At 66.1% G+C, this 55,336-nt stretch carries 55 protein-coding genes and 3 pseudogenes; 29 read left to right on the top strand and 29 right to left on the bottom strand.

Annotated elements, in window-relative coordinates; genetic code table 11:
• Positions 1–8: 8 nt before the first annotated feature.
• Positions 9–875, top strand: coding sequence for an amino acid ABC transporter permease (locus BMX57_RS09535; RefSeq protein WP_092365733.1), 867 nt, complete (start codon positions 9–11; stop codon positions 873–875).
• A 7-nt stretch (positions 876–882) separates the two neighbouring features.
• Here the strand turns inward: BMX57_RS09535 and BMX57_RS09530 are convergent, their stop codons facing one another.
• The 3 genes from BMX57_RS09530 to BMX57_RS09520 all read right to left on the bottom strand — a co-directional run bounded on the left by BMX57_RS09530 (position 883) and on the right by BMX57_RS09520 (position 3,374).
• A complete protein-coding gene (locus BMX57_RS09530) occupies positions 883–1,203 on the bottom strand; it encodes a non-heme iron oxygenase ferredoxin subunit (protein WP_092365730.1) in 321 nt (106 codons plus the stop codon).
• Complete coding sequence (locus tag BMX57_RS09525; RefSeq protein ID WP_092365727.1) at positions 1,200–2,144, bottom strand: fatty acid desaturase family protein; 945 nt, start codon at positions 2,142–2,144, stop codon at positions 1,200–1,202. Before BMX57_RS09525 ends, BMX57_RS09530 begins: the two co-directional genes overlap by 4 nt.
• 141 nt (positions 2,145–2,285) lie before the next feature.
• Positions 2,286–3,374: a hypothetical protein gene (locus BMX57_RS09520; protein ID WP_092365724.1), complete on the bottom strand. Its 1,089-nt coding sequence runs from the start codon at positions 3,372–3,374 to the stop codon at positions 2,286–2,288.
• An 86-nt stretch (positions 3,375–3,460) separates the two neighbouring features.
• Between BMX57_RS09520 and BMX57_RS09515 the strand changes: the two genes are divergently transcribed.
• Both BMX57_RS09515 and BMX57_RS09510 read left to right on the top strand, forming a co-directional pair.
• Positions 3,461–4,423, top strand: coding sequence for a LysR substrate-binding domain-containing protein (locus BMX57_RS09515; protein ID WP_229724230.1), 963 nt, complete (start codon positions 3,461–3,463; stop codon positions 4,421–4,423).
• Positions 4,424–4,514: 91 nt separating this feature from the next.
• Complete coding sequence (locus tag BMX57_RS09510; protein WP_092365721.1) at positions 4,515–5,561, top strand: aromatic ring-hydroxylating dioxygenase subunit alpha; 1,047 nt, start codon at positions 4,515–4,517, stop codon at positions 5,559–5,561.
• 7 nt (positions 5,562–5,568) lie between these two features.
• Here BMX57_RS09510 and BMX57_RS09505 read toward each other — a convergent pair whose 3' ends face one another.
• From BMX57_RS09505 to BMX57_RS09485, 5 genes are all read right to left on the bottom strand, one after another.
• Positions 5,569–6,738 (bottom strand): phytanoyl-CoA dioxygenase family protein, encoded by a 1,170-nt coding sequence (locus tag BMX57_RS09505; RefSeq protein ID WP_092365718.1) that lies wholly within the window; start codon positions 6,736–6,738, stop codon positions 5,569–5,571.
• Positions 6,735–7,544: a 5-deoxy-glucuronate isomerase gene (gene iolB / locus BMX57_RS09500; RefSeq protein WP_092365715.1), complete on the bottom strand. Its 810-nt coding sequence runs from the start codon at positions 7,542–7,544 to the stop codon at positions 6,735–6,737. Before iolB ends, BMX57_RS09505 begins: the two co-directional genes overlap by 4 nt.
• A complete protein-coding gene (locus tag BMX57_RS09495; RefSeq protein WP_092365712.1) occupies positions 7,541–8,335 on the bottom strand; it encodes an ATP-binding cassette domain-containing protein in 795 nt (264 codons plus the stop codon). The genes iolB and BMX57_RS09495 overlap by 4 nt, the downstream gene beginning before the upstream one ends.
• A gap of 1 nt (position 8,336) precedes the next feature.
• On the bottom strand, positions 8,337–9,461 hold the full coding sequence (locus tag BMX57_RS09490) for an ABC transporter permease (RefSeq protein ID WP_092365709.1): 1,125 nt from the start codon (positions 9,459–9,461) through the stop codon (positions 8,337–8,339).
• A gap of 76 nt (positions 9,462–9,537) precedes the next feature.
• The gene (locus tag BMX57_RS09485; protein ID WP_092365706.1) at positions 9,538–10,476 is read right to left on the bottom strand and encodes a sugar ABC transporter substrate-binding protein; all 939 of its coding nucleotides are present in this window, start codon (positions 10,474–10,476) and stop codon (positions 9,538–9,540) included.
• Between the two features lie 165 nt (positions 10,477–10,641).
• Between BMX57_RS09485 and BMX57_RS09480 the strand changes: the two genes are divergently transcribed.
• On the top strand, positions 10,642–11,637 hold the full coding sequence (locus tag BMX57_RS09480; RefSeq protein ID WP_092365703.1) for a LacI family DNA-binding transcriptional regulator: 996 nt from the start codon (positions 10,642–10,644) through the stop codon (positions 11,635–11,637).
• A gap of 7 nt (positions 11,638–11,644) precedes the next feature.
• On the opposite strand, the gene BMX57_RS09475 is transcribed toward BMX57_RS09480, so the two are convergent.
• The 3 genes from BMX57_RS09475 to BMX57_RS09465 are packed head-to-tail and all read right to left on the bottom strand — an operon-like array spanning position 11,645 to position 14,806.
• Positions 11,645–12,778, bottom strand: a complete 1,134-nt coding sequence (locus tag BMX57_RS09475) for a Gfo/Idh/MocA family protein (RefSeq protein WP_092365700.1) — start codon at positions 12,776–12,778, stop codon at positions 11,645–11,647.
• 14 nt (positions 12,779–12,792) lie between these two features.
• On the bottom strand, positions 12,793–13,689 hold the full coding sequence (locus tag BMX57_RS09470) for a sugar phosphate isomerase/epimerase family protein (protein ID WP_092365697.1): 897 nt from the start codon (positions 13,687–13,689) through the stop codon (positions 12,793–12,795).
• Between the two features lie 13 nt (positions 13,690–13,702).
• Positions 13,703–14,806 (bottom strand): Gfo/Idh/MocA family protein, encoded by a 1,104-nt coding sequence (locus tag BMX57_RS09465; RefSeq protein ID WP_092366465.1) that lies wholly within the window; start codon positions 14,804–14,806, stop codon positions 13,703–13,705.
• Between the two features lie 119 nt (positions 14,807–14,925).
• On the opposite strand from BMX57_RS09465, the gene iolD reads away from it, so the two are divergent.
• The 5 genes from iolD to iolG are packed head-to-tail and all read left to right on the top strand — an operon-like array spanning position 14,926 to position 20,444.
• On the top strand, positions 14,926–16,791 hold the full coding sequence (iolD, locus tag BMX57_RS09460) for a 3D-(3,5/4)-trihydroxycyclohexane-1,2-dione acylhydrolase (decyclizing) (protein WP_092365694.1): 1,866 nt from the start codon (positions 14,926–14,928) through the stop codon (positions 16,789–16,791).
• Positions 16,791–17,771 (top strand): 5-dehydro-2-deoxygluconokinase, encoded by a 981-nt coding sequence (iolC, locus tag BMX57_RS09455; protein WP_092365691.1) that lies wholly within the window; start codon positions 16,791–16,793, stop codon positions 17,769–17,771. The genes iolD and iolC overlap by 1 nt, the downstream gene beginning before the upstream one ends.
• A 3-nt stretch (positions 17,772–17,774) precedes the next feature.
• On the top strand, positions 17,775–18,617 hold the full coding sequence (locus tag BMX57_RS09450) for a 5-deoxy-glucuronate isomerase (protein ID WP_092365688.1): 843 nt from the start codon (positions 17,775–17,777) through the stop codon (positions 18,615–18,617).
• Positions 18,614–19,444: a class II fructose-bisphosphate aldolase gene (locus BMX57_RS09445; protein ID WP_092365685.1), complete on the top strand. Its 831-nt coding sequence runs from the start codon at positions 18,614–18,616 to the stop codon at positions 19,442–19,444. The genes BMX57_RS09450 and BMX57_RS09445 overlap by 4 nt, the downstream gene beginning before the upstream one ends.
• 10 nt (positions 19,445–19,454) lie before the next feature.
• Entirely contained in the window at positions 19,455–20,444 is a 990-nt protein-coding gene (iolG, locus tag BMX57_RS09440; RefSeq protein ID WP_092365682.1) for an inositol 2-dehydrogenase, read from the top strand.
• Between the two features lie 10 nt (positions 20,445–20,454).
• Here the strand turns inward: iolG and BMX57_RS09435 are convergent, their stop codons facing one another.
• The 8 genes from BMX57_RS09435 to BMX57_RS09400 form a co-directional block, all read right to left on the bottom strand.
• Positions 20,455–21,363, bottom strand: coding sequence for an HAD-IIA family hydrolase (locus BMX57_RS09435; RefSeq protein WP_229724231.1), 909 nt, complete (start codon positions 21,361–21,363; stop codon positions 20,455–20,457).
• Positions 21,360–22,175, bottom strand: a complete 816-nt coding sequence (phnE, locus tag BMX57_RS09430; RefSeq protein ID WP_092365676.1) for a phosphonate ABC transporter, permease protein PhnE — start codon at positions 22,173–22,175, stop codon at positions 21,360–21,362. Before phnE (BMX57_RS09430) ends, BMX57_RS09435 begins: the two co-directional genes overlap by 4 nt.
• Positions 22,175–22,990 (bottom strand): phosphonate ABC transporter, permease protein PhnE, encoded by an 816-nt coding sequence (gene phnE / locus BMX57_RS09425; RefSeq protein WP_092365673.1) that lies wholly within the window; start codon positions 22,988–22,990, stop codon positions 22,175–22,177. Before phnE (BMX57_RS09425) ends, phnE (BMX57_RS09430) begins: the two co-directional genes overlap by 1 nt.
• The gene (phnC, locus tag BMX57_RS09420; RefSeq protein WP_092365670.1) at positions 22,987–23,781 is read right to left on the bottom strand and encodes a phosphonate ABC transporter ATP-binding protein; all 795 of its coding nucleotides are present in this window, start codon (positions 23,779–23,781) and stop codon (positions 22,987–22,989) included. Before phnC ends, phnE (BMX57_RS09425) begins: the two co-directional genes overlap by 4 nt.
• Positions 23,782–23,836: 55 nt before the next feature.
• Entirely contained in the window at positions 23,837–24,811 is a 975-nt protein-coding gene (gene phnD, locus BMX57_RS09415; RefSeq protein WP_092365667.1) for a phosphate/phosphite/phosphonate ABC transporter substrate-binding protein, read from the bottom strand.
• Between the two features lie 45 nt (positions 24,812–24,856).
• A complete protein-coding gene (locus BMX57_RS09410) occupies positions 24,857–25,666 on the bottom strand; it encodes a DeoR/GlpR family DNA-binding transcription regulator (protein ID WP_092365664.1) in 810 nt (269 codons plus the stop codon).
• 109 nt (positions 25,667–25,775) lie between these two features.
• Positions 25,776–27,248, bottom strand: a complete 1,473-nt coding sequence (locus tag BMX57_RS09405) for an aldo/keto reductase (RefSeq protein WP_092365661.1) — start codon at positions 27,246–27,248, stop codon at positions 25,776–25,778.
• Positions 27,245–27,934 carry a GntR family transcriptional regulator gene (locus BMX57_RS09400; RefSeq protein WP_092365658.1) on the bottom strand — a complete coding sequence of 230 codons (690 nt, stop codon included), beginning with the start codon at positions 27,932–27,934 and terminating at the stop codon, positions 27,245–27,247. Before BMX57_RS09400 ends, BMX57_RS09405 begins: the two co-directional genes overlap by 4 nt.
• A 126-nt stretch (positions 27,935–28,060) precedes the next feature.
• On the opposite strand from BMX57_RS09400, the gene BMX57_RS09395 reads away from it, so the two are divergent.
• The 14 genes from BMX57_RS09395 to BMX57_RS09330 all read left to right on the top strand — a co-directional run bounded on the left by BMX57_RS09395 (position 28,061) and on the right by BMX57_RS09330 (position 40,743).
• Positions 28,061–28,441 (top strand): TIGR04076 family protein, encoded by a 381-nt coding sequence (locus BMX57_RS09395; protein ID WP_092365655.1) that lies wholly within the window; start codon positions 28,061–28,063, stop codon positions 28,439–28,441.
• Positions 28,438–29,523 (top strand): aldo/keto reductase, encoded by a 1,086-nt coding sequence (locus BMX57_RS09390; protein ID WP_092365652.1) that lies wholly within the window; start codon positions 28,438–28,440, stop codon positions 29,521–29,523. The genes BMX57_RS09395 and BMX57_RS09390 overlap by 4 nt, the downstream gene beginning before the upstream one ends.
• Positions 29,516–30,289 (top strand): ABC transporter ATP-binding protein, encoded by a 774-nt coding sequence (locus BMX57_RS09385; RefSeq protein ID WP_092365649.1) that lies wholly within the window; start codon positions 29,516–29,518, stop codon positions 30,287–30,289. The genes BMX57_RS09390 and BMX57_RS09385 overlap by 8 nt, the downstream gene beginning before the upstream one ends.
• Positions 30,282–31,016, top strand: a complete 735-nt coding sequence (locus BMX57_RS09380; RefSeq protein WP_092365646.1) for an ABC transporter ATP-binding protein — start codon at positions 30,282–30,284, stop codon at positions 31,014–31,016. Before BMX57_RS09385 ends, BMX57_RS09380 begins: the two co-directional genes overlap by 8 nt.
• On the top strand, positions 31,013–31,927 hold the full coding sequence (locus tag BMX57_RS09375; RefSeq protein ID WP_092365643.1) for a branched-chain amino acid ABC transporter permease: 915 nt from the start codon (positions 31,013–31,015) through the stop codon (positions 31,925–31,927). Before BMX57_RS09380 ends, BMX57_RS09375 begins: the two co-directional genes overlap by 4 nt.
• Positions 31,924–32,871: a branched-chain amino acid ABC transporter permease gene (locus BMX57_RS09370; RefSeq protein ID WP_092365641.1), complete on the top strand. Its 948-nt coding sequence runs from the start codon at positions 31,924–31,926 to the stop codon at positions 32,869–32,871. Before BMX57_RS09375 ends, BMX57_RS09370 begins: the two co-directional genes overlap by 4 nt.
• Positions 32,872–32,906: 35 nt before the next feature.
• Positions 32,907–34,175 (top strand): ABC transporter substrate-binding protein, encoded by a 1,269-nt coding sequence (locus BMX57_RS09365; protein ID WP_092365638.1) that lies wholly within the window; start codon positions 32,907–32,909, stop codon positions 34,173–34,175.
• A gap of 91 nt (positions 34,176–34,266) precedes the next feature.
• Complete coding sequence (locus BMX57_RS09360) at positions 34,267–35,166, top strand: LysR family transcriptional regulator (protein WP_092365635.1); 900 nt, start codon at positions 34,267–34,269, stop codon at positions 35,164–35,166.
• Between the two features lie 76 nt (positions 35,167–35,242).
• Positions 35,243–36,100: a putative hydro-lyase gene (locus BMX57_RS09355; RefSeq protein ID WP_092365633.1), complete on the top strand. Its 858-nt coding sequence runs from the start codon at positions 35,243–35,245 to the stop codon at positions 36,098–36,100.
• On the top strand, positions 36,097–37,134 hold the full coding sequence (locus BMX57_RS09350) for a TRAP transporter substrate-binding protein (protein WP_092365630.1): 1,038 nt from the start codon (positions 36,097–36,099) through the stop codon (positions 37,132–37,134). The genes BMX57_RS09355 and BMX57_RS09350 overlap by 4 nt, the downstream gene beginning before the upstream one ends.
• Positions 37,135–37,159: 25 nt before the next feature.
• A complete protein-coding gene (locus BMX57_RS09345) occupies positions 37,160–37,708 on the top strand; it encodes a TRAP transporter small permease subunit (protein WP_092365628.1) in 549 nt (182 codons plus the stop codon).
• Positions 37,705–38,988, top strand: coding sequence for a TRAP transporter large permease (locus tag BMX57_RS09340; RefSeq protein WP_092365625.1), 1,284 nt, complete (start codon positions 37,705–37,707; stop codon positions 38,986–38,988). Before BMX57_RS09345 ends, BMX57_RS09340 begins: the two co-directional genes overlap by 4 nt.
• Positions 38,989–38,992: 4 nt before the next feature.
• Positions 38,993–39,736, top strand: coding sequence for a 5-oxoprolinase subunit B family protein (locus BMX57_RS09335; protein ID WP_092365622.1), 744 nt, complete (start codon positions 38,993–38,995; stop codon positions 39,734–39,736).
• Complete coding sequence (locus tag BMX57_RS09330; protein WP_092365619.1) at positions 39,733–40,743, top strand: 5-oxoprolinase subunit C family protein; 1,011 nt, start codon at positions 39,733–39,735, stop codon at positions 40,741–40,743. Before BMX57_RS09335 ends, BMX57_RS09330 begins: the two co-directional genes overlap by 4 nt.
• 524 nt (positions 40,744–41,267) lie before the next feature.
• Here the strand turns inward: BMX57_RS09330 and BMX57_RS21095 are convergent.
• Both BMX57_RS21095 and BMX57_RS20785 read right to left on the bottom strand, forming a co-directional pair.
• Positions 41,268–41,555 (bottom strand): annotated as a pseudogene (locus tag BMX57_RS21095) (transposase); the annotation flags it as partial.
• Entirely contained in the window at positions 41,489–41,698 is a 210-nt protein-coding gene (locus BMX57_RS20785; protein ID WP_218142423.1) for a hypothetical protein, read from the bottom strand. The gene BMX57_RS20785 and the pseudogene BMX57_RS21095, both read right to left, overlap by 67 nt.
• A 227-nt stretch (positions 41,699–41,925) precedes the next feature.
• On the opposite strand from BMX57_RS20785, the gene BMX57_RS09320 reads away from it, so the two are divergent.
• On the top strand, positions 41,926–42,525 hold the full coding sequence (locus BMX57_RS09320; RefSeq protein WP_229724232.1) for a VOC family protein: 600 nt from the start codon (positions 41,926–41,928) through the stop codon (positions 42,523–42,525).
• 190 nt (positions 42,526–42,715) lie between these two features.
• On the opposite strand, the pseudogene BMX57_RS09315 reads toward BMX57_RS09320, so the two are convergent.
• The 5 genes and pseudogenes from BMX57_RS09315 to BMX57_RS09295 all read right to left on the bottom strand — a co-directional run.
• A pseudogene (locus BMX57_RS09315) lies at positions 42,716–42,880 on the bottom strand (ATP-binding protein); the annotation flags it as partial.
• A gap of 161 nt (positions 42,881–43,041) precedes the next feature.
• Entirely contained in the window at positions 43,042–44,352 is a 1,311-nt protein-coding gene (locus BMX57_RS09310) for a TRAP transporter large permease (RefSeq protein WP_092365613.1), read from the bottom strand.
• A 4-nt stretch (positions 44,353–44,356) separates the two neighbouring features.
• Entirely contained in the window at positions 44,357–44,893 is a 537-nt protein-coding gene (locus BMX57_RS09305) for a TRAP transporter small permease (protein WP_092365610.1), read from the bottom strand.
• An 83-nt stretch (positions 44,894–44,976) separates the two neighbouring features.
• Complete coding sequence (locus BMX57_RS09300; protein WP_092365607.1) at positions 44,977–45,960, bottom strand: TRAP transporter substrate-binding protein; 984 nt, start codon at positions 45,958–45,960, stop codon at positions 44,977–44,979.
• A gap of 37 nt (positions 45,961–45,997) precedes the next feature.
• A complete protein-coding gene (locus BMX57_RS09295; RefSeq protein ID WP_092365604.1) occupies positions 45,998–47,245 on the bottom strand; it encodes an NAD(P)/FAD-dependent oxidoreductase in 1,248 nt (415 codons plus the stop codon).
• A gap of 284 nt (positions 47,246–47,529) precedes the next feature.
• Between BMX57_RS09295 and BMX57_RS09290 the strand changes: the two genes are divergently transcribed.
• Positions 47,530–48,423: a LysR substrate-binding domain-containing protein gene (locus BMX57_RS09290; protein ID WP_092365601.1), complete on the top strand. Its 894-nt coding sequence runs from the start codon at positions 47,530–47,532 to the stop codon at positions 48,421–48,423.
• A gap of 101 nt (positions 48,424–48,524) precedes the next feature.
• A pseudogene (locus BMX57_RS20415) lies at positions 48,525–48,617 on the top strand (transposase); the annotation flags it as partial.
• A 162-nt stretch (positions 48,618–48,779) separates the two neighbouring features.
• Here BMX57_RS20415 and BMX57_RS09280 read toward each other — a convergent pair.
• Together BMX57_RS09280 and BMX57_RS09275 are read right to left on the bottom strand one after the other, a co-directional pair.
• Positions 48,780–51,938, bottom strand: a complete 3,159-nt coding sequence (locus BMX57_RS09280) for an efflux RND transporter permease subunit (RefSeq protein WP_092365595.1) — start codon at positions 51,936–51,938, stop codon at positions 48,780–48,782.
• Positions 51,935–53,236 carry an efflux RND transporter periplasmic adaptor subunit gene (locus tag BMX57_RS09275; RefSeq protein WP_092365592.1) on the bottom strand — a complete coding sequence of 434 codons (1,302 nt, stop codon included), beginning with the start codon at positions 53,234–53,236 and terminating at the stop codon, positions 51,935–51,937. The genes BMX57_RS09280 and BMX57_RS09275 overlap by 4 nt, the downstream gene beginning before the upstream one ends.
• A gap of 100 nt (positions 53,237–53,336) precedes the next feature.
• Between BMX57_RS09275 and BMX57_RS09270 the strand changes: the two genes are divergently transcribed.
• The 3 genes from BMX57_RS09270 to BMX57_RS09260 all read left to right on the top strand — a co-directional run bounded on the left by BMX57_RS09270 (position 53,337) and on the right by BMX57_RS09260 (position 54,903).
• Complete coding sequence (locus tag BMX57_RS09270; RefSeq protein WP_092365589.1) at positions 53,337–53,942, top strand: TetR/AcrR family transcriptional regulator; 606 nt, start codon at positions 53,337–53,339, stop codon at positions 53,940–53,942.
• A gap of 11 nt (positions 53,943–53,953) precedes the next feature.
• Positions 53,954–54,352: a hypothetical protein gene (locus BMX57_RS09265; protein WP_425304880.1), complete on the top strand. Its 399-nt coding sequence runs from the start codon at positions 53,954–53,956 to the stop codon at positions 54,350–54,352.
• Between the two features lie 62 nt (positions 54,353–54,414).
• A complete protein-coding gene (locus BMX57_RS09260) occupies positions 54,415–54,903 on the top strand; it encodes a bacterioferritin (RefSeq protein WP_092365586.1) in 489 nt (162 codons plus the stop codon).
• Between the two features lie 163 nt (positions 54,904–55,066).
• On the opposite strand, the gene BMX57_RS21005 is transcribed toward BMX57_RS09260, so the two are convergent.
• On the bottom strand, positions 55,067–55,198 hold the full coding sequence (locus BMX57_RS21005) for a hypothetical protein (protein ID WP_280513592.1): 132 nt from the start codon (positions 55,196–55,198) through the stop codon (positions 55,067–55,069).
• Positions 55,199–55,336: the final 138 nt, after the last annotated feature.

Below are 55,336 nucleotides of genomic sequence, written 5' to 3'. Positions count from 1 at the left end.
GAGGTGACGTGCTCAAGAAACTGCGCTGGCCCGACTATCTGATCCTGGCGGTTCTGGCCGGGTTCTTCGGCTATGTCTGGTACACGATCGAGGGCACGCTGAACTACAAGTGGCGGTGGGAGCTGATCCCCAGCTACATCGTCGGCTGGCATTCGGGGCGCGAGGAGTATTTCGCCAACATCCTGCTGCAGGGTCTGGCCGCCACCATCCGGATCAGCATCTATGCCAGCATCCTGGCGCTGATCTTCGGCACTGTACTGGGCATCGCCCGGTGCTCGACCAACCTGACGGTGCGGATGCTGGCGCGCACCTACCTGGAATGCCTGCGCAACGTGCCGCCCGTGGTGGTGGTGTTCATCTTCTTCTTCTTCCTGTCGCAGCAGTTGATCGACGCGCTGAACCTCGACCGCTGGGCGCGGGGCATCGCGCGGGCCGAGAACAACGGCGTCTGGGAATTCTTATTCGGCGAGATGCGCCGCTTTCCCTCGCTCGTCTCGGGGGTGATCGTGCTGGCGCTGTTCGAAAGCGCCTTCGTGGGCGAAATCGTGCGCGCCGGCATCCAGTCGATCCCGCGCGGCCAGCGCGAGGCGGCGCGGTCGATCGGCATGAGCCGGTGGCAGGAGATGCGCTATATCGTGCTGCCGCAGGCGATGAAAAAGGTGGTGCCGCCGCTGGCCAACCAGTTCATCTCGCTGATCAAGGACAGCTCGATCATCTCGCTGATCTCGGTGCAGGAACTGACCTACAAGACGGTGGAGCTGGTCGCCTCCAGCCGGATGATCTTCGAGGCCTGGATCACCACGGCAGCCTTCTATTTCGTGGTCTGTTTCAGCCTGTCGCGGCTGTTCGCGCGGCTGGAGCGCAAGCGGCGCTGACCTCTCGTCACGCGCGGATCTGCACCATGCCGTCGCGGACGCGGGTTTCGAACAGCTTCATCGGCCGCGTGGCCGGGGCGCTGACGGGCCGGCCGTCGCGCACGTCGAAGGCGCCCTGATGCAGGGGGCATTCGATGACATGGCCATCGAAAAACCCGTCGCACAGGTCCGCGCCGCCGTGGTTGCACAGCGCCAGCGAGACATGGATCCCCGTGGGCGTGTCGTAGACCGCCAGCGACCGTGCGCCCAGATCGACCCGCGTGACCCAGCCGCGCTCAAGCTCGGCCACTGCGACCAGATCCCGCCAGGGACGCGCCGTTGCGCTCATGCGGTGTCCCTGCGGTCGAAAAGCTGCCGCAGGATGTCGCGATGCGCGCCCAGGTATCCGCCGGGTTCCACGTGGATGTGATCCTTGAGCCGTTCGTGCAGCCGGGGCAGGGCGTGGAAGGGCACCGAGGCGACATAATGGTGCTCGGCATGGTAGTTCATGTTCCAGCACAGGAACCGCCAGGGCCAGGACACCAGGCTGGTGCGGGTGTTCTCGTGCATCTGCGCGACGGTGGGGCGGCCCACATGCTCGGTCATGCGGATGGCGCGCATCACCGGCTCGCCCAGCGCCAGCGGGACCAGCCAGAACCACAGCAGGCCCCACCACCCGGTCGCGGCCATGCCCAGGAAGAGCGCGGCATAGATCGACAGCATCACCCGCGCATCGCGGCGCACGGCATCATGTTCCACCTTCGGGATGAACCGCTGCTCTGCGGGGCTGAGGCGTCCGGCGGCATGGCGCAGAAGTTCGGTCAGCTTGGTCCTCCAATAGGGGATGGCCGACAGATACCACAGGTAGTCGGCCAGCGATGCCGGCATCCCGATCATCTCGGGATCCTCGCCGGTCAGCTGGGTATAGGTGTGGTGGTCGCAATGCTCGTAGCGGAAGAACCGGTGCGGCAGGATGATGATCAGCCCGCAGATCTGGCCCACCAGATCGTTCAGCCAGCGGGTGCGGAACACGGTGTAATGCACGCATTCATGCTGCAGCGAGAAATGGTGCACCAGGACGATGCCATGCAGGAACATCGCCGGCCAGATCAGCCAGCTGTTCCAGCTGAGCGCGATCAGGGTCGTTGTGCCCGCCAGCACCAGCAGCCAGAGCGCCAGCCGGCGTAAGGCCGGCCTGTCCGAGCGGGCCATCAGCGCGCGCAGCTCGGCGCGCGACAGCTTTCCCTCGGCCAGTGCCTGGGTCAGGGGCGTGACAACGGTCTTGGTCATGAAGGTCTCTTGTGTCTTGCCGGCGCGGGGCTGCGTTTGTCCCTGCTTGGCCGGCGCCGGAGACGGGAGTGCTCCGCACCATGAGGCCGTCGACGAATTCGGCCCCATTGGACACAGACTAGCGCATCCCGACGTTTCTCATCAAGAGGGCGGGCCCAGCCCGATCCGCCGGTCGGGCGCCTCGAACAGCGCGGCGATACCGGGATAGCCGTCCAGGATGTCCTGCCCGCCGGGCAACCGGTCGAGATGGAAGGCGCCGTCGCGCCAGACCTCGACACCGTCGATCTCGATCGTCGGGTCGATGACGTTCCACGAGATCTCGCCCGGCGCGTAGGTGCCGCAGGTGTGGAAATGCAGGATGCGCGGATTGCCGAAGGCGGCACCGCCCCAGCGTTCGTAATTCCCGCGCATCGGCCAGGGAAAACCGCAGCCGGGATGGATGCCGGCATGCCAGGAATGCACCGCGTCGCGGTCAATGTCGAACAGGTGCGAGACGCGATCATAATGCGCGTTTGCCCGGGCCACGTCCGCCTCGGACCCTTCGAAGCCGGTGAGCCGCCCCTCTCGCATCAAGGCCGCGACCGGGCCGTCGAACTCGACCGTGTAGTTTTCATAGTAGCGCGAGCCGGTGCCGGTCAGGAAGCCGGGCAGGGCGACCCGGCCGGAGAAACTGTGCGCGGGCACCGGCGTGTGGATCGACAGCGGAAAGCGGGTGACGGTGGTGTCCCCCGACGGATCCAGGTCCATCTCGGGGCGGCCCGACACCTCCGTGCCGGCGGGGCAGGTCAGGCGGACATGGCGGGCCGTGGCCAGCGCCATGTTGATCCGGTCCTTGATATCCTCCAGGCCGGCATGGTGCGCCTTGGCGAAGCCCGAGCCGAACAGTTCCGGGTTGAGCGCGAAGCTGACGATGATGCGCTTGTCGGGCGGCATGTCGCGGAACCGCAGCTGATCGCCCAGCCGGGCAAGGAAGATCACGATGTCGGCGGCATCCATCTCGCCACGCAGGCGGTCGTCCAGATGCGGGCGGTCAGGCGAGAATCCGACGTCGCGCAGGGTCACGCTCAGCCCCAGCGCCTTGGCCTCGCTGGCGACGCATTCGGCGGCGCCGGGATCGAAATAGCCGAATTCCGGCGGCTCGTAGGCGATCAGAAGATGTTCGCCCTTCTGCGCGCCCGCGCAGTTGAGCAACAGGTTCCTGGCGCCGTGTCTTGGCGAAATCGTGTGCATCCCATGCTCCGGCCGAGACGGGTTCCCCAGAGCCCGCGCGCTCAGGCTACCGCGCCAGGCGCGGTGCGATCCATTTGAAAACCGTAATGCTTGTCATTAGGCTGGCTTATGTGATCCTGAACCTGCCATATTCCGCGCTGCGGGCGTTCGAGGCGGTGGTGCGCCAATCCGGCTTCTCGGCCGCCGCCGACGAGCTGGGCGTGAGCCAGAGCGCGGTGAGCCAGCACGTCAAGGCGCTGGAGGAATGGCTGGGCCAGGATCTGCTGGTGCGCGGCGCAAGGGCCTCGGTGCCGACGCCCGATGGGGCACGGCTGGCCCGCGCCATTGCCGAGGGGCTGGGGCGGATTTCAGATGTCTGTGCCGATCTGCGGGACCGCGGCCGCACCGACAAGACACTGGTGATAAGCTGCCTGCCCGGGTTCGCCTTCATCTGGCTGTTCCCGCGCCTGATGCGCTTCGACCTGGCACATCCCGACATGGCGATCTCGATCGTCACCGACAACGGGCGCAAGCCGTCCGGCGGGGCCGAGGCCGACGTGGGCATCCGCTACGGTCTCGGGGACTATCCCGGGCTGGAGGTCGAGCGGCTGATGGGCGAGCGGTTGTTTCCGGTCTGCGCGCCAGCGCTGGTGTCCGGGCAGCCGCCATTGCGGGCCCTGGGCGATCTTGCACTACACACACGGCTCGAGGATGAGACGCTGGATTTCGGCGCGGCCAGCCCGACCTGGGACTTCTGGGCGCGGACCTGCGGCGTGACGCTTCCGCCGGCGCGGCGCACGCGGCGGTTCGGCCAGACCAACATGGTCGTGCAGGCGGCGATCGAGGGGGTCGGTGTGGCGCTTGGGCGCGAGCCGCTGGTGATCGACGCGCTGCACGATGGGCGGCTTGTGCGGCCTCTCGACGGGATCGCGCCGTCGCCGCTGTCCTACTGGTTGGTCTGCGGGCCGGAAATGCGGCGGTCCGGCAAGGTTGCGGTCTTTCTGGACTGGCTGCGCGCCGAGGTTGCCGCGCAGCCGGACCTGGCCGGTGTCGGGCACGGGGGCGATTAGTCCGCCTAATGCCCATCATTACGATTCCGCGATAGCCGGCGGGCCGGATCTGCCGCATACTCCGCCGGGAAGAACCGCAGGGGATGACCGGATGTTTCTGAGAAACTGTTGGTACGTGGCCGGTTGGAGCCGCGATTTCGACCGCAGCCTGAAGGCCGAGACCTTCCTGGGCGAGGAGATCGTGATCTACCGCCGCGAGGACGGCGCGCCGGTCGCGCTGGAGGATGCCTGCCCCCATCGCAAGCTGCCCCTGTCCCAGGGCAACCTGAAGGGCGACACCGTCGAATGCGGCTATCACGGGCTGACCTTCGATTGCACCGGCGCCTGCGTCGCCGCGCCGACCCAGCCCGGCTCGGTCCCGCGCCGGGCGGTGGTGAAATCCTATCCCGTGGTCGACCGCTATCGCCTGTTGTGGATCTGGATGGGAGACCCGGCGCGGGCCGATCCCGACCTGATCTTTCCCATCGAGAATTTCGACAATCCCGACTGGGGCCTGACCGATGGCGGCGTGCTGGACATCGACTGCAACTACCTGTGGGTCTGCGACAACCTGCTGGATCCCAGCCATGTCGCCTGGGTGCATGTCACCTCATTCGCCGGCGCCGGCACGGACGACCAGCCGCTCGACCTGAAACGCACGGATCGCGGTGTGATCGTCTCGCGCTGGATCTTCGACCAGCCGCCGTCGCCCTACTACGCGAACCTGCTGCCCTTCCCGGGCAATTGCGACCGGCTCCAGCATTACGAGATGTGCCTGCCCGCCATCGCGCTCAACATGTCGGTCTACACGCCGGTCGGCACCGGCGGCTATGACCGGCCGCAGGTGCCCGAGACCTATGTGAACATCTCCTACAACTTCATGACGCCCATCGACGCGGACCGGACGCGCTATTTCTGGTTCCAGCACCGCAACACCGACCCGGAGAACCGCGAGGTGTCGGAAGTCATGAACAAGGGCGCGCGCATGGCCTTCGAAGAGGACCGAGCAGTGCTGGAGAAGGTTCACAAGGGCATGAAGACCCCGGCCACGCCCCATATCGACCTGGGCCTGGATGCCGGCGCCAAGCAGTTCCGCCTGATGCTGGAGCGCGCCATCGCCGCCGAGGGGCAGGGCGCCCCGGCCACCGAACCGGCCTGAACGCGGATCACGCGCGCCGGCGCGCGTCCTGCGTGGTCAATGCGGCGCGGAACCTGTCGCTGCCCCAGCCCTCGGTTACCGCCGCCTTCAACAGGGCCTGCTGCGTCTGCGGCGCCAGCCCGTCGGTCGGCGGGTCGGTGTCGAGATTGGTGGGAAAGGAATAGCCCTCGGCCGTGGCCGCGATTGCGGCGTCGAGTTCGGGCTCGCTCAACTCGCCCCGGTCCCAGGCGCGCTGCAGCGGGGCGAACACCGCCGCGCACATGGCCGTGCGGTCCACAGCCTCCATCGCGCGACCGAAGGCCGAGGAGACCTGCAACAGGTTGACCATGCGGTGGATGTCGGCGCTGCTGTTGGCCCCGGCGGCGTGAAACAGCGCCGGGTTGAAAAACAGGGCGTCACCCTTGTCCAGGGGCAGTTGCACGTGGTGGCGTTCGAAGAGGTCGCGGAAATCCTCGCGCCGCCAGGCGGCATATCCCGGGCGGTAGAGCTGCGAGAAGGGCAGCAGCTTGGTCGGCCCGCTTTTGACGGGCATGTTGCAATGGGCAATGCCGCCCTGCAGGGTCATCAGCGGTGACAGGTCGTGCACATGGGCGGGGTAGGTGGCGCTGACCTCGGCGGTCTGGAACCCCAGGTGATAGTCGCGATGCGCCTGCTGTGCCTGTCCGCCGGGATGCACCAGGTTGATCTGCGCCGTCATCTGGTAGTTCGGGCCGAGCCACGCCTCGCAGACCGCGTCGATGGCGGGGTTGGCGAAATAACCCAGGAACACCTCGGGCGCGGCGAGGCACAGCTTTTGCAGCGAATTCCAGATCCGGTCGTTGCTGCCGGCGGCGGCGAAATGGTCGGCGCCCGGGGCATCGCTGCGCCGGGCCTCGTCGATGAGGCGATCATAAACCTCGGTGGCCGCGTCCAGCGCTGCGGTGTCGGCATAGGCCGCGGCCAGCACCAGGACCCCCGGGCCGTCCTTCAGCACCCGCGCCCATTCCGCCATCAGATCCCGCCTGCGGGCCGGCACGTCCAGCACGTCGCGCAGCCCGGTCATGTCGTAGACGGGGATGTTGGCCCGCAGGGCCGAGGCGTTTGGCGCGTCCTCGCGTGACAGGCTGCGCTGCACCAGATCGGCGAATTTCAGCGGGTCGCAATCCGCCTGCGAATAGTAGGCCGGCCGCCGGGTCATCGCGCGTCGCGCTCGGCGATCCAGCTGTGGGCGGGATCGTTCTGGAACCGCCATTTCCGCAATGGCCCGGCCATCACGTTGAGATAATACATCTCATAGCCATAAGGCGCGCCGCACGGGTGGTGTCCGCGTGGCACCAGCACGACATCGCCGTCCTGAACCGCCATCGTCTCGTCCAGCGCCCCGTCCTCGGTATAGACCCGCTGAATGCCGAAGCCCTGCGCCGGGTTCAGCCGGTGGTAATAGGTCTCCTCCAGGTAGGTCATCCGAGGAAAGTCGTCCTCGTCATGGCGGTGGCTGGGATAGGAGGACCAGTTGCCCGGCGGTGTGAACACCTCGGTCACCAGCAGGCTGCCGGCGACGTCACGGTCCTCCATCGCGATATTGTTGATATGGCGCAGGTTCTGCCCGGTGCCGCGCGGGGTCAGCTGGATGCCCTCGGGGCCGAGGTGGCGGGCCGGGTGGACGCCACGCGCCGGCGCTGTGCAGACGGCCAGGGTGCAATCGGTGGTGGCCGTGGCTGTCCAGTCCGCCTGTCCCGGCACATAGAGGCAATGCGGCGCGGTCTTTTCGAACACCGACATCCGCGCCCCCATCTCGCCGAAGGCCTCTCCGGCGGCAGTGATCCGGGCCTTGCCCTCGACCAGAACCAGGATCGCCTCGCGCTCCGCCGTTGCCTCGGCCGCAGTCTCGCCCGGTGCCAGGTGGTAGAGGCCGAAGCCCACATAGCCCCAACCGGCACTCTCGGGCGTGATGTCATGCACCTTGCCCGAGGTGCCGCCGGGCTTGACCAGAAGCTCGCTCATACGGTTCCGCCCAGGGCATCGTCCAGCTGCGCCAGCTCCTGCCCGCCGGCCATCATGTCCTGCAACTCGTCGGGGGTGATCTGGCCGCGCTGGGCGGTGCCCAGGGTCTTGCCGCGGTTGAGCACGGTGAACCGGTCGCCCACGGCAAGCGCGTGGCGCACGTTGTGGGTGATGAACACCACCGCCACGCCCTGCTTGCGCACCTTGTCGATCGTGGCCAGCACGTTCGAGGTCTGCCGCACGCCCAGGGCCGAGGTCGGCTCGTCCAGGATCAGCACCTTGGCGCCGAAATGCACTGCGCGCGATATGGCGACGGTCTGCCGCTCGCCGCCCGAGAGGGTGCCTACGGCCTGATCCGGCCCGCGCAGGTTGATGCCCATCTTGCGCATCTCCTCCATGGTGATGCGGTCGGCCTTCTCGCGGTCGAAGAAATTGATGCCGGCGATCTTCTTCACGGGCTCGTTGCCCATGAAGAAGTTGCGGCTGACCGACATCAGCGGGATCATCGCCAGATGCTGGTGGACGGTGGCGATTCCGGCATCCATCGCGTCGCGCGGGTCGTCGAAATGCATCGGCTTGCCGTCGAAGATGATTTCGCCCTTGGTCGGCTTGTGGACGCCGGACATGGTCTTGATGAAGGTGGACTTCCCGGCGCCGTTGTCGCCCAGCAGGCAATGGCATTCGCCGGGAAAGATGTCGATCGAGACACCGGCCAGCGCGATCACCGCGCCGAAATGCTTTTCGATGTCCTTCATCTGGATGATCGGGGCGTGCTCGCTGCGCGTGTTCATCTCAACGTTCTCCCGTGATCATGCGGCGGATATAGGTGTTCAGGATGACCGCCCCCAGCAGGATGACGCCCAGAAAGACCCGGAACAACGAGCTTTCGACACCGGCAAAGAACAGGCCCTGCTGGACCACGCCGAAGATCAGCGCGCCGAGCGCCGCACCGATCACCGAGCCGTAGCCGCCGGTCAGCAGCGCGCCGCCGATGACCACCGCGATGATGGCCTCGAACTCCTTGAGCAGACCGCGGTCGGCGCCGGCGGATCCGAATTCCATCACCTGGCAGGTGGCGAAGACAGTGGCGCAGAAGGCGGTGAACATGAACATCAGGATCTTCACCCGGTTGACCGGCACGCCCGAGTTGCGCGCCGCCTCGGCGTCGCCGCCCGAGGCGAAGATCCAGTTGCCGAACCGGGTACGGGTCAGCAGCACATGGCCGAAGAACACCAGCGCGATGGCCCAGACGATCAGCATCGGGATGCCGTCCACCACCGGTTGGCCGGCGCGGGTGCCGCGTTCGAACGTGGCGATCAGCCCGGCCTCGCCAAGCCACTGGAACAGCCATCCCAGAATCTTGCCGCCGAAGACCGGCGCAAGCCAGTCGCCCTGGGCCGCGTCCGAGATGCCGCCGATGATTGTCTTGCGCTCCAGCGTCTGCGGAAAATAGATGGTGAAGCCGCGCAGGATGAACAGGAAGGCCAGCGTCACGATGAAGCTGGGCAGGCCGGTGCGGATCACGATGAACCCGTTGAGCGCGCCCAGCGCCGTGCAGAGCGTGAAGGTGATGAGAATGGCCATCCACACGGGCCATCCCAGCGTCACCGAGAAGATCGCGATCATCATCCCGGCGAACCCGATCATCGAGCCGACCGACAGGTCGAATTCGCCCGCGATCATCAGCAGGCAGGCGCCCACCGCGATGATCATGAACTGGGCCGAAACGGTGGACCAGTTGAGGACGCCCTGGCTGTTGAACATGCCGCTGTCCAGCGCGGTGAGCAGGAAGAACGTGAAGACAAGGACGGTTCCGCAGATCCCGCCCAGTTCGGGGCGGATCAGCGACTGTCTCAGGCGCGAGATGTCCTTGATGCGTTCATCGGTGGCGGGGGTGGGCTGTGCGCTCTGGCTCATGACCTCATTCCTGTATCGGGCTCTTGGGAAATCAGGACGTGATGCCCGGCCCGCGAACGGGCCGGACAAGTGCGGCTCAGCGGTATTCGCCGGCGTATTTCTCGACCAGGGTCAGCCCGTCAGCGGTGACGAAACCCGGACCCGAGTTGATGTTGTTGCCCGGCAGCACGCCGTAGCGGTGGTAGTTGGCCAGCACCACCACCGGCAGATAGGCCTGCAGGAACGGCTGCTGGTCGATGCCCCAGGCGATCACGCCGTCCTTGATGCCCTGCACGATGTTCTCGCCCAGGTCGAAAGTGCCGAAATAGATCTCGCCGGCCATGCCGTTATCTTCCAGCGCCAGCAGGGTCGGATCGGCCGAGGTCGGCCCCAGCGTCAGGACCGCGTCGGTGTCGGGATTGGCCGAGAGATAGGCCTGCACCTTGTTCTTGATTTCGGCCGGGTCCTGGCCGGAATCGATCATCTGGTTGGCCAGATCGACACCCAGCCCGTCGGCAAAGCCCTGGCAGCGCTCGGTCGAGGAGGGCGACGAGATATAGTGGTTCACGCACAGGAACGATCCCACGCCGTCATCCTTGGCGCGCAGCCCGGCCGCATAGCCGGCATCGTATTCCGGCTGGCCCACATACATCAACGCGCCCACTTCGCGCGCCTGCTCGGGGGTGCCCGAATTCATGATGATCACGTCGATGCCGCTGTCCACGGCCGCGCGGATCGGGCCCGAGAGGACATCGTAATCCGAAAGGGTGGTGATGATGCCGTCGGGCCCGGCGGCGGCGGCCTGCTCGATGATGCGGGCCATGTCGGCCAGGTCGCCGGTCGGCGGATTGCGGTATTCCACCGAGACGTCCATCTGCTCGCCGGCCAGGGCGATGCCGTTCTTGATCGTGTTCCACCAGCTGTCGCTGTCGGGCGCGTGGCTGACCAGAACATAGTTCAGGTCCTGCGCGGTGGCCGTGACCGGCGCCGCGAACACCGCCGCGCCGAGCGCGAGCGATTTGAGTATGGTTTTCATAAGGTCCTCCCAGACAGGTCGATTTCGTGTCGTGATCGGGACGGTTCGCCCGCCTCGCGTGGGGAAGGGAAGCACAAAGGGCAGAAAAATGCAACCGGTTGCAAAAACCGAATTCACTTTTTCGCCGTCCCGCCCTAACGTGACGGGAAAAACAGGAACTTCACCATGCCGGTGACATTGAAAGAGGTTGCGGAACGCGCCGGGGTTTCCCGCTCGGCGGTGTCGCGCACCTTCACCCAGGGCGCGTCGGTCTCGGTCAAGACGCGGCGCAAGGTCGAGAAGGCGGCGGCCGAGCTGGGCTACAGCCCCAACGCGCTGGCCTCGTCGCTGACCACCGGGCGGACCAAGCTGATCGGGCTCATCTCCAACAACTTTCACAACCCGCTGTTTCTGGAGGTGTTCGACCTGTTCACCCGCAGCCTGCAGGACCGGGGCCTGCGGCCGCTGCTGGTCAACCTGACCGACGAGACCGAGCCGTCCAACTCGCTGCGGCTGCTGCGGCAATACTCGGTCGATGGCGTGATCGTGGCCTCCTCGACCCTGTCGCCGGAGTTCTCGCTGGCGTTCCGCGATGCCCGGATCCCCGTGGTGCATTCCTTCGGCCGCTTCGCCAGCGCGCCGCATGTGCATGTCGTCGGCATCGACAACGTGGAGTGCGGACGGATCGCGGCGCGCACGCTGATCGCGCGGGGCTATCGCCGTATCGCCTTCCTGGGCGGCCCGCGCGAGGCGACCTCGACCATCGACCGGCGCAAGGGGTTCTTCGAAGTGGCCCGCGCCACGCCCGGATTGCAGGCCAGCGAAAGCTATGCCACCGCCTATTCCTTCGATGCCGGCCGTGCCGAAATGCTGAGCCTGCTCGACGCGCCGCCGGCCGAGGCGTATTTCTGCGGCGACGACGTCCTGTCGATCGGCGCCCTCAGCGCGATTGCCGATCACGGGCTGCGCGTGCCGGAAGACGTGGGCGTGATCGGCCTGAACGACATGGAAATGGCGCGCTGGGAGAACATCAACCTGACCACGATCCGCCAGCCCATCCGCCAGATCATCGACAGCTCGATCGAGCTGGTCATGGCGATGCTGGAAGATCCCGAGCGTTACCCCGAGGCGCGGCTCTTTTCCTGCCAGATCGTCGAGCGGGGCACGCTGCGCCCGCTGTGATCCCCGCTCAGCGGAACATCGGCGGGCGGGCATCGACCCAGGCGCCGTCCCGACGCGCCGAGTCCACCGCCGCGTACACCGCCGCCATCGAGCGCAGCCCGTCCTCGGCGCCGGGCAGGGCGCCGGCGACCTCGCCGCGGATGCGGGCGGCCAGGTCCACATAGATATTGGCCACGGCCAACGGAAAGCCCTCGGGATGGGCAATGGGCACCCGCGACAGCCGCGCGGCATCGCCATGCAGCCCGGCCTCGCCCTTTTCGATGATCTCCACCCGTCCGCCCAGCCGGTGATAGTGGATCTGGTTGGGCTGCTCCGAGGCCCAGCGCAGGCCGCCGGTTTCGCCGAAGACCTGGATGTCCAGCCCGTGCTGGCGCCCCAGCGCGATGGTGGAGGTCCAGAGCCGCCCGACGGTGCCCTTCTCGGTGCGGAAATTCACCATTGCATCGTCTTCCAGAACCCGGCCCGGCACGGTCGAGGCAAAATCCGCCGACAGGCTGCGCAACTCGTCGCCCAGGATGAACGAGGCCATGTGCAGCGCGTGAATCCCGCAATCGGCCATCTGCCCGGACACCCCGGCCTGCGCCGGGTCATAGCGCCAGCGCACCCGCGGGTTGTCGGCATCGTCGCCGGCCGCGTGGTGCCCGTGGCTGAAATTGGCGACGACGCAGCGGATCGCGCCCAATTCGCCGGCGGCGACCATCGCCTTCATCTGGCGGACCATCGGATAGGCGCTGTAGCAATAGTTGACCGCGCAGATCCGGCCGGCCTCGCGGGCGAGGCGCACGATCTCCTCGCCCTCTTCGACGGTCATCGTCATCGGCTTTTCGCACAGCACGTTGAACCCGGCCTCAAGAAAGGCGCGGGTGATCTCGAAATGCGTGCTGTTCGGTGTGGCGACCGTCACCAGATCGACGCGGTCGGGGTGCTCGCGCTCGCCCTCCAGCATGTCGCGCCAGTTGCCATAGGCGCGGTCGGGCGCGATGCCAAGCGATTGGGCATAGCTCTTGCCGCGATCAGCATCGGCATCCAACGCTCCGGCAACAAAGGAGAAATTGCCATCAGCCTGCGCGCCCATCCGGTGCGCCGGGCCGATCTGGCTGCCATCGCCGCCGCCGATCATGCCCCAGTTCAGTCTGGTCATCGCCTTGCCCTCCGTCACGTGAACCCGATGGATCGCAGATAGGCGCGGTTGGCCCTGGCATCACCCAGCGGATCGGTGTCGGGCAGGGTCGGGTCACAATCCTGCTCGACCGTGCACCAGCCGTCGAAACCGGCCTCCAGCAGGATCTGCCGCACCTGCGGGAAATCCACGTCGCCTTCGCCGAGGTTGCAGAAGATGCCCTGTCCGCAGGCCTCGTAGAAGCCGGTGCCGTTTGCGATCACATCCGCTTTCACTTGCGGGTCTATATCCTTGAAATGCATATAGCTTATGCGATCCATGTGGCGACGCATGAAGGCCACGGGATCGAACCCGGCATAGGAATGGTGGCCGGTGTCGAAACAGATCTTGAGAATGTCCGCGTCGACCTCGTCCAGCAGCCGTTCAAGCTCGGGCTCGAAATCCATGAAGCCGGCGGCATGGGCGTGGATCCCGACGGTCAGCCCGTATTCCTCGGCCCCCATCCGGGCGACATGGGCGATGCGGTCGCGAAAGGCGGCCCATTCGGCCGCGGCCATCTGTTCCGCGGCATCGGCCCGCCCGGCGGTGGGCGCCCGGCGCGGCGAGATCGAATCGATCAACACGAGATGCCGCGCCCCATGCGCGGCCAGCGCCTTGCAGGTGCGTGTCGCGCCGTCCAGCACGTCGTCCCACTGCGTCGGTTCGTGAAAGGCGCGGAACACCACGCCGCCGATCAGCTCCAGCTCGTGCTCGGCCAGCGCCTCGGCCACTTGCGGCGGGTCCTCGGGCATGAAGCCGACCGGACCCAGCTCGATGCCGTCATAGCCGGCTTCGGCCGCCTCGCGCAGGACCCGGCGCCAGTCCGGATTGCGCGGGTCGCCTGCGAATTCCACGCCCCAGGAACAGGGGGCATTGCCGATTCTGATGCTCACGCGCGGATCTCCTTCATGCAGGGTGAACGTCTTGCCAGCGGCCCTGCGCATGCGACCGGCGCGCGGCCTCGGCCACGCGCGAGACCGCCAGGCCGTCGCGGAAAGTGGGCCAGCGCGACCGCCCTTCGGAAATCGCCGCAAGGAAATCGCGGGCCTCGATGATGATCTGGTCCTGATAGCCGGTGCCGTGGCCCGGCCCTTGACAGAAGGGCAGGTAGTCGGGATGCGCCGGCCCGGTCAGGATCTTGCGGAACCCGCGCTCGGCCTCGGGATCGTTGGCGCGGTAGAGCCAGAGCGCGTTCTGATCCTCCTGGTCGAAGCGGATCGCGCCCCTGGTGCCGGTGATCTCGTAGGCATAGCCCATCTTGCGGCCGGTCGCGACGCGGCTGAAGAACAGATGGCCCATCGCGCCGTTGCCGAAGCGGCACATCATCTGCGCCTGGTCGTCATTGGTGACCGGCGCGCCGCCGCGGGTGGCATGCACCGTCTCGATCTCGGCCATGACCGAGGCGATCGGGCCGATCAGCGCCAGTGCGGCGTTGATCATGTGCGGCGCCAGGTCGCCCATCGTGCCGTTGGCCGCCCCCTGGCTGCGCCAGCTGGCCGGCCCGTGCGGATCGGCGAAGAAATCCTCGGTATGCTCTCCGCGGAACCAGGTGATGTCGCCGATTTCGCCGCCGGCGACCAGCTGGCGCGCGAATTGCGAGGCCGGAGTGCGGATGTAGTTGAAGCCGATCATGTTGACGATGCCGGCGCTTTCGGCGTCCGCGACCATCGCCTCGCCATCCGCCAGTGACGCGCCCAGCGGTTTCTCGCAGAAGACAGGCTTGCCCAGCGCGCAGGCGGCGCGGGTGATCTCAAGGTGGGTGTCCGGCGGCGATGCGATAATGACCGCCTCGACGCCCGGATCCTCGACCAGCTCGTGCCAGTCGCGTGCGGCGCGGGCAAAGCCCAGGGCGGCGCGATGGCGTTCCGCCGATTCGGGCGAGGTGGCGGCGATCATCTCCAGCCGGGGGCGCAGTGCCGTGCCGAAGACAGAGGCCACGGCGGCATGCGCGACCGCATGCGCCTTGCCCATGTAACCGCCGCCGATCAGGCCTATTCCGATACCGCTCATGCCGCCTTCCGAAAATTCGCGTTGCAACCGGTTGCAACACGGGTATCTTTAAACCGATCCCCGGGTCAAGCGCCGTGTCGGCGTTCGGGCCGGAAACGGACAAGCGAGGGAGGCAAGCGATGAGCAGCGAAACGATCCGTCTGACCACGGCACAGGCGATCATCCGGTATCTGAACGCGCAATTCATCGAGATCGACGGCACGCGCCAGCGCCTGTGCGGTGGCGGCTTCGGCATCTTCGGGCATGGCAACGTGACCTGCCTGGGCGAGGCGCTCTACGATCACCGCGAGACGCTGCCGCTCTATCGTGGCCAGAACGAGCAGAGCATGGGATTCGCCGCCGCCGCCTATGCCAAGTATCACCTGCGGCAGCGGTTCATGTTCTGCACCGCCTCGGCGGGGCCGGGCACGGCCAACCTGCTGACCGCCGCGGCGCTTGCCCATACCAACCGTCTGCCGATGTTGATGCTGTGCGGAGACACGTTCCTGACCCGACTGCCGGACCCGGTCCTGCAGCAGATCGAGCATTTCGGCAATCCCGCGCTGGGCCTGAACGATGCGTTCCGGGCGGTGAGCCGGTATTGGGACCGGATCACCCATCCCGCGCAGGTGATCCAGTCGCTGCCTGCGGCGCTGGCCACGATGCTGGATCCAGCCGATTGCGGGCCGGCCTTCCTGGCGCTTCCGCAGGACGTGCAGGGCTGGGCCTATGACTATCCCACGGCGCTCTTTGCCGAGCGGACCCATCGCATCCGCCGCCAGGCCCCGGATACGGGCGAGGTGGCCGAGGCCGCGGCGCTGCTCAAGGGTGCGAAACGCCCGGTCATCATCGCCGGGGGCGGGGTGCAGTATTCGCGCGCGGTTGCCGAACTGACCGGCTTTGCCGAGGCGCATGACATTCCAGTGATCGAGACCATCGCCGGCCGGGCCAACCTGCTCGATTCGCACCCGCTGAATATCGGTCCGGTGGGCGTGACCGGATCCGACAGCGCCAATGCCGTGGCCGAGGCGGCCGACGTGATCCTGTCGGTGGGCTCGCGGCTGCAGGACTTCACCACCGGCTCGTGGACGGCCTTTGCCAAGGATGCGCGGATCATATCGCTCAACGCCGCGCGGCACGATGCGGGCAAGCACATGTCGCTGCCGGTGGTGGGCGATGCCAGGCTGGGCCTTCAGGCGCTGGGGGCTGCGATGGCGGGCTACCGCGCCCCCGGCGACTGGGTCGGCTTTGCCCGGGATGAGCGCAAGAAATGGGCCGCCTACGTGGCCGAGAACATCCGCCCCGGCAACCGCCCGAACTCCTATGCGCAAGCCATCGGGGTGGTCAACGCGCTGTGCGACCCGCGCGACCGGGTGGTGACCGCCGCCGGAGGGCTGCCGGCCGAGGTGACGGCCAATTGGCGGACCCTGGATATCGGCACCGTGGATGTCGAATTCGGCTTTTCCTGCATGGGCTACGAGATCGCCGGCGGCTGGGGCGCGCGGATCGCGCAATCCGAGGCCGAGCCCGAGGCCGACACCATCGTCTTCGTCGGGGACGGCTCCTACCTTTTGATGAATTCCGACATCTACTCGTCTGTTCTGACGGGGAAAAAGCTGATCGTTCTGGTTCTGGACAATGGCGGTTTCGCGGTCATCAACAAGCTGCAGAACAACACCGGAAACGAGAGCTTCAACAACCTGTTCAGCGACGCGCCGACCATCCCCGAACCCTTTGCGGTGGATTTCGTCAGCCATGCCGCCGCCATGGGCGCGGATGCGGTGTGCGCGGCCAATGCCGACGAACTGGCGGAGGCGTTCAAGGCGGCCAAGGCCTCGGACAAGACCTCGGTGATCGTGATGGACGTGGATGCCTATGAGGGCTGGACCGCGCAGGGCCACGCCTGGTGGGAGGTCGGAACCCCCGAGGTGTCCGCCCATGAAACCGTGCGCGAGAAGCACCGCGAGATCGAGGGCGACCGCGCGCGTCAGAGGAAGGGCGTGTGATGCGGCCGCTTCTGGAGGGCATTGCCCGCAACCGGTTTGCGGTCCTGGGCCGCGCCGGCATGGACCTGTTCGCCGACCCGCCCGGAATGAAGAGCGAGGAGGCCGATGTGTTCCATTCCGGGCTAGGCGGATCCTCGGCCAATATCGCGGCCGGGCTGTGCAAGCTGGGCGCGCAGGCCGCGCTTGTCACCAGCGTGTCGGATGACGCGGTGGGGCGGTTCTGCGTCAACCAGCTGCGCCGCTACGGCGTCGACACGGCGCATGTGCGTGCGGTTCGGGGCGAGTTCCGCACCTCGCTGGCGGTCTACGAAAGCCGCATCGAGGATTTCCAGAACGTGATTTATCGCAACAACGCGGCGGATTTCCAGGTGACCGAGGCGGATATCGACCGGGTCGCCCTGCCGGATTTCGGCGCGCTGGTGACGACTGGAACCGTGTTTGCCGCCGAACCCTCGCGCAGCGCCCATTTCCACGCCTTCGACAGGGCGCGCGCGGCCGGGCTGCCGGTGGTGTTCGACATCGACTATCGCCCCTATTCCTGGCCCTCGCCGGAAGTCGCCGCCGAGGTCCTGTCCCGCGCCGGGCAGGCCAGCGACATGATCGTCGGCAATGACGAGGAGTTCGGCTTCATGGCCGGCGACATGGCAAAGGGACTGGACAAGGCGCAGTCGCTGGCCGCGGCCGGCGCGCTGGTGATCTACAAGATGGGCGAGCGCGGCGCGATCACCTTTGCCGGCGGCGAGGAGATCCGCACCGGGATCTATCCGGTCGAGGCGATCAAGCCCAACGGCGCCGGCGACAGTTTCATGGCCGGTCTGCTGGCCGGGCTGGCGGCGGGGCTGCCGCTGCGCCGGGCGATCCTGCAGGGTTCGGCCTGCGCCGCCATCGTCGTCTCGCGCCCCGGCTGCGCGCCGGCCATGCCCGATCCCGACACGCTTGCGCAGTTCCTGGCCAAGCACCCGCACCCCACGGAGGTCTGAGCGATGCATATCCCGCCATTCGACAACCGCAACGCGCCCATCGTCGACGCCGGTGACGCGCTTGTGCCGCTGAATTATTTCAACATCGTCAAGCTGAGCCGGGGGGAAAGCCACAGCTACTCGGTTCCAGGCTACGAGACCTGCATCGTGCCGGCCACCGGTCTGGTCGATGTCGAGGCGCCCGGCCTCGTGGTCGAGGATCTCGGCGGGCGTGGCGTCGATGTCTGGGACGGAGAGCCCGAGGGCGTCTATGTGCCGAGCGGCGCCGAGGCGCGTATCACCTGCCGCTCGGACGCGGCCGAGGTCTTTGTCGCCGGCGCCCGGTTCGACGGCGTGCTGGAGCCCTTCGCCGTGCGCGCCGACGAGATCGACCTGGTGCAATACGGCTCGGACGAGACCAAGACCCACCGCAAGATCAAGCATATTCTGGGCCAGCAGCAGCATGACAGGGTGGGGCGCCTGCTGGTCAGCGAGCTCTATACCGTGGGGCAGGGCGGCTGGTCCGGCTTTCCCAGCCACAAGCACGACACCGACCGCCTGCCGGACGAGACCCGGCATGACGAGACCTACAATTTCCGCTTCCGGCCGAATTACGGCTCGGGCCTGCAGATGCTCCAGCGCGAGGACAACGAGCCCGGCGATGCCTATCACATCGTCGACGGTTCGACCGTGTGCATCGACAAGGGCTATCACCCCTGCTGCGTGCTGCCGGGATACGAGATGTACTATTTCACCATCCTCGGCGGGCTGAGCCAGCGCAGCCTCAAGCAGTATTTCCAGCCCACCCATGCCGAACAGCTGCACACAATTCCCGGCATCATGGACATGGTGGCCAAGTTCAAATGACCCTGGCCAACCTGAAAGAAGTGCTGCAGCCCGCGCTGGCCGGCGGCTATGCGGTGGGCGGGCTGGTCTGCCTGGGCTGGGAGGACATGCGGGCCTATGTCGAGGCCGCCGAGGCCGAGGGCCTGCCGGTGATCCTGCAGGCCGGTCCGTCCTGCCGGAAGCACACGCCGCTGCCGGTTCTGGGCGCCATTTTCCGCCACCTGGCCGAAAGCGTCTCGGTGCCGGTCGTGGCCCATCTCGATCACGGCTACACGGAAGAGGACTGCCGCGTGGCGCTGGACAGCGGTTTCACCTCGCTGATGTTCGACGGATCGCGCAAGCCGCTGGCACAGAATATCGACGAAACCGCCCGCATCGCCGAAATGGCACATGCCGCCGGCATCTCCTGCGAGGGCGAGATCGGATTCGTCGGCTATGATGCGGGCGAGGCCTCGACCGGGACCGATCCCGAGGAGGCCGCCCGCTTTGCCCGCGAAAGCGGGATTGACGCGATGGCGGTGTCGGTGGGCAATGTCCATCTGCAACGCGACCGCCAGGGCGGGCTGGACGAGGAGCGGATCCGCGCCATCGAGGCCGTGACCGATGTGCCGCTGGTGATCCACGGAGGCTCGGGCGTGCCGGTGGCGCAGCGGACCCGGCTGGCGCGGGGCTCGCGGATCTGCAAGTTCAACATCGGCACCGAGCTGCGGATGGAATTCGGCTCGGCCCTGCGCGCGGCGCTGGCGGACGATCCCGACGGGTTCGACCGCGTGGCGCTGCTGGGCCGCTGCGAGGCGCCGATACGTGACGCGGCACGCGGTGTGCTGCGCGCGCTGGGACCGGCTTAGGGAGAGGATCATGCTGTCAATCGGACTGTTGGGATGTGGCCGGATCGGCCAGGTGCATGCGCGCAGCCTGGCGCGGCTGAAAGACGCGCGGCTGCTGGCCGTCGCCGATGCGGTGCCCGAGGCCGCGCAGGCGCTGGCGGCCGAGAGCGGGGCGGAGATCCGCGATGCGGAGGCGATCATCGGCGCGTCGGATATCGATGCGGTGATCGTGGCGACGCCCACCACCCTGCATTTCGACCAGATCCACGCGCTGGCCGCCGCGGGCAAGGCAATCTTCTGCGAGAAGCCCATCGACCTGTCCTCGGAGCGGGCGGCAGAATGCCAGGCGGCGGTCGAGGCGGCGGGCGTACCCTTCCTGACCGCGTTCAACCGGCGCTTCGACCCGCATTTCGCGCATCTCCAGGTCCGGCTGGCCGCAGGCGCGATCGGAGAGACCGAGCTGGTCGTGATCACCTCGCGCGACCCGGCGCCGCCGCCGCTGTCCTATATCCGGCAGTCCGGCGGGCTGTTTCGGGACATGACGATCCACGATTTCGACATGGCGCGGTTCCTGCTGGGCGAAGAGCCGGTCGAGATCTTCGCCGCCGGATCCTGCCTGGTCGATGCCGGGATCGGCGCGGCCGGCGACATCGACACTGCGGCGGTCACCTTGCGCACGGCCTCGGGCAAGCTGTGCCAGATCAACAATTCGCGGCGGGCGAGCTATGGCTATGACCAGCGCATCGAGGTGCATGGATCCAATGGCATGCTGAGTGCGGCAAATCAGCCCGAACACCTGGTCACCCAGGCCGGCAGCGACGGGTTCGCCCGGGCGCCCAACATGCATTTCTTCCTGGAACGCTACGAGGCCGCCTATCTGGCGGAGATGTCCGCTTTCGTCGCCGCGGTGCAGGAGGGGCGCCCGCCCGAACCGGGCATCCGTGACGGTGTGGCGGCGCAGCGGCTGGCCGATGCCGCCGCGGTCTCGCTGGAGCGGGGGCAGCCGGTGCGGCTGGACTGATCCCCGGGGGTCAGGGCCGGTCCAGCACGTAGTCGGGCACGATGCCGGCGCGCGCGATGGCCGCGTCCACGTCGGCCCCGTCGAAGAAGCCGTAGCCGGCCACCAGCGCCGAGTCGATACCGGCGGCCTGCGCGCCCAGGATGTCGGTATGCAGGCTGTCGCCCACCATCAGGATCCGCGATTTCGGCGGCAGCGGGTCCAGCCGCGCCAGGGCCAGGTCGAAAATGCGGGCGAAAGGCTTGCCGAAAAACGCGGGCACGATGCCGGTGCGATCCGCCAGCCGGTGCGCGAAAAGGCCCGGCTCGGACGAGAAACCGGCCTCGCGCGGGGCGACAATGTCGGGATTGCCGACCAGGACCGGCCGCGGCGCGTGCAGAAGCGCCTGTTCCAGTAGGGTCTGGCGGTTCTCGGTCCAGCCCGCGCTGCCCACCAGCAGGAAGCCCGCGACCTCGGCATAGGGCGCGGGATCGTCCTCGAGATAGGTCAGGTGCAATGCCTCGAGATCCCGCAGGCCGCTGTCACGGTTGGACATCAGCCCCCAATGCAGACCGCGCTGCCCGTCCATCGCCGACAGCAGCGCGGTGCGGCTGGTGATGACCTGCTCGGGCGCGAAGTCATAGCCCATGCGCGCGTATTTCTCGACCAGTGCCGCATGAGAGGCGCTGGCCGCGTTTGACACCACCAGCACCTGTTTGCCCCGCGCCCTGAGCCCGGCAATCCGCGCGGCGACGCCCGGAATCGCCGTCTCGCCGATGTTGAGCACACCGAACGCATCCAGCAGGAGCGCGTCATAGTCATCGGCGATGTCGTCCAGGCACGCGGCGCGCCGCAGAACCCGGTCGGTGGCGGCCGCTAGGGGCAGGCGGTCGCGAACGGCCTCGTAGGCGTCGAAGGCCGTCTCGACCGTCAGGGCGGTCAAATGATCGCCCCGCGCACCTTGGCCGAGACCCATTCGCTGATCAGCACCGCAACCAGGATCACCAGCAGGATCAGGCTGACCTGCGGCCAGGCCAGCACGTTCAGCGACGACGACAGCTGCAGACCGATGCCGCCGGCGCCGACCAGGCCCAGAACGGTGGATTCGCGGATGTTGATGTCCCAGCGGAACACCGCGATACCGGCAAAGGCCGGCATGATCTGCGGCACGATCCCGTAGGACATGACTTGCCAGCGCGAGGCGCCCGTGGCGGTGATCGCCTCGACCTGGGCCCGGTCGATCTCCTCGATCGCCTCGTAGAGCAGCTTGGCGCAGAACCCGATCGAGCGGATGGCGATGGCGATCACCCCGGCAAAGACGCCGGGTCCGATGATGGCGATCAGCAGCAGCGCCCAGATCAGAGAATTGATCGACCGGGTCGACACGATGATGAGCAGCGCCACGGGACGGATGAAATACCGCGAGGGCGTGGTGTTGCTGGCCGCCAGGAAGGCCACGGGCACCGCCATGCACAGCGCGATGATCGTGCCCAGCGTGGCGATGTTCAGCGTGTCCCAGATCGGCCGGCCCAGCTGCGCGATGTATTCCCAGCGGGGCGGGGTCGCGCGGGTCCAGATGTCGCCGGCGATGCGCGGGGCATCCCAGACGAAGAACCAGGTCGTCGCCTCGGAAATGCGCTGCCAGCAGACCACGAACACCGCCACGCCGAGCAGCCAGCCGAACCAGCGGACCAGCGACTCCTGCCTTGTGCGCCGGTGCCAGACCTTGACGCCGCTGTTCTCGGAAACCGGCATTATTGCACCTTCGCCCTGACGATGCCCGACAGGTATTCCAGCGCCATCACGATGCCGATGATCAGGATCAGGATCGCTGCGGCGGTGTCGTATTCATACCGGTCGAAGGCGGTGTTCAGCGTCGCGCCGATGCCGCCCGCACCGACCAGGCCCAGGATGGCGCTTTCGCGGAAGTTGATGTCGATACGATACATGCTGAGCCCGACCAGCCGCGGCATCACCTGCGGCTGCACCCCGTAGTTGATCCACTGCATCCAGCGCGCGCCCGAGGCGCGGATCGCCTCGGCCTGCACCCGGTCCATCGACTCGATGTCCTCGGCCAGCAGCTTGGACAGGAAGCCGATGGTGGCGAAGCTGAGCGTCAGGAACCCCGCCAGCGGCCCGAAGCCGAAGATCGCCACCAGCAGGATCGCCACGATGATCTCCTGCAGCGCGCGGCTGACCGCGACGATGCCGCGGCAGATCAGGTAGACCGGCATCGGCGCGATGTTGCGCGCAGCACCCAGCCCGATGGGAATCGAGATCAGAATGCCCACGACCGAGGCCGCCACCGTCATCACGATGCTTTCCAGCAGCCCCTCCCAGATGTCGCCGGCGCGGGTCACGAAATCGGGCCGGGTAAAGGACAGGATGAACTGCCAGCCCCGGTCCAGCCCCTCGTAGACGCGGCTCCAGTCCACCTCGATGGTCAGCACGGCCGCGATAAGGTAGGCCACGCCGCCCAGGATCAGGCCCCAGCGCAGCAGCGGGCTGGTCACCATCGGCGGCTTGCGCCAGCCCTTGCCCAGCATGTCGTCCAGTTCGCGATGGCTCATTCCGCGGCCTCGATGTCTTCCTCGCCCTCGACCTTCTCGATCGTGGCCTCCCAGTCCTCTTCACCGTAGATCGTGGTCAGAACGTCCGGCGTAAGGTTGTCCGGGGCGCCGTCGAATTCGATCGCGCCGAAGCGCAGCCCGACGACGCGCTGCACGAACATCTGCGCCAGCGCCACGTCGTGGATGTTGATGATCGCGGCCAATCCGCGTTCGCGGCACAGCTCGCAGATCAGGCGCATGATCTGCCGGCTTGTCTTGGGGTCGAGCGACGCGGTGGGTTCGTCCACCAAGAGCAGCTTGGGGTTCTGGATCAGCGCCCGGGCGATGCCGACACGCTGGCGCTGGCCGCCGGACAGCTCGTCGGCGCGCTTGTCGGCCATGTGCAGCAGGCCGACCCGGTCGAGCAGGCGGAACGCCTCGTCCACGTCGGATTGCGGGTAGCGGCGCAGGAAGCTGCGCCAGAAGCCGACATAGCCCAGCCGTCCCGACAGCACGTTCTCCATCACCGTCAGCCGCTCGACCAGCGCGTATTCCTGAAAGATCATGCCCATCTCGCGCCGCGCCTGGCGCAGGGCCGAGGCGCCCAGATGGGTCAGTTCGGTCCCGGCCAGCCAGACCTCGCCCTCGGTCGGCTCCACCAGGCGGTTGATGCAGCGGATCATGGTGGACTTGCCCGCGCCCGACGGGCCGATCAGGGCCATGACCTGGCCTTCGGGTATCTCCAGGTCGATGGCCTTGAGGGCCTGATCGCCGGTCTTGTAGGTCTTGGTCAGCTTGTTCAGACGCAGCATGTGGCCTCCCTGGCCGTATTGCGTGGCGGCCGCCGCCGGGCGGCCGCCTCCATGATCATTCGCAGGCGTAGCTGACGTCGTTGGCCGCGTCGATCTTGCGGATCACGTCCCAGTATTCCTGGTAGGTGATCGGAATGAACTGCGACTCGCCGTTCTTGGAGAATTCCTCTTCCAGGCTGGTGCCCTCCCACTCGAAGCTGAAGAACGCGTCCTCTATCGCCTCCTGCAGATCCGGCTTGAGATTGTGGACCACGCCGTAGCCGGTGGTCGGGAAGGTCTGGGACTTGTAGAGGCTGACGATCTGGTCTTCCGAGACCACGTCACGTTCCAGCATCCGCTGCATGACCGAATTCGCGATAGATGCGGCCAGGTAATCCTGGTTGGCCACGCCCAGGATCGAGTTGTCGTGCTTGCCCGAGAAGACCGGCTCGAAGTCGCGCTCGGGCAGCATGTCGTAATCCGCCTTCAGGATCGCCGAGGGCGCCTTGAAGCCGGAGTTCGAGGTGGGCGAGGTGAAGGCCAGTTGCTTGCCCTTGATGTCCTCGACGCTTTCGATGCCGGAGCCGGGATAGGTGATGATCTCCATCTCATAGCCGAAGGAGCCGTCCTCGCCCGCCATGATGGTGAAGGGGCGGAAGCCCGCGCAGTTCACCGCCAGCGGGTTCGACCCGGTGTTGAAGCCCGAGATATGCAGGCGGCCCGAGCGCATCGCCTCGATCTGGGCGGCGTTGGACTGGACCGGGAAAAAGACGATTTCCTTGCCGGTCTTTTCGCTCAGGTAGTCGATGAAATCCGACCACGCGGTCTTGTAGACCGCCGGATCCTCGACCGGCGTATAGGCGAAGATCAGCGTTTCGGGGTCGATCCACTGGCTTTCGTCCTCGGGGATGTCCGCGATCAGGTCGCCATCGGCGTCGCAGAAACGCTCGTCCAGGTCGCCGCGCGGGCACTCCTGTGCCGAAGCCGCGCCGGCCAGGCTCAACGCGGCAACGGCGGTTGCGCCCAGCAGGTATCTCAGGTCGATTTTCATTGTGTTTTCCTCCCTAGTCTCAGTGGTTTTTGCTCTTCAATTCGTTCAAATGGCAACGCAGACGGTCACCTGGGCGCTGGCCAGCGCCTTGTGCAATGCGCCCTCGGGCGGCGTATCCACGACAACCGTGTCGATCTGGTCCAGCGTTCCGACCTGGTTGAACCCCCGGTGCCCGAATTTCTGCGCGTCGATCAGCAGATGCGCCTTCGCGCTGCGCTTGAGCATCATGCGCTTGACGGCGGCAAAGCCGCGCACGGTTTCGGTTGGCCCGCCGGCCGACAGGCCCGAGGCGCCGATCATGCAGTGATCGACATGGAACCGTTCGAGGAATTCCAGCGTCTCGGTGCCGATCACCGCCGATTCCGCGGGCAGGTAGGCGCCGGGGCACAGCAGGACCTCGGCCGTGCCGTGGCCCAGGGTCATCGCCACCGGCAGCGAGTTGGTGATCACCGTGCACTGGACCCCCCGCCAGGCCAGCGCCCGGGCGAACTGGATCGTGGTGGAGCCGCTGTCGATCATCAGCGTGTCGCCTTCGCCGACCAGGTCGGCGGCGCGCCTGCCGATGCGGCTGCGCTCTTCGATGCGGGCATTGGCGCGCTCGTCCAGCCCGGGATAGTAGCCCTGTGCCGGGGCCGAGGCGCCGCCGTGGTTTCGGCTGATAAGCCCGTCGCGGCTCAGCGCGTCGAAATCCCGCCGCACGGTCTCGGCCGAGACGCCGAACCGGCGGGCCAGGTCGCTGATGCGCACATGCGGGTGCAGCTTGAGTTCCAGAAGGATGTGCTCGCGCCGCTCGGCCTTTCGCAGCCGCGGCCCGTCCGGGTCGTTGTGTTCCTGCAGATACCGCGCGTCCGACATCGACCCCTCATCCTCCCCGCCTTGAGGAATGTGGGTTATCCGGAAGGAAATCAACAGAATTTGTTGCCAAGCGGTCAAAAAGGCCTGCCCGCTCGGTTCGGCAAGGGGATCAGCCCGTGGCGCGGGTCAGCGCCTCGGCCTCGATCTCGACCCGGTAGCCGCCGATCAACTGCTTGACCACGACCAGCGTATTGGCCGGCTTGATGCGGCTGAACACCCGGCCATGCGCCTTCGAGACCGCGCCGACATCCGCCTCGTCGGTGATGTAGATCCGGGTCCGGATCACGTCCTCGGCCCGCGCGTCCAGCGCGGCCAGCGCGGCCAGGATCTTGTCGAGCACGAAGGTGGTCTGCGCCCCGGCATCGTCCGCGGCCACCACCCGGTCGCGGCCCGCCGTGGCGGTGGTGCCCGAGACCAGGATCCGGTCGCCGATCCGCTGCGCACGGCAATAGCCGGCGATCTCCTCCCAATCGGCACCGCTCAGCACCCGGCGGTTTCCGGGGCGGTGGGGGATCTCCTGCGCCTCATGCGCCAGCGGCATCCGGTCGAGATGGTGGCTGAGATCGCCCGAGGCGGTCAGGAAGGGCGGCTGGCGATATTCATCGCCGCAATCGCCGGGGATCTCTTGCGTTTGTGCAAAGGCGTCGTCCAGATTCTGCCGGTCCTCGTGATCCAGCGCAAAGGAGAACAGGCGCGCATTGTCTGCCGCATGCATCGCCTCGCCCAGCCGCGCGCCGATGATGACACCGGCCACGCCCTGCTGCTCCAGAACCCAGCGGCTGGCGACATTCGACACCGAAACCCCGTGTTTGCGGGCGATTCCGTGAGCCGCATGGAGGATCCGCTGGAACGCCGCCCAGCCCCCGGCCGTGTCGATGAAACGCTTGTATTTCATCTTGGACCAGTCGCCGATCTCCTGCGGTTCCGGCCGGTCGAGCCAGCGTTCGGACAGGAAGCCGCCGCAGAGCGTGCCATAGGCCAGCAGCCGCACGTCGCTGTCGCGGCAGAGCGCGGCCAGCGGCCCGGCGGCGCGGCGGTCGATCAGCGAGAACGACACCTGGTTGCTGCGCAGGGGCACGCCATCGGCCAGCGCCAGCCGCAGATGCGCGGCATCGAAATTGGTCACGCCGATCTCGCGGATCAGCCCCTCGGCGCGCAGCCGCGTCAGCTCGTGCAGCGCGTCCAGCCAGGCGGGGTGGGAAAAGCTCCACCAGTGGAATTGCAACAGATCGACGCAATCGACGCCTAGCCGGTCCAGCCTTTCCTGCACACCGGCGCACACCACATCGGCGGTCATCGGCCCCGGCGCGGGGCACCATTTGGTGAACGCCAGCGGCGGCCGCGCCGTATCGCGATGGGTCTTGAGCAGCTCGCCGGCGATGATCTCGGAAGTGCCGTAATGGTCGGCCATGTCGAACGTGTCGAACCCGGCTTCGACATAGCGTTCCAGCATCCCGGCGCCCTCGGCGGGCGGGATCGGCCCGGAGGTGCGCTCGATATCGGCCACTTGCCACAGCCCGGTCACGGCGCGCGACATCTCCAGCCCGGGGGCCAGGGCAAACCGGTCGGGAGCCTGTGTCATGGAGCGTCTCCCTCCTGGGAAGATCGGACGGCGTATTCGTCCGACCCGAGCACCCGGAACGACCGCTCGATATCGCGCACCAGGGCCACTTTGGCGGCCTCGCGGTCGCCGCGTTCCAGCGCCGCGACGATCTCATCGTGATGCTTGTGCTCGTCGAACTGCCGGGCGCTTTCCTGCCGGATGACCAGATTCAGGTAGGCGCCGTATTGCAGCCACAGCGCCTCGACCAGGGGCAGCAGCACCTCGGACCCCGACCGGCGGTAGATGGCGAAGTGAAAGCGGTAATTCTGCTCCAGGTCGGGTTTCGACCGGCCCGGCGCGCCGGGATCCTCCAGGATCTCGCGCAGCGCGGCCAGGTCGGCCGGGCCGATCCGCTCCATCGCCTGGTCCAGTACCAGCGACTCCAGCGCCAGCCGCGCGGCCTTGAGGTCGGCCATCCGCCTTGCGTCATAGGGCGGCACCAGCAGCGTCCGGCTGGGCGTGTCCACCAGCGCGCCCTCGGCCACCAGCCGCCGGACCGCCTCGCGCACCGGTGTCATCGAGATCCCCAGCTGGTCTGCGAGCGAGCGCAGTGACACCGCGTCGCCCGGTGCGAACTCGCCGCGGGTAAAGGCATCATGCAGCGCGCGGTAGGCGCTTTCACGCAGGTTGCTCTGGTCGATCCTGTCTATGCGTGCCTCGGCCATGCCTGTCTCATCCCGTCCCGTTCGCGCCCCTCCGGTGCCATCGTCATTGACAAGCGCGGCAGGTGATATCTACGATCAAATATCACAGATAACATGCCAGGGTGCAATGCGGATGAGCGGTCTCTGATGTCGGATGCAAGGGAAGAGGGCGGTTTCTGGCTCTACGATCTTCGGGTCGAGACGGTGCTGGATGGCCGCGCGCCGGTCTGCCGCCATGTCGAGGGCGAGAGCTTTCGCGTCGAGGGCGAGACGCTGGTCTTCGACGGGGCGCAGCGGGTGTCGATGTACGCGCTGGCGGCGCTGCTGCCGCTGTTGCCGGCCAGGCAGCGCCCGACCGACGCGGCCGACTGGATGTCTACGGATGCCGAGGTAGCCTGTCCCGACCCGCATTGCGGTGGCCGGTTCCGGATCGTGCGCGCAGGCCGGCGCTGGTTCGACCATGCCGCCACAACCGGTCTGCCCGAGGCGCGGGGAACGCCCTATTGGCAGCAGGAGGACGGCCAATGAGCCGGGTCGAAACCGCCGATCTGCGCCCGGGGCACCGGATCTCGCGCGTCATCAAGGGCGGCTGGCAGTTGGCCGGCGATCACGGATCCGTCGACCGCACGGCGGCCATCGCCGACATGGAGGCGTTTCTGGACGCGGGGATCACCACCTTCGATTGCGCCGACATCTATACCGGCGTCGAGGAAATGATCGGCAGCTTCATCGCCGATCTGCGGCAGCGGCGCGGGGCCTCCATTGCCGACCGCGCGGTGATCCACACCAAGCTTGTCCCCGACCTGTCGCGGCTGCCGGACCTGCGCCCCGACGAGGTCGAGGCCATTATCGACCGCTCGCTCGCCCGGTTGCGGATCGAACGGTTGCACCTGGTGCAGTTCTACTGGTGGGATCTTGCCATCGGCGATCCCGTGGCCTCGCTGGAGGTGCTCAAGGACTGCCAGCGCAAGGGCAAGATCGCCAATCTGGGCGTCAACAACTGGGACAGCGCGCAGATCGCGCGCTTTGTCGAGGCCGGGTTCGACATCGCCAGCGCGCAGGTGCAGTATTCCGTGCTGGACCGCCGGCCGGCCAACGGCCTGGCCGACTGGGCCGCCCGTCACGACATGCAACTTCTGTGCTATGGCACCCTGGCCGGCGGGTTCCTGACCGAGGGGTGGCTGGACAAGCCCGATCCGGGGTTCGCGTTCGACAACCGCTCGCTGGTCAAATACCGGCTGGTGATCGACGAGTTCGGCCCCTGGGAGCGGTTCCAGCGCCTGCTGCGCGCGCTCAAGGCGGTGGGCGACCGGCATGGCGTCAACCTCAGTTCCGTGGCGACCCGCTGGGTGCTGGACCAGCGCCAGGTCGCAGGCGCCATCGTCGGCGCGCGCTACGCGCGGCACCTGCCGCAGACGCTGCAGGTCTTCGATCTGACGCTCGACGATCAGGATCACGGCGAAATCAACGCGATACTGGCCGAAGCTCAAGGACCGTCCGGCCCGGTCTACGGCCTGGAAGGGGATCGCGACTCGCGCCACGGGCGGATCATGAAATACAACCTGAACACGCGGCCCGACGACAAGGTGCTGGGGCAGGCCGATGGCTGAGCAGGTGCTGTCCTGCTCGGGGCTGACCCGCGACTTCGGCCCGTTCCGCGCGGTCGACCAGGTCTCGCTCGAGATCCGAACCGGGTCGATCACCGGCCTGATCGGCCCGAACGGTGCGGGCAAATCGACATTATTCGACGTGCTGACCGGGATGCTGGCGCCAACGGCGGGCACCGTGCGCCTGAACGGGCAGGACGTGACCGGTTTCACGCCGGAGAAGCTTTTTGCCGCGGGGCTGGGGCGCAGTTTCCAGATCCCGCGCCCCTTCGCTCGCATGTCGGTTCTGGAAAACGTGATGCTGGCCCCGTTGGCGCAGATCGGCGAGCGTGTGTCCGGCCCGTTCCTGCGCCGCTCGGCGATGCGCGCGCAGGAACGCGCGATCCGCAGCCGCGCGATGGAGGTGCTGGATTTCGTGACGCTTGCGCCGCTGGCCGATCACCCGGCGGGGCGTGTGTCGGGCGGGCAGATGAAGCTGCTGGAGCTGGCGCGGGTTCTGATGGGGGACCCGGCGGTGATCCTGCTGGACGAGCCGGCGGCGGGCGTCAACCCGACCCTGACCGGCATCCTGATCGAGAAGATCGAAGAGCTGAACCGGCAGGGCAAGACCTTTGTCATCATCGAGCATGACATGGATTTCATCATGCGGCACTGCGATCCCGTCGTGGCGCTGGCCGGCGGGCGCGTGGTGTTCCAGGGCACGGCGGAGGAGGCCCAGGCCAACCCTGTGCTGCTGGATGCCTATCTGGGGGCGGGGACCGATGCCTGACGCGGCGCTCGAGGCGGTGGGGATCACCGCGGGCTACGTGCCCGACCTGCCGATCCTTCTGGATGTCTCGCTGCGCGCCGAGGCCGGGTCTGTCACCGTCATAATCGGCCCGAACGGTGCGGGAAAATCCACCCTGATCAAGGCGATAGCGGGGCTTGTTCCAGTGTCGCGCGGCACCGTCGCGCTGCGCGGACAGGACATCACCGGCCTGCGCCCGCACCACATGGCGCGTCACGGCATCGCCTATGTGCCGCAGACCGACAACATCTTTCGCAGCCTGACGGTCGGCCAGAACCTTGACCTGGCCCTGCGCCGGGCCGGTTCGGCGGGCCCGGACCGGCTGGCCCGGCTGCTCGACCGGTTCCCGGCGCTGGCCGACAAGCGCGGCGACAAGGCCGGCGCGTTGTCGGGCGGGCAGCGGCAGTTCCTGGCCGTGGCGATGGCGCTGGCGACCGCGCCGCAGCTGATCCTGATGGACGAGCCCTCGGCGGGGCTGGCGCCGAAGGCGGCGCAGGAGGTACTGGAATTCGCCCGGGATCTGACGGAACAGGGGGTGACGATCCTGCTGGTCGAGCAGAACGTCAACCAGGCGCTGCGGCTGGCCGATCACTGCTATATCCTGGCCGAGGGCCGAAACCAGGTGGACGGCCCGGCCGAGGCCCTGCTGGGCGATCCGATCGTGGCCGAGATCTACCTGGGCGGCAAACGGCTGAGGGCAGGGGCATGATCCAGCACCTGCTCGACGGCATATTGATCGGCGCGATCCTGTCCCTGGGCGCGATCGGGCTGACGATGGTGATGCACATGCTGCGCTTTGCCAATTTCAGCCATGCCGAACTGCTGTCCATCGGCGCCTATGCCGCGTTGGTCTTCGACAAGCTGTTCAAGGTGCTGATGCCGGTGCTGGCCGACCAGATCGGACCGCTGTCGATGACCTGGGCGCTGGTTCTGGCGATCGTGCTGTCGATGGCCCTGACCGGCGCCAGCGCGGTGCTGTTCGACCGGCTGGTGTTCCGGCGGGTGCGCGAAAAGGGCGAGGAGCTGTCGATGGTCTTTGCCTCGTTCGGCCTGGCGCTGATCGTGCGCAATGTCATCGGCCTGGTCTTCGGCCTGCACACCCAACTCTACAGCCAGGACATCGTCTTCGCCGTGGTGCTCAGCCGCGATCCGCTGCTGCTGGTCAAGCCCGACCAGCTTGCGGCGCTGGCCGCGACGCTGGCGATCATGGCGGCGCTGCACCTGGTGCTGTCGCGCACCACCTTCGGCTATGCCCTGCGTGCCGTGGCCGAGAACCCGGTGCTGGCGCAGGTCAACGGCATCGACCTGCGGCGGATGATCGTGATCGTCTGGCTGCTGGGCGGCGGGCTGGCGTCGCTGGCCGGCGTGTTCTACGGCCTGTCCAACCAGATCAGCCCGGTCATCGGCCGCGACCTGGTGCTGCCGATCTTCGCTGCCACGATCGTGGGCGGGATCGGGTCGATCTATGGCGCGGTGCTGGGCGGCTTCATCGTCGGCATCGCCGCCAACCTGGCGCTGTTCGTGCTGCCCTCGGGCTACAGCCCCAGCGTGCCGTTCCTGATCATCATCGCGGTGCTGCTGCTGCGGCCCAACGGCCTGTTCGGCGAGGCGCGGACATGATCGGGGTCATCTCCTACCTGGTGTTCTTCACCACCGTCGCGTCGATCCTGGCCATCGCGGTGCTGGGCCTGAACCTGCAGTGGGGCAACACGGGTCTGTTCAACGGCGGTGTCGCTGCCTTCTTCGGGGCCGGGGCCTATGGCACGCTGATCCTGGGCGGCACGCCGCAGGCCGGGCATCTGGGCGGTTTCGGGCTGTTCTATCCGCTGGCCGTGCTGGGCGGCATGGCGGCGGCCGGCGTGCTGGCCTGGATCGTCGGGGTGGCCACGCTGCGGCTGCGCCACGACTACCTGGCGATCTCGACCTTCGGTGTCGCCGTGGCCTTCGAGAACGTGATGCGCAACGCCGAGGCGCTGGCCGGCGGGGCCAAGGGCCTGCGCGGGTTCGAGCGGCCGCTGCGCGATGCGCTGGGCGACGGGTTCGTCTACAACATCGCCTTTTTGCTGGTCGTGCTGGTGCTGCTGCTGGCGACCTACCTGTTCCTCGAGCGGCTGGTGGGCTCGCCCTTCGGCCGGCTCCTGCGCGCGATCCGCGAGGACGAGACCGCCGCGCGCTCGCTCGGCAAGAGCCCGGCCCGGGTGCGCCTGACCGCATTCGTCACCGGGGCGGTGATCATGGGGCTGGCAGGCGCGCTCTACGGCACCTTCTATGCCTTTGTCAGCCCGCAGGACGTTCTGCCGACGCTGACCTTTCAGATCTGGGCCATGCTGATCGTCGGCGGTGCCGGCAACAATCGCGGCGCGATCCTGGGCACGTTCCTGATCTGGGGCGCCTGGACCGCCAGCGGCTGGGCGCTGTCCCGCTTCGCGCCAATCGAGGCGCAGCTCTATGCCGGGTCGATCCAGTATGTTCTGATCGGCCTGGTCATCGTCGGCATGCTGCTCTGGCGCCCCCAGGGGCTGTTCCCCGAGCGGTTGGTCGTTTCACAATCGGGACAGGGCTGAGCCCGATGCAACACGCAAAACAGGGAGAAAAGACCATGAAGAGACGTATCAGCACACGGGCGGGCCTGACGCTGGGCACCGCCTTGGGGATGGCCGTTCTGGCCGGCGGCGCGGCGGCGCAGGATTGCACGACCAAGGTGGGCGCGGTGCTGCCGACCTCGGTCGACTGGGGGCGGCCCATCGCCGAGACCGCGCAATTCGTCGTCGATCAGGTCAACGAGGCCGGCGGCGTCGCGGGCTGCCGGATCGAGATGGTGCTGCGCGACACCCAGGTCGATCCCAAGGTCGGCGTGGACGCGGCCAAGGCGCTGGTCGATCTCGACGGCGTTCAGGTGCTTCTGGGCGCGGTCTCGTCGGGGGTGTCGATGCCGATCCTGACCTCGGTGACGGTGCCGGGCAAGGTGATGCAGATGTCGTGCTGCTCATCCTCGACCGCCTTCACCACGCTGGCCGAAGAGGGCAAGGCCGGCGGGCTGTGGTTCCGCACCTTCGCCACCACCGGCGTGCAGGCGGCGGTGGGGGCCAAGGTTGCCGCCGATCAGGGCTACAAGTCCGTGGCCATCCTCTACAAGAACGACGACTGGGGCCAGGACCTGGGCAAGCTGATCGCCAGCGATTTCGAGGCGCTGGGGATCGAGGTGACCGCCTCGGTGGCGATCAATGACGGCCAGCCCTCGTTCCGGGCCGAGGTGACCGAGGCGATGGCGGGCAATCCGGATGCGCTCTATCTCGGGCTCTACCCGAACGAGGGCACCGCGGCGGTGCGCGAGTGGCTGTCGCTGGGCGGCACCCAGAACATGATCCTGGCCAATTCGCTGAAATCCGACGAGTTCCGCGACAATGTCGGCCTGCAATACCTGGGCAACGCGCTGGGCACCGACACCGCCTCGCCGCGGGTCGCCAGTGCCGACGCCTTTGTCGAACGCTACAAGGCGCGGTTCGACTCCGAGCCGAACGGTCCGGGCCTGGCCAACAGCTATGACGCGACGATGATCGCGCTGCTGGCGATGGAAGCGGCAGGCAAGGACGCCACCGGCGAAGAGATCGCCGCGCAGGTGAGCCGCGTGACCGACCCCGAGGGCACGCCCGTGACCGCCGATGCCGAGGGGTTTGCCGCCGCGCGGCAGGTGTTGGCCGATGGCGGCAGCGTCATGTACCAGGGCGCCACCGGAAACGTGCGTTTCGACGCCAATGGCGACGTGTCCGCGCCCGCCGTGGTGTGGAGTTTCACCGAGAGCGGCACCGAGGAGGTGCAGTATCTCTCGCTGGACGAGGTGGACGGTTTCATCGCCTCGTTGAAGTGACGGCCCGGCCGGACCGGGCCGCGCGCCCGGTCCGGCCGCCACGCGGGCTATTGCAGGTTACGCGCGGCAGCGGACATGCCAAGCTCCGGGCATGGCGCGAATCAACATGGAACAGCTGCACACCTTCCTGGCCGTCGTCCGGCTGGGTGGGGTGCGCAAGGCGGCGGTTGCGCTGAACGTCACCCAGCCGGCGGTGACCGCGCGGATCAAGAACCTCGAAGAGATGCTGGCCTGCGAGCTGTTCGACCGCACCGCGACCGGCATGAAGCTGACCAAGCGCGGCGAGCTGCTGCTGTCGCATGCCGAGAAGTTCGAATACCTCTCGCAACAGGTCGAGAAGGACGTGGTGGATCCCGCCGGGGTCGAGGACCACCTGCGGCTGGGCGTGTCGGAGACCGTCGCGCAATCCTGGCTGCCGGACCTGGTGTTCCGGCTGCACGCGCTCTATCCCAAGCTCGAGATCGAGTTCAATGTCGACATCTCGATCAACCTGCGCGCCGGCCTTCTGAACCGCGAGATTGATCTGGCGATCTTGCTGGGGCCGGTGTCGGAGTTTTCGGTGGACAATATCGAGCTGCCGGGCATCGACCTGGGCTGGTATGCCGCCGCCGATGCGCCGGAATGCCGGGACGCCAGCGCCTACCTGACCCGCCCGGTGCTGACCTATGCCCGCAACACGCGGCCCTATCGCGAGCTCAAGGAACTGCTGTTCGAGCGGGTCGGGCCGGCGGTGTCGCTGTTTCCGTCCACCTCGCTCTCGGCCTGCTTCCGCCTGGTCGAGGCGGATCTGGGCGTCGGCGCGCTGCCGCGGGTGCTGGCGCAGGACTATGTCGCCGCGGGGCGGATCCGCGAGTTCGATCCGGGCTGGGTGCCGAGCCCGCTGCGGTTTTCCGCCTCTTACTTGGGCGAGCCCAAGAGTCACCTGGTCGAAACCGCCGCCAAACAGGCGTTCGAGGTCGCCGTGGCCTATCAGGGTGATAAAAATGCGTGATACATGCAGAAAAGAATCTTCGATTTGACCTTATAGCCTGCACCTGTGACGCTTGCGGCACCGAAGAGGAGCAACCGTGACCGACACATACGCCACTCTCAAGACCGCCGAACTGGGCCGGGTGCGCGCGGCCATTCGCGCGGGGCGTTACCGGTCGCACACCGCCGGGCTGGGCCGCGGTCACCTGCAGGCCAACCTGGCGATCATGCCCGAGGATCAAGCGCTCGACTTCATGCGGTTCTGCCAGCGCAACCCCAAGCCCTGTCCTCTGACCGGGGTGTCGGACACCGGCGATCCGATGATGGTCACGCTGGGGGCCGATATCGACATCCGCACCGATGTTCCGGCCTACAACATCTACCGCGACGGGCGGCTGGACGGGACGGTAACGGACATCTCCGACATCTGGCGCGACGATCTGGTGGTCTTTGCGCTGGGCTGTTCGTTCACCTTCGAACATGCGCTGCAGGCGGCGGGCATCGACATGTGGCACATCGCCAACGACACCACCGTGCCGATGTTCCGGTCCGGGCTGGACACGGTTCCCGCCGGGCCCTTCGCCGGCAAGATGGTCGTCTCGATGCGGTTCGTGCCGCAAGATCGTATCGACGAGGTGATCGCGATCTGCCGGCGTTACCCGCTGGCGCATGGCGCCCCGGTGCACTGGGGCGATCCCGCCGCGATCGGCATCGGCGACATCGCCCGGCCGGACTGGGGCGATCCGACCCCGCAGGCGCCGGGCACCGTGCCGGTCTTCTGGGCCTGCGGCGTCACACCCCAGGTGGCGATCGAAAACGCCCGCCTGCCGCTCTGCATCACCCACAAGCCCGGTCACATGCTGATCACCGACATCGCCGAAGATGCCGAGGTGCCGGTGATGGCGCCGGGCACCCTGATAACAACACCCCCATCCCAACAAGGAGCAACACCATGAAAACCGCATTGAGCATACTTGCCACATCGGCCGTTCTGGCCGTTCCCGCCGCGGCCGAGGAACTGTCCGTTGTCGGCAGCTGGTCCAGCCTGCCGCTGCACAAGGAATACGAGGCCCCGTTCTGGAGCGAGAAGCTGCCTGCCGCGTCGGACGGCAGGATCAACGTGAACCTGACCACGCACAACCAGATGAACCTGGGCGTCGGCGACGTCTACCGCCTGCTGGGCGACGGGGTCTATGACGTGGCGATGACGGTTGCCGACTATGCCGTGGCCGACGCGCCCGAGCTTGAAGGGCTGGACGTGCCGCTGGTGGCGCTGACCGCCGACGAGGCGCGCGCGATGGTCGACGCCGCCCGCCCGATGGTCTCGGACATCTATCGCGACCGGTTCAACAGCCACGTCCTGGCCATCGCGCCCTATCCGCCGCAGGTCGTGTTCTGCAACGCCGAGATCTCGGGGCTGGACGATCTCGAGGGCAAGAAGGTCCGCGCCTCGGGCCGGATGACCGCCAAGTTCCTCGAGGCGCTGGGCGCCGAAGGCGTGAATGTCAGCTTCTCCGAAGTGCCCGGCGCGCTTCAGAAGGGCGTGGTCGACTGCGCCGTGACCGGTGCCGGCTCGGGCTATTCCGCCGGCTGGTGGGAGGTGTCGACCCACCTGATGCCGATCCCGCTGGGCGGCTGGGACAGCGTCGTCACCGCCATGAACCTCGACAAGTGGAACAGCATGGACGAGGACCTGCAGACGCTGATCAGCGAACAGATCGAGACCGAGTTCGAGGATCCCGCCTGGGCCACCGCCCAGAACGCGCTGGTCAACGACATCGCCTGCCTGACCGGCAACGGCGACTGCCCCTCGGGCGACGCCCGCGACATGACGCTGGTCGACGTGTCCGATGCCGATTTCGAACGCGCCCGTGAGGTTCTGGTGAGCGAGGTGCTGCCGGAATGGGCCGAGCGGGCCGGAGATGAATGGGCCGCGCGCTGGAACGAGAGTGTCGGTCAGGCCGTCGGCGTGACCATCGCCACCCAATAGGCGGCCTGTCCCGGGGAGGAGACCAATGGCACAGAAACTGCTCGGCACCTTGCGTGGCCTGAACAAGCTGGTGGCGATCCTGATCGGGATCGTGTTGCTGGCCTGCGCCGCGATCGTGCTCGCCGATATCGTTCTGCGCCAGTTGGGCTCCTCGCTGGGCGGCACCGACGAGATCAGCGGATACGTGATGGCGATCGCCACCTCCTGGGGCATGGGCTATACCCTGCTTGAACTGGGCCATGTGCGCATCGACATCCTCAGGGGGCGCACCGGCAATGTCGGGCGGGCAGTCTTCGACCTGTTTGCCATGGCCGTGCTGTCGGGCACCGTCACGCTGATCGCGCTGCAGTCCTGGCCGGTCCTGGCACGTTCGCTGGCCAACGGCTCGCGCGCCAACACGCCGCTTGAGACCCCGCTCGCGCTGGTCCAGACGCCTTGGTTCGCCGGCTGGATCTGGTTCGCCGCCGTTGCCTGGCTGACCTTCGCCGCCGCCCTGATCCTGGTGCTGCGGGGCGAGTTCCGCCAGTCCGAGGAGGCCATCGGCTGCTTCGGCGAAGAGGAGACGGCGCGATGATCACCTATGTCACGGTCGGGCTGCTGGGCCTGCTGACCCTGTCGATCCCGGTCGGTATCGTGCTGTTTCTGCTGGGATTCGGCGTCGATGCGTTCTTCAGCCCGTTCCCCCTGGTCAAGGGGCTGGGCAACCTGGTCTGGTCGACCTCGAACAACGCCACGCTCATCGCGATCCCCTTCTTCGTGATGCTGGGCGAGATCCTGGTCCGCTCGGGCATCGCCACGCGGACCTATGCCGCGCTCGACCGTTGGGTCAGCTGGCTGCCCGGCGGGCTGGTGCATGCCAATATCGCCACGGCGACGATGTTCTCGGCCACATCGGGATCCTCGGTCGCAACTGCCGCGACCGTGGCCACCGTGGCCATGCCGCAGGCCGAGAAGCTGGGCTATGACCCCAAGCTGTTTTCCGGCGCCATCGCCGCCGGCGGCACGCTGGGGATCATGATTCCGCCCTCGATCAACCTGATCGTCTACGGGTTCCTCACCCAGACCTCGATTCCGCGGCTGTTCCTGGCCGGCCTGGTTCCCGGTCTGGCGCTGGCGCTAGGCTTCATGCTGATCACGATGCTGCTCTGTGTGTTGCGACCGTCGCTGGGCGGCGAGCGGCGGGTGTTCCCGCTTGCGGAGATGTTGCGCGCGCTGGTGCAGCTGATCCCGATCATCCTGCTGTTCACCGTCATCATCGGCACCATCTACAAGGGCTGGGCCACACCCACCGAGGCCGCCGCCGTCGGTGTCGCCGGCGCCATCGTGATCGCGGCGCTGTTCGGCGGCGTCAGCCTGCGCATGGTCGCCGAGAGCATCCTGGGCACGGTCAAGATCACGTCGATGATCATGCTGGTGGTGATCGGCGCGTCCTTCCTGAACTTCACCCTCGCCTCGGCCGGTCTGGGCCAGGAGCTGCAGAGCTTCCTCGACGGTCTCGGCCTGTCGCCCCTGGGCACGATCTTCGTCGTGGTGCTGATCTACATCGTGCTGGGTTTCTTCATCGAAACCCTCTCGCTGATGGTGGTGACGATCCCGATCATCGTGCCGCTTGTCGTGGCGCAGGGCTTCGACCCGATCTGGTTCGGCATCCTGATGATCGTGCTGATCGAGATGGCGCTGATCACGCCCCCGGTCGGGTTGAACCTCTATGTCGTGCAGGGCGCGCGCAAGAGCGGCCGGATGAGCGAGGTCATGCTGGGCACGATCCCCTATGTCATCGCCATGCTGGTCATGGTGGCAGCTCTGATCGCCTTTCCGCAGATCGCCCTGATGCTGCCCGACGCGCTGCAATAGAGCCATGCAGACCTCGACCGACACCTCCTGGCCCAGGATCCGCACCGCCGGTTTCGACGGCTTCCTGGTCAGTTTCGGCGACCGGCTGAGCGAGCCCGCGAACCGTGCCGCGCTGGCCTTCCGGGACGCGGTGGACCGGGCCGGCTGGGACGAGGTGCAGGAGACCTCGACCTCGCTGGTCTCGGCCTACCTGCGGTTCGATCCGCTGGCGCAGGACCATGCGCAGGTCCACTCCTGGCTGGCCGCGCTGCTGGAGGACACCGACTGGTACGACGCGCCCTTGCCCGAAGGCCGCCGCTTGTGGCGGGTACCCACCGTGTTCGGCACCGATCTCGCGCCGCAGCTCGAGGAGGTGGCCGACCTGGCCGGCCACAGCCCCGAGGCGGCCATCGAAGCGATCTCGCAGACGCGGGTGCGGGTGCAGACGATCGGCTTTGCCCCGGGCATGCCCTATCTGGGCGAGCTGGGCGAGGAATGGGACATCCCGCGCCAGACCGGCCTGACCGCGCGCGTGCCCGAGGCGGGGCTTTGCGTGGCGATCCGCCAGCTGGTGCTGTTCCCGGTAGCCACGCCCACCGGCTGGCGCCAGATCGGCCAGACCGCGTTCCGCCTGTTCCGTCCCGAGAGCGACACGCCCTTTGTCCTGCGCCCCGGCGACGAGGTGCTGTTCCAGCCAGTGGAGCGGGACGCGCTGGACAGCTTGCGCGTTGAGGCCGATGGCGGCGCGGTCAGCGAGGCGATCGAATGACCCGCGAGCTGATCGTCCACCGCGCCGGGCCCGGCGTCACGGTGCAGGACCTGGGCCGCCCCGGCTACCTGGCCTTTGGCCTGTCGCGCGGCGGTGCCGCCGACCGGCTGGCGCTTGCCGAGGGCGCGGCGCTGCTGGGGCAGGGCGCGGATCTCGCCGCGGTCGAGATGGCCGGGATGGGCGGCGAGTTCGAGGCCGGCGAGGATCTGCGCATCGCGCTCACCGGTGCGCCCATGCGCGCGGCCATCGACGGCGCCCGCGTTGCCTGGAATGCCAGCCACTTTCTGCCCTCCGGTGCGCGCCTCTCCATCGGCGCGGTCGAGGCGGGCAGCTATGGCTATCTCCATCTGGGCGGCGGGTTGGACTGTGCGCCCGTTCTCGGCGCGCGGGGGGCGCATCTGGCCGCCGGCATCGGCGCGCCGCTGGAGCCGGGCGCCAGACTGCCGGTGGGCAAGGACTCGGGGTCGGGCGGGACCGGGATGGTGCTGGACCCGGCGCCGCGCTTCGACGGCGGCACGCTCAGGATCCTGCCCAGCCTGCAGACCGATTTCTTCGACCCTGCCGAAACGCGGCGGTTCGAGTCCATCGCGTTCCGCCGCGACACGCGCGGCAACCGGATGGGCGTGCGGCTGCTGCCCGACGGCGACGGGTTTCACAGCAGCGCCGGCCTGAGCGTGCTGTCCGAGGTCATCGTGCCCGGAGACGTCCAGATCACCGGCGACGGCACCCCCTATGTGCTGCTCAGCGAATGCCAGACCACCGGCGGCTATCCCCGGATCGGCACCGTGCTGCCCGTGGACCTGCCGCGCGTGGCCCAGGCGCAGGCGGGCGCGACCCTGCGGTTCCGCTTCGTGACGCTGGACGAGGCGGTCGGGATCGAACGGCAGGAGCAGTCGCACCGCGCCGGGCTGCGCAAGGACCTGCAACCGCTGATCCGCGATCCACGGCGCATCCCGGACCTGCTGTCCTACCAGCTGGTCAGCGGCGTGACGGCGGGCGACGACTGAACCCGCGTCGCGACACGGTTCAGGAAAGGTTCGGAAGGGCAGTTCGAGAGTGTTCTGGCTTGGGTGGTAGGATTTAGAATCTGAAATATAAATATTGTTATCAATTACCTGGGGGGAATCTATTCGACAAATACTGCGGGAATTGTTGCGGGATGCCACCAAATCAAAACGAACTGAGCTCACCTCTCATGGCAGATTTCAGAAGGTCTGTGACTTGGGAACGCTTTGAACTGCCCGGCTCAGTTTCCATCCGTTTTCTGTGAAGTTCTAAGACCGGTTGTCAGGCGACCAACTGCGAGCGCAAAACCCAATGCCCAACATCTTTCATGGTCGCCTCAGTCACCACACCTGGTTCTTGTCTGACCCATGCTTGGAGTAGGCCAACGTATGCCTCCTTGCGATAATGTCCCGAGAAATGGTGCAACTATGCTCTTCGGCCCTGGCTCGGCCGCAGTCACAGCGCGGCGATAGTCGCCGGGTCCATGGGTGCAGTGTCGCAATTGGCGGCGACGGTTTCCAGTATGGCGCATCAGCTCGGCAAGTTTTTGAACGCGCGGTTCGAACGCATCGATCAGCTTGGCCCAGTGGTCTTTCGGTGCCGTGAGGGTATCCTGGTCGAAGGCGGTTCTGAGCGCCGCAGTGACGATCGGGCGGTCCTTTTTGCCGACGCCGGCGAGTGCGTTGCGCATGAAGTGGACGCGGCAGCGCTGGACGGTGGCGCCGAGCACCTTGGCTGCGGCGGCCTTCAGGCCCTTGTGATCATCACCGATGATCGGACGGGTGCCGCGCAGGCCGCGGTCGGCGAGAGAGCGCCGGCACCACAGAACTGGTCGACATCCAGCGCCATCAGCCGGTCCGCGACGAACCCAAGCATCTCGGCCAGCAGGTGGGTGTCGGAAGTCTCTGACAAAAGCGCGCGCAAGGCCGCGGCCTCTGATAGGGTATCTTTGCTCATGGCTGATCTCCTCGGTCATGGGTCAGGTCGGCAAGCCGAACCCTGGCCGAAGAACAACCGTGGCCGTCAAGCGACCCGCACGGGAACTACACCAACTGTCGGGACACTGCTTATCTGTGCTGAACGAACGGTCAGGCGCAGCAACACCCTTTGCTATGTTTTGCCTGACGGGTCCCTTCGTGATTTAAGGCTCTGCACCGTTCGCTTTGGAAACACAGAAAGTCAGAATGACCATGGCCAATGAGCTTCGCAAAATTCAAACGCAAGGTGTGCATCATATAACCATTACGGGCGCCGACAGGCAGACTTCCATCGATTTTTGGGAGGGCGTATTGGGTATGCCATTCATCTTTGATCAACCCAATCTCGACCGTCCAACAGAAGGCCATCTCTATTTCGATCCCGGTGATGGGCGGCTGATAACGATCTTCACCAATGAAGATCGCAAACCCGACCCCACGCATGTACCCGAGGCCACAGGGTCACTGCATCACTTGGCGTTCAACGTGAGCCAGGCGACCTTCTGGCAGGTGCCCAAAAGGCTGGACGCGCGCGGTGTCGAACATACTGGGCCGGTTGATCGCGGTTTCATGGATTCGATTTATTTTCGTGATCCTCTGGGTCTTCGCATCGAACTGGCGAGCTACCGGTTCGAACCACCTGAGGGTACTCGACATGCAGATGTCATGATCGAAGCCCACCGGATCCGCGTGGAGCGCGGCGACCACCACATCGACAAGGAACACCTTGCAGATGCCATCGAACTTCTTGTCGAGCGTGGCCAACAGTCGCTATCGCCTGACCGTGGACCGCGCAATCCATACTGATTGCACGGGGTGAAGTTGCCCAATAATCCAAGCTGCGCCATGACCCGATTGTTCGCCGGAGGTCAATCGGCATCCAATCGTGCCCCCCTGTCGGCGTCCAATACTGCCCCTCTCGGTGCTAAGCTGGCCCGGCGCTGCGTGGTCTTCCTTCAACGCAGCGGCGCCGGGTCAGCGTGGTTGCAGCGTGGCGCTATGCGCGGTTCTTGAAGCGCCAGCTTTCGTTGCCGGTCTCGACGATCTCGCAATGGTGGCTGAGCCGGTCGAGCAGAGCTGTGGTCATCTTCGCGTCGCCAAAGACGGCCGGCCATGCGCCGAAGGACAGGTTGGTGGCGACGGTTACCGAGGTGCGCTCGTAGATCCGAAAGGCCGTGACGAAAAAAAGCCCCGCCATCACTTGAGGCAGCCACGGTCGCATTGCGTTTGCCAAGTCTGGAAAGGCCAGCCCGCGGACCAGCCCCACCACCAGACCCCGCCGGCCGTGCCGGGCGCAGAACTCCGACGCCCGGGGAAGCGGGGTCATTGCGGTCCGGATCGCATTGTTTCAGGCAGCCACATGGCCAGATCCGGAAACAAGATCAGGACAAAGCACATCACCACCATGATAAGGAACATCGGCAACGCGGCTTTGGCGATATATCCCATCTCGTGTCCCGTCATGCCCTGCAGCACGAAAAGGTTGAAGCCGATGGGCGGCGTGATCTGCGCCATTTCGACGACCACGATCACGAAGATGCCGAACCAGATCAGGTCGATACCCGCCTCGACCACCATGGGTTCCACAACTGCCATGGTCAGCACAACCGACGAAATCCCATCGAGGAACATGCCCAAAACGATATAGAACACCAGAAGCATCATGAGCAGCTCAAACCGCGACAGCTCCATCGAGCCGATGCCATCAGCCAGCGCCCGGGGCAGGCCGGTGAAGCCCATCGACAGCTTGAGGAACGCCGCGCCGGCGAGGATCAGCATGATCATTGCGCTCGTGCGAGTGGCTCCCATCAGGCTTTCGCGGAAGCTGTCCCAGTTGAGCGAGCCCTGGCTGATGGCGAGGATGATCGAGCCGATCACCCCGATCGCCGCAGCTTCGGTTGCTGTCGCAGTGCCGGTATACATCGATCCGATGACCACCATGATCAGCAGCATGACCGGCAGCAGGAAGCGCGAGTTCTTGAGCTTCTGCCCGAAAGTCAGCGCCGTTTCGACCGTCGGCGCCCAGCCCTTGGACAGGACCGAGTAGGCCGCAACGTAGCCCATGAACATCAGGGCCAGTACAAGGCCCGGGAAGACGCCGGCAAAGAACAGCTCGGTGATCGATTGGTTCACGGCGACACCGTAGACGATCAGCGCCAGCGATGGCGGGATCATCAGACCCAGCGTTGCTGCCCCTGCCAGGGTGCCGATAACAAGATGTTCGGGATATTCTCGCCTTCGCAGCTCGGGGATGGACATCTTGCCCACCGTGGTCAAAGTGGCTGCCGAGGAGCCCGACACAGCGGCAAAGACCGTACAACCGACGATGTTGGTGTGGACCAGCCCGCCGGGCAGGCGCGCGAGCCAGGGCGAGAGGCCCTTGAACATGTCTTCCGACAGTCGGGTGCGGTAGAGGATTTCCCCCATCCAGATGAAAAGCGGTAGCGCGGTGATGGTCCAGCTCGACGACATGGCCCACATTGTGGTGATCATGGTGTCCCCTACAGGACGGCTGGTGAACAGTTCCATCCCCACCCACGCCACGCCCATCAACGCGATGCCGACCCAGACGCCCGTGCCAAGAAGCAGGAACAGTACGAAGAGAAACAGACTGATGGCATAAAGTTCGGTCATGGCTCTACTCTCCGAAGCTCTGGTCGACGATGCTGGAGCCCATGCGATGTGTGCCTTTCCGCAGGACCGAGATCAGGTTGTCCGCAAAGGCGATCAGCAGGACGCCCCCGCCGGTGACCATGACCGATTGCGGGATCCAGAGTGCGCTGGCGTCCTGGGCCTGACTGACTTCGTTGAATTTCCAGGACCAGTAGACGAACCAGTAGGCGTAGTAGACGAAATAGGCGATGACGGCCGTGGCGATGCCAAAACACCAAATCTCAAGCAGCCATTTCACGCGGTCTGGCACGGAATTCAGGAGGATCGACACCCGGATATGGGCGCCGCCATTGAGCGCGCTGGCGAAGGCCAGAAAGCTCGCCGCGGCCATCATGTAACCGGCATATTGCGGTGCGCCGGGAAATACGTCGCCGACCCAGCGGGCAACCATTTGCACCACAATCAGCACCAGTATGGCGACAAGGCACAAGGCTGCGAGTGCCCCCGATACCTGGTAAAGTCCATCGAGGGCCCTGCGGATCACTCCTTGTTTGCTTGTCATTTTCCGGTCTCCTTGCGGGGAAAGTCGTCAGGGCGCCGCGCGCCGAAGCATCCGGCGCGCCGCGGTTCACAGGGGGCTGAGGTCTATTCGGCCTTGGCCGCCTTTTCTCGGTAGGCGTCGATAATTGCCTGACCCTCTTCACCCGTGGCTTCGAGCCATTCAGCAGTCATCGTCTCACCGATGGCGCGCAGCTCTTCCAATAGCTGCTCACCGGCAGGTTGCACGGTCATGCCACCGGCCGCGAGGCCCGCAAGGGTGAAGCCGGTATATTCCTTGGCACGCCACGTGCCGGCATATTCGGCAAGGCCCGCGCAGGCATTGATGACGTTCTTGTTGGCGTCCGATACGTCTTCCCATGTGTCCATGTTGACCATGATGTAATTGCGCGGCAGCCAGGCATCGACCTCGTAGAAATGGCTGAGGCTTTCCCAGACCCGGCGGTCGTAGCCGGTGGCCCCGGACGATACCATCGACGACGCCACGCCTGTCGCAAAGGCCTGGCTGATCTCGGCGGCTTCGATGGTGACCGGCAGCATGCCTGTCAATTCGGCCAGACGGTTGGTCGCGTTGTTGTAGGAGCGGAACTTGATACCCTCCATATCGGCGACCGAGTTTACTTCCTGATTGAAGTAAAGGCCCTGGGGCGGCCATGGAACTGAATAGAGCAGGTGAAGGTTCTGACCCTCGAGAAGCTCGCGGAGGGACGGCTCTGCTGCTTCATAGAGCATCGCGTGCTCATCGAACGAGCCAACGAGAAACGGAACGGAATCGAAGCCGAAAAGCGGGTCTTCGTTCTGGTGGGCGGACAGAATGCGCTCCCCGATCGGGACCTGGCCGGTCTGGATCGCACGTTTGATATCTGCGCCCGCGAGCAGCGACCCGCCGGAGTGCGTGACGATCTCGATCTCGCCGCCGGTGCCGGTGGTCACGCATTGTGCGAATTCCGCGCCGGTGACTGAGTGGAAGTTTGACCCGGCATACGCCATCGGCATGTCCCAGGTTTCAGCCACGGCAGGAAATGCCACGGAAGCGGCGGCCATGCCGACCGCAATGTGAGTGAGTTTCATTGTCTACTCTCCTTGTTGAGTTGGGTTTATTGTAAGTTCACCCGGCAAACCGTGCCGGATCGTAGGGGCGCATGTCCATGTTCGGAGTTTGCCCGGACATGAGCTGCGCCAAGAGGCGCCCCGTTTTGGGGCCTCCAGTCAGGCCTATGTGATGATGACCGAAGCCCACATAGATGCCTGTCCGACCCACCTGCCCGATCAGGGGCAGGCTGTCTGATGGGGCCGGGCGATGGCCTTGCCATTCAACCTCTTGCCCCGATGCGAGATGTGGAAACGCCTTGCGGACTTCCTTTCGCAAAAGTGCCAAAGGTGCCGCGGCTGGGCCTGCCTCAAGCCCGCCGAATTCCACGATTCCCGCGCATCTGAGGCCCGCTTCCATGGGGGTGGCGACGAACTTGCCAGCCGCCACCATCATCGGAACGCGCGGGCCTCCCGTCGCGTCCTCGAAAACGATGTGATAACCGCGCTCAGTCTCCAATGGGATCGATAGGCCCAGCCGTTTCATCAGTGGCTTCGACCATACTCCGGTCGCCAGAACGGCGTCGGCGCACGGGATCGGGCCCGTCGTGGTTTCCACAGCGCTGATCCTGTCATCGGTGAAGCTGAAATCCTTGACATCGGCCTGATGCCAAATCCCGCCGAGGCTCAGAAACTCTTCGGCCAAGGCTGCAACGTAGCCACCGGGATCGCGCACGAATCCATGATCCTTCATCACAGCAAGACAGGTGACTGCTGGCCCGAGGTTCGGTTCGTAAGCGGATACCGCCTCGCCTTCGATCAATTCCGGTTCAAAACCGGCGTCCCGGCGAAGGCCCCAGACATAACTGTCCGCATCAAAGGCCGCGCGGTCAGCGTAGGCAAAGGTGTAGTCGCTGTTCACAATCCAATCCGCGGCACGCGTACCGTCGCTAAGCGCGCGGTGCTGATCGGTGGCATCGCTGACGATCGGTGTGAGACCTTCTGCGATGCGACGTGTATCGCCGTCATTGGCGTGGCCCAGATACTTGATCAACCACGGCAGAAGCCGTGGCACGTAGGACCAGCGCAAGAACAGCGGGAAGTTCGGATCGAGAACGAACTTCGGCCCTTTCAGAATCAATCCAGGGGTTGTGACTGGCACCATGGAGCAGTTCGCAATCACCCCGGCGTTACCATAGGACGTACCCTGACCGGGCGCACCGCGATCAACCAGAGTGACCGGCACACCGCTTCGCCGCAGCCAGATCGCCGTTGAAACGCCAACGATCCCTGCGCCGATCACAACTGTTGGATGACTGGTCGTCATGCCTGCGCACCTAAGGGTTGAGATACCGTTTTTTCCGAGATGCTATTCCGGGCAAGACGTGAAGTTCGTGGCAAAGGTCCAAAGTGATCCCGGGCGCGCTGGACATTCATTGGCATCGACAAATGCTCCAGCTTCAGATCCATGATCTCGCGTTCGTTTCCCAACATGCCTCTCCCCCGAGCGGCAACACACCGCCGCGATTGGAATTTACCATGACATGGGGGAGACATCATTTCTAATACAACATTTTGGCAATTGTATAACCTTTGGTGATAAGGTTGCCCATGGCCATTCGATTTCGACAGTTGCAAGCGTTCCATGCCATCTATGAGAGCGGCACAGTCACAGGCGCCGCCTTGGTGCTGGGTATCTCACAGCCTGGCGTTTCCAATTTGATCTCTCAGCTTGAGCGAGAAGCAAAGTTCAAGCTCTTTGCACGCGTCAGGGGCCGTTTGATCCCTACCCCTGAGGCTGGCGTTCTATATCGGGAAGTCGACACGGTAGTGCGTGGGCTGGATCACGTTGGCCAAGCCATCACGGACTTGCAGAACAAGCAAGGTGGACAGCTTCAAGTCGCTTCGCAACACGCGCTGTCTTTCGGGTTCATGCCGCGTCTGATTGCGCAATTCGCCGAAAATCGACCGGACATGTCGATTTCTTTTCAATCGCAATACTCGTCGAAAATTCAAGAATGGGTCGTTGCCGGATTGTTCGAAATCGGCGTGTGCGAGGCGCCGCTGCTGTACGATGAACTGGACGCGCACCCGTTCAGCCTCGAGATGGTCGTTGCCCTGCATCCAGAAAACCCGCTGACGCGACACTCTGTGCTGACGCCTGAAGTTCTGGCAGGAGAGCCGCTTATCGCCATGGGGCCAGATCACATGAGCCATCGACGCACCCGTGAAGCCTTTGACACGGCCGGGGTGCCCTGGACGGTACGCGTGCATTCGCATCTGTTCAAGAACGTCCTGAGCTTCGTGCAGGAAGGCATGGGTGTTGCCATTCTCGACCCGCTGCTCTTGCAGCATGAGAAAGCCGGCGGTTTCGTGACACGCCCTTTCAGACCCCGGATCATGATGGACAATATCGTTGTCACATCCCGTGACCGGCCCATGTCCGCGCTTGGTCGTGCCTTTCTGGAAGTGCTTCTAGAGGAAATTGAAAAGAGCTGCTCCTAGGGAGTTCTGGCAGACACTGCGGATTGTTGACCTTCCCACCGATATCCGGGCCATTGCGAACCGGAATTTCCCACCCTTGAGAAGACCAGGCAGGAAGACCCATGAAGCGAAAGCGTTTCACAGAAGGGCAAATCATCGGTGTGCTGAAGGAGAGCGAGGCTGGCGCGAAGACAGATGATATCTGTCGGCGTTACCCGCCGCGCAAGTTGCAGAGCAAGACCTATACGGGGCCGGTCACGCCTTCGGGCTATCGGCGGTTCAGGCATGTCCGCGATCAGCTTGAGCAGGACGGCGTCCGCATCTGTCTGCCGACCGGCAAATGATACCAAGACAACATCGGGAGAAAACAGCCGATCTTATGGGGCGCGCTTGTCTGCGGAGGGAACGAAAGGTGCGGCCCCTCCGGACGGATCGCTCGTTTCATTGCCGCGAGAAACCCGTGACAGTCCGAGGTCGTCGAGGATGGCATAGAGCGAGGGGATCACGAGCAGGATCAGGAGCGTCGATGCCAGCAGGCCGAACACGACCGAGATCACAAGCGGCTTGAGCGTCTGCGCCTGGGTGGAGCGTTCGGCCAGAAGCGGCGCCATGCCCATGATCGTGGTCGAAACCGACACCATGATCGGCCGGAACCGGGCGCGGACGGCCAGCCCGGCGGCGCGCGTCACCGGTGCCCCGGCACCCGCGCGCTCCTTGATCACGCCGACCAGCAGGATCGCATTGTTCACGACGATGCCGGCCAGCGAGGCGGCCCCAACCAGCGACGGCATCGAGATGTTGTAGCCCATCGCCAGATGTCCCCAGATCACGCCGAGAAAGGCGAGCGGGATCGTCAGCATCACGATGACCGGCTCGACATAGCTGCGGAACTGGAACGACAGCACGACATAGATGCCGACGAGGCCGATGACAAAGCCGCGCAGGATCGAGCCGACCGTCTCGGCGGAACTGGCTGCCTGCCCGCCGATTTCGAAGCCGAGGCCCGGCACTCGGGCGGCGAGCGCGGGCAGGAAGGCATCGGTCATCTCGGCGGTGATCGCGTCGGCATTGCCTGCGCGCCCGTCTACCTCCGCCTGAACGGTAAGGGTACGGGCGCCGTCGATCCTGGTGATGGTGCCCCAGCCACGCGCCTCGACGATATCGACCACGGTCGGCAGCGGCACCGTCGAGCCATCGGACAGAGCCAGGGTGAAATTGGCAAGGTCGGCGCGGGTGTCGCGATCGGGGAGGGGCAGCAACACCTCGATCTCGTGCGCGATCTCGCCCGTGCGCACGTCGGCAAGCTGAGTGCCCAGGAAGGCCGCCCGCACCTGACCGGCCACATCTGACGCGGTCAGGCCCAGCGCGTCGGCCCCGGTCGCGAGACGCAGGCGCAGCTCCGGCTTGCCAGGGCGCAGGTCGAGCATCGCGTTGCGCACGCCCGCATAGCTTTCCAGCTCCGCCAGCGTGGTGCGGCCGGCCTCCTGCAGGATGTCGAGATCGGGGTGCGTCAGGCGCAGTTCGACTGCAATTCCCTGCGGCCCGATCCCCGGCTCGGTCAGGAGCAGCGAGGGGACGCCAGGAAGCGCGCCGATCTCGTCGCGCCACGCGGCGATCAGCGTGTCGAGATCGGTTGTGCGGGTCTCCGCCCCGAGCAGGTCGGCCGAGACAGTGGCCACATGCGCGCCGCTTTCGCCGGCTGAGGCATTGCGATTGAACCGCGTGATCGTGCGGAGAACCAGGTCCTGGCCGTCCGGCTGGTCAGGTGCCAGACGGTCGTTGACGCGGCCAAGCGCCGCCTCCACCTGCGCCACGGCCGCCACGGTGCGGGCCAGAGGCGTGCCCTGCGGCAGCAGGAGCCGCGCCTCCAGTACGTCGCCGTCGATCTCGGGCATGGCCTCGCGCTTGACCAGGCCCCCAGCGAGCGCGCCCACCGTCAGGATCAGCGCCCCGAGCGCCAGGCCGGTGACGAGGTAGCGCCGGGCGATGGCGAGATCCGCCACCCGTCCAACCCCGCCGTCGCGCAGCCGCGCGAAGCCGGCATCGAAGCCCCGGCGGAAGCGCGACGGCGCGCGAGGAGCGCGGTTGAGGCTGACCTTGAGGTGGTGCGGCAGGATCAGGAACGCCTCGACCAGGCTCGCCGCCAGCGCCGCGAGCAGCACCAGCGGCAGCACCTCGAGCACCGCGCCGAGCTCGCCGGAAAGGAACGACAGCGGCGCGAAGACCGCGACGGTCGTCAGAAACGAGGACAGAACGCCTGGCGCCACCGCCATTACCCCGGCGGTGACGACCGCAAGCGAAGCGCCGTCCCGGGCCACTCGGACCGCGATCGATTCCGACAGCACGATCGAGTCGTCCATCACGATCCCGATCGCCATCAGGAGTGCCACCAGCGTCAGCATGTTCAGTGAGAGCCCGGTGACGGCCATCCAGACGAAGGCGCCGAGGAACGCCACCGGCAGGCCCATCGCCGCCCAGATCGCGAAGCCGGGCCGGAAGAAGAGGCTCATCACCGCGACCACCAACACAAGGCCGATCACGCCGTTCTTCACCAGCATCTCCAGCCGGTCGCGGATGATCGAGGTCACGTCCTGCACCACCGCGACGCGCAGGGCCGGCGGCATTTGCGCAGTTTCCTCCTCCACGAGGGCCGTCACCGCGTCGAGCGCGCGGAGCGCATCAGCGGTCAGCGGCTTGTGGACCTCGAGCAGGATTGCCCGCGCGCCGTTCACGAGCGCGCGTTCCTCGGGCGGCTCGAAGCTCTCCGTGATGCTGGCGATCTCGCCCAGCTTCAGGCTGGCGCCGTTCGGCAGGGTCAGGATCGACAGCGCCGCCAGTTCGTCCGCCGTCCTCCGCTCCTCGACGAAGCGCAGTCTGAGATCGGCGGCAGCGGTCTCCAGCGTTCCGGCCGGCAGGTCGAGGCTCTGGGCGCCGAGCGTCGCCGCCAGCCGTTCCGCCGTCAGCTCGTACTGGGCCAGCACGTCGCGCCGGGCGGTGACACGGAACTGCGCCGCGCCGACACCCGAGGGGACCACACGCGCCACGTCCGGCAGCGCGGCGATGCGGTCGGCGAGGCCTTGGGCGTAGAGGTCCATCTCGCGCAGCGGCACGTCGCCCGACACCGCGACCGAAGCCACGAGGTCCGTCCGGTGCAGTTCGCGCACGATGGCCGGGTCGGCGCGCGAGGGAAAGACGTCGATGGCGGCGACTTCGGTGCGCAACTCGTTGACGAAGCGCAGCGTGTGGCCGCCGTCTTGCATCGTGGCGACCGCGCGGGCGCGATTGTCCTGGGCGGTGCAGGTCAGCTCCTCGAGCGCCTCGACGCCCTGCACCCCGTCCCAGAGCGGGCGGCAGATCGCGTCCTCCACATCCTCGGCCGCCGCGCCGCGATAGACCACGATGATCTCGGCTTCGGTTGGTCGGAAATCCGGAAAGGTCTCGCGCTTGAGCGTCGGGAATGCCGCGAAGCCGGCCGCGACGAACAGGACCAGCAGTAGGTTGGCCGCCGTCGGGTGAGCTGCGAACCAGCGGATCATAGCTCCGGTTCCACCGGCCGCAGCGCCATGCCGGGGATCGCCGGGGCGATGTCGTCGAGCACCACGCGTTCGCCCGGCGCCAGCCCCGCGGTGATCACCGCCAGTCCGTTCTGTCGAAACGCGGGCGTGACCTCGCGCAGGTCGAGCCGGTCATCTTCGCCGACGACGAAGACCTGCTCACCGTGCAGTGCGCCTTCCGGGATCGTCACCGCGTCGGCCAAAACCGCTCCGGTCAGTGTGACCTCCACCTGCAGGTTCGGCACCAGCGGGAGCCGCAAGGGCGGATTCGCACCGGCATAGGGCGCCGCGACCTCGACCACGACCGGCACGGTGCGGGCCTGCGGATCGAGCGCACCTTCGATCCGCGTCACGCGGCCCTGCCAGATCTGGCTCGGGTCCGCGATCGGCCGCAGTTCGGCCTCGAGCATTGCGCCCGGGCCGCTGCGCATGGCGGCGAGGATGTCAGCGGGCGCTTTGGCGCCCGCGAGCAGGCGGCGGAACGTCGAGACCGGGATCTGCGCCAGCACCTCGACCCGTTCGACGCCGTCGCCGGACAGCAGGGACTGACCGACGGTGACATATTGATAAGGGTCGGTGGTGACCCCGGTCACGCGCAGGTCGAACGGCACGGTCACGGACGTCTTCTCCAGATCGCGCCGGGCGCGGGCGAGCGCGGCTTCGGTCCGCGCCCGCTGCGCCGCGACGCGCTCGCGCCGCACAGGGACGAGTTCCAGCGTATTTTGCAATTCAGTCACCATGCGGCGCGCCGCAAGAACGGCGCGTTCGGCTTCGTCGGCGCGGATCTGTGGGGCCGTGCCCTGATCGACCAACAGGCGCGTGCGGGTCAGGTCGGCTTTGGAGAGAGCCAGCCGGGCCTCTTCCAGTTCCAGCACGCGGTCGGTGTTTGCGGCCTCGGCATCGATTTGCGCCACCTCTGCCGCAAGCGTGGCCAGATCCGCCTCGGCCTGCGCGATGGCAAGCTCGTAATCGGCCGGATCAATCTCGATGACCGTGGTGCCGGCCGCAATCAACTTGCCGTTTTCCAGGTCGGGATGCTGCCGGAGGACAGTGCCGCGAACCTCCGCGACCGCGGTCCAGTTGTCGGCCGCGCGGATATTGCCCCAGCCTTGCGCCCTTGGGCGAATTGCCTGCGCCTCGGCCAGCGCGAAGCGCACTGGAAGCCCGGCGGGCTCGGAGTTCACGCGCTGCGGCGCGGGCGCGCGCGAGACCAACCATGCCGCCGTCGCTGCGCCGAGAACGATCGGCAGAAGAAGCCAGAGGGCAGAGCGGCTGCGCATGTGCTGATCCTTCCCGATCTGGATGGCACTGGTGACAAACGGGTTGAAAACGACTCCATCCTACTTAGTTAGTAATTGATCGCTAACAATAGGGCATCCGATGTCGACACGCAAATCAGCATCAGACCGAAAGGCCGAGATAATCGGAGCGGCCCTGACTCTGGCGGATGAACTCGGTCCGGACAGGATGACGACCAATGATGTCGCCCGCGCCGTTGGGCTGACGCAGCCCGGTGTATTTCGGCATTTTCCGACGAAACACGCCCTTTGGGTCGCCGTGGCCGAGCACATCGCCGCCAGGCTGGACGAGGCTTGGCAGGACGCCATCGATACGGCTGCGTCTCCCGAGGCGCGTCTGCGCGGTCTCGTCTTGGCGCAGTTCGCGCAGATCGAAGCCTGCCCGGCGCTGCCGATGGTCCTGTTCTCGCACGAACTCAACAGCGACAATCCGAGTCTGCGCACGGCTTTCCAGGCGCTTCTCATGCGGTTTCAGAAACATCTGGAGGGCGCCTTGCGGGACATGCAGGCGAACGGCGGCCTGCGCCCCACGCTCGCGACCGCGGATGCGGCGTTGTTTTTTACCTCGCTGATCCAGGGCCTCGCGATCCGCCACAACCTGGCCGGCCGCACCTTCTCACTCGTGCACGAAGGTGAGCGCCTGTTCGACATCCAGCTTGCCATGATGCCGGCCAACACACGGACGTGAAGGAGACCGAAGTGAAATTCCCGATGCCCTCGCTGCCGCTTCGGATCGCCGCCGCTGTGGCTATTCTGTTCGGCGCGCTGACGGTCGTGTCGGGCTGGCGGGCGCTTTTCGGCGGCGTCGATATGGGCGACGTCGTAGCCTTCGTGCTCTGGTTCAACTTCCTCGCCGGTTTCGCCTATGTCATCGCCGGCATCGGTCTCTGGCAGGCAAGGGTTTGGGGCGTGAAGCTGTCCGCCGCGATCCTTGTTGCGACCGGCTTCGTCTTCGCGGCTTTCGCCATCCACATCCTGCAAGGCGGTGCCTTCGAGCCGCGAACGCTGGGCGCGATGATCCTGCGAACCTTCGTCTGGGCAGCGATTTCGGCAGCTGGCTGGCGGAGCGTCACATCCCGCGGAGCGCCACAATCGTGACGGTGGCGGACTAGTCCCACGCCACACAAGCAACCACCCAGTCCGTGAGAGGAGAAAAGACCATGACTTCCAATCAAAAGACCATTCAAAATCTCAACAAGGCGCTGCAGATGGAGATGAGCGCCGCCCACCAGTATCAGCTCCACGCCCACGTCCTGGAGGATTGGGGGTTGGGCAAGCTGGCGCGCCAGATGCGGCAGGAGATGCAGGAGGAACTGGGCCATTCGGACCGCTTCATCGAGCGGCTGATGTTCCTCAAGGGTGATCCCGAGATCGCGTTCGAAAAACCGCCCGCTCGCGCGACGTCGCTGGTCGACATGTTCAAGGCCGACCTCGCCGACGAGGAAGGCGCCATCGCCTTCTATACCGAGGCGGCCCGCATGGCGGGTGACGCAGGCGATATCGGATCTCGGTCGCTCTTCGAGGGGATCGTCCTGGACGAGGAGGGCCACAAGGCGTGGCTGGAGCTTCAGCTCGATCTGATCGAGCGCATCGGCGAACAGAATTACGCCAGCAAGCAACTTTCGACCGAGGAAGGCGAAGGTGAATAGCTGGTCCACGTTCCAAACACGAACCTGATACGCTGTTGCCCAGCGAAGGTGGGCGAGCTGCAGTCTTCTACATCGCAACAGAGGATGCTCGTCCGCCAGCTACGTTGGCGAAGGTTGCTGTTGCAGCAATGCCGTCTGTAGCCTGCGGAAATTCCTGTGCTGTTCAGACTGGCAACCTGAACACTTCGACGCCGGTGGCACTTGCCGAGACGAAACGGAAATCGAACATTCGCTGGCGCTCATGCGTCTGCGGCAGCAGGTCCGTCGCTCCCGCATCATAGCCGTGTTTCTCCATTGCGCCCGCTCGCTGCGGCCTGGCCAAACGACCGGGTTGCGGAGAGGCTGTGTGAAAACTCCCATTGTTTTCTGGGGGATGGTATGCTTTCCGCGAGAAATGCGGAGTCATTCCATGGGGCAGTTTATCGAGGGCTTA

The sequence above is a fragment of the Cribrihabitans marinus genome (assembly GCF_900109035.1).
Lineage (GTDB): Bacteria > Pseudomonadota > Alphaproteobacteria > Rhodobacterales > Rhodobacteraceae > Cribrihabitans > Cribrihabitans marinus.
This window is presented reverse-complemented; position numbering and strand designations above follow the sequence as displayed.

Coding starts and splice junctions, on each gene's coding strand:
- BMX57_RS09530 (WP_092365730.1), bottom strand. CDS start 1,203: ATGAGCGCAACGGCGCGTCCCTGGCGGGATCTGGTCGCAGTGGCCGAG.
- BMX57_RS09525 (WP_092365727.1), bottom strand. CDS start 2,144: ATGACCAAGACCGTTGTCACGCCCCTGACCCAGGCACTGGCCGAGGGA.
- BMX57_RS09520 (WP_092365724.1), bottom strand. CDS start 3,374: ATGCACACGATTTCGCCAAGACACGGCGCCAGGAACCTGTTGCTCAAC.
- BMX57_RS09515 (WP_229724230.1), top strand. CDS start 3,461: ATGCTTGTCATTAGGCTGGCTTATGTGATCCTGAACCTGCCATATTCC.
- BMX57_RS09510 (WP_092365721.1), top strand. CDS start 4,515: ATGTTTCTGAGAAACTGTTGGTACGTGGCCGGTTGGAGCCGCGATTTC.
- BMX57_RS09505 (WP_092365718.1), bottom strand. CDS start 6,738: ATGACCCGGCGGCCGGCCTACTATTCGCAGGCGGATTGCGACCCGCTG.
- iolB (WP_092365715.1), bottom strand. CDS start 7,544: ATGAGCGAGCTTCTGGTCAAGCCCGGCGGCACCTCGGGCAAGGTGCAT.
- BMX57_RS09495 (WP_092365712.1), bottom strand. CDS start 8,335: ATGAACACGCGCAGCGAGCACGCCCCGATCATCCAGATGAAGGACATC.
- BMX57_RS09490 (WP_092365709.1), bottom strand. CDS start 9,461: ATGAGCCAGAGCGCACAGCCCACCCCCGCCACCGATGAACGCATCAAG.
- BMX57_RS09485 (WP_092365706.1), bottom strand. CDS start 10,476: ATGAAAACCATACTCAAATCGCTCGCGCTCGGCGCGGCGGTGTTCGCG.
- BMX57_RS09480 (WP_092365703.1), top strand. CDS start 10,642: ATGCCGGTGACATTGAAAGAGGTTGCGGAACGCGCCGGGGTTTCCCGC.
- BMX57_RS09475 (WP_092365700.1), bottom strand. CDS start 12,778: ATGACCAGACTGAACTGGGGCATGATCGGCGGCGGCGATGGCAGCCAG.
- BMX57_RS09465 (WP_092366465.1), bottom strand. CDS start 14,806: ATGAGCGGTATCGGAATAGGCCTGATCGGCGGCGGTTACATGGGCAAG.
- iolD (WP_092365694.1), top strand. CDS start 14,926: ATGAGCAGCGAAACGATCCGTCTGACCACGGCACAGGCGATCATCCGG.
- iolC (WP_092365691.1), top strand. CDS start 16,791: ATGCGGCCGCTTCTGGAGGGCATTGCCCGCAACCGGTTTGCGGTCCTG.
- BMX57_RS09450 (WP_092365688.1), top strand. CDS start 17,775: ATGCATATCCCGCCATTCGACAACCGCAACGCGCCCATCGTCGACGCC.
- BMX57_RS09445 (WP_092365685.1), top strand. CDS start 18,614: ATGACCCTGGCCAACCTGAAAGAAGTGCTGCAGCCCGCGCTGGCCGGC.
- iolG (WP_092365682.1), top strand. CDS start 19,455: ATGCTGTCAATCGGACTGTTGGGATGTGGCCGGATCGGCCAGGTGCAT.
- phnE (WP_092365676.1), bottom strand. CDS start 22,175: ATGCCGGTTTCCGAGAACAGCGGCGTCAAGGTCTGGCACCGGCGCACA.
- phnE (WP_092365673.1), bottom strand. CDS start 22,990: ATGAGCCATCGCGAACTGGACGACATGCTGGGCAAGGGCTGGCGCAAG.
- phnC (WP_092365670.1), bottom strand. CDS start 23,781: ATGCTGCGTCTGAACAAGCTGACCAAGACCTACAAGACCGGCGATCAG.
- phnD (WP_092365667.1), bottom strand. CDS start 24,811: ATGAAAATCGACCTGAGATACCTGCTGGGCGCAACCGCCGTTGCCGCG.
- BMX57_RS09410 (WP_092365664.1), bottom strand. CDS start 25,666: ATGTCGGACGCGCGGTATCTGCAGGAACACAACGACCCGGACGGGCCG.
- BMX57_RS09405 (WP_092365661.1), bottom strand. CDS start 27,248: ATGACACAGGCTCCCGACCGGTTTGCCCTGGCCCCCGGGCTGGAGATG.
- BMX57_RS09400 (WP_092365658.1), bottom strand. CDS start 27,934: ATGGCCGAGGCACGCATAGACAGGATCGACCAGAGCAACCTGCGTGAA.
- BMX57_RS09395 (WP_092365655.1), top strand. CDS start 28,061: ATGTCGGATGCAAGGGAAGAGGGCGGTTTCTGGCTCTACGATCTTCGG.
- BMX57_RS09390 (WP_092365652.1), top strand. CDS start 28,438: ATGAGCCGGGTCGAAACCGCCGATCTGCGCCCGGGGCACCGGATCTCG.
- BMX57_RS09385 (WP_092365649.1), top strand. CDS start 29,516: ATGGCTGAGCAGGTGCTGTCCTGCTCGGGGCTGACCCGCGACTTCGGC.
- BMX57_RS09380 (WP_092365646.1), top strand. CDS start 30,282: ATGCCTGACGCGGCGCTCGAGGCGGTGGGGATCACCGCGGGCTACGTG.
- BMX57_RS09375 (WP_092365643.1), top strand. CDS start 31,013: ATGATCCAGCACCTGCTCGACGGCATATTGATCGGCGCGATCCTGTCC.
- BMX57_RS09370 (WP_092365641.1), top strand. CDS start 31,924: ATGATCGGGGTCATCTCCTACCTGGTGTTCTTCACCACCGTCGCGTCG.
- BMX57_RS09365 (WP_092365638.1), top strand. CDS start 32,907: ATGAAGAGACGTATCAGCACACGGGCGGGCCTGACGCTGGGCACCGCC.
- BMX57_RS09360 (WP_092365635.1), top strand. CDS start 34,267: ATGGCGCGAATCAACATGGAACAGCTGCACACCTTCCTGGCCGTCGTC.
- BMX57_RS09350 (WP_092365630.1), top strand. CDS start 36,097: ATGAAAACCGCATTGAGCATACTTGCCACATCGGCCGTTCTGGCCGTT.
- BMX57_RS09345 (WP_092365628.1), top strand. CDS start 37,160: ATGGCACAGAAACTGCTCGGCACCTTGCGTGGCCTGAACAAGCTGGTG.
- BMX57_RS09340 (WP_092365625.1), top strand. CDS start 37,705: ATGATCACCTATGTCACGGTCGGGCTGCTGGGCCTGCTGACCCTGTCG.
- BMX57_RS09335 (WP_092365622.1), top strand. CDS start 38,993: ATGCAGACCTCGACCGACACCTCCTGGCCCAGGATCCGCACCGCCGGT.
- BMX57_RS09330 (WP_092365619.1), top strand. CDS start 39,733: ATGACCCGCGAGCTGATCGTCCACCGCGCCGGGCCCGGCGTCACGGTG.
- BMX57_RS20785 (WP_218142423.1), bottom strand. CDS start 41,698: ATGAGCAAAGATACCCTATCAGAGGCCGCGGCCTTGCGCGCGCTTTTG.
- BMX57_RS09320 (WP_229724232.1), top strand. CDS start 41,926: ATGACCATGGCCAATGAGCTTCGCAAAATTCAAACGCAAGGTGTGCAT.
- BMX57_RS09310 (WP_092365613.1), bottom strand. CDS start 44,352: ATGACCGAACTTTATGCCATCAGTCTGTTTCTCTTCGTACTGTTCCTG.
- BMX57_RS09305 (WP_092365610.1), bottom strand. CDS start 44,893: ATGACAAGCAAACAAGGAGTGATCCGCAGGGCCCTCGATGGACTTTAC.
- BMX57_RS09300 (WP_092365607.1), bottom strand. CDS start 45,960: ATGAAACTCACTCACATTGCGGTCGGCATGGCCGCCGCTTCCGTGGCA.
- BMX57_RS09295 (WP_092365604.1), bottom strand. CDS start 47,245: ATGACGACCAGTCATCCAACAGTTGTGATCGGCGCAGGGATCGTTGGC.
- BMX57_RS09290 (WP_092365601.1), top strand. CDS start 47,530: ATGGCCATTCGATTTCGACAGTTGCAAGCGTTCCATGCCATCTATGAG.
- BMX57_RS09280 (WP_092365595.1), bottom strand. CDS start 51,938: ATGATCCGCTGGTTCGCAGCTCACCCGACGGCGGCCAACCTACTGCTG.
- BMX57_RS09275 (WP_092365592.1), bottom strand. CDS start 53,236: ATGCGCAGCCGCTCTGCCCTCTGGCTTCTTCTGCCGATCGTTCTCGGC.
- BMX57_RS09270 (WP_092365589.1), top strand. CDS start 53,337: ATGTCGACACGCAAATCAGCATCAGACCGAAAGGCCGAGATAATCGGA.
- BMX57_RS09260 (WP_092365586.1), top strand. CDS start 54,415: ATGACTTCCAATCAAAAGACCATTCAAAATCTCAACAAGGCGCTGCAG.
- BMX57_RS21005 (WP_280513592.1), bottom strand. CDS start 55,198: ATGGAGAAACACGGCTATGATGCGGGAGCGACGGACCTGCTGCCGCAG.